The organism is Staphylococcus caeli (assembly GCF_051413795.1).
Taxonomy (GTDB): Bacteria; Bacillota; Bacilli; order Staphylococcales; family Staphylococcaceae; genus Staphylococcus; species Staphylococcus caeli_A.
This window is the reverse complement of record NZ_JBOIRQ010000006.1, coordinates 57,672-112,792: the sequence shown is the minus strand read 5'-3', so window position 1 is coordinate 112,792 and position 55,121 is coordinate 57,672. Positions and strand designations below refer to the sequence as shown.

63 protein-coding genes and 1 riboswitch (1 of these 64 only partly in view) are annotated in these 55,121 nt (G+C 34.2%); of the genes, 44 read left to right on the top strand and 19 right to left on the bottom strand.

What is annotated here, in order from left to right; translation table 11 throughout:
* Window positions 1-434: 434 nt before the first annotated feature.
* Entirely contained in the window at window positions 435-860 is a 426-nt protein-coding gene (locus ACSULM_RS05190; protein ID WP_069996171.1) for an organic hydroperoxide resistance protein, read from the bottom strand.
* Between the two features lie 177 nt (window positions 861-1,037).
* Between ACSULM_RS05190 and aroD the strand changes: the two genes are divergently transcribed.
* Window positions 1,038-1,757, top strand: coding sequence for a type I 3-dehydroquinate dehydratase (gene aroD / locus ACSULM_RS05185; protein ID WP_436861087.1), 720 nt, complete (start codon window positions 1,038-1,040; stop codon window positions 1,755-1,757).
* 67 nt (window positions 1,758-1,824) lie between these two features.
* Window positions 1,825-2,364: a nitroreductase family protein gene (locus ACSULM_RS05180; protein ID WP_436861085.1), complete on the top strand. Its 540-nt coding sequence runs from the start codon at window positions 1,825-1,827 to the stop codon at window positions 2,362-2,364.
* Between the two features lie 133 nt (window positions 2,365-2,497).
* On the opposite strand, the gene ACSULM_RS05175 is transcribed toward ACSULM_RS05180, so the two are convergent.
* Window positions 2,498-2,818, bottom strand: coding sequence for a thioredoxin family protein (locus ACSULM_RS05175; RefSeq protein ID WP_436861083.1), 321 nt, complete (start codon window positions 2,816-2,818; stop codon window positions 2,498-2,500).
* Between the two features lie 143 nt (window positions 2,819-2,961).
* Here ACSULM_RS05175 and ACSULM_RS05170 point away from each other — a divergent pair, with 143 nt between their 5' ends.
* From ACSULM_RS05170 to ACSULM_RS05140, 7 genes are all read left to right on the top strand, one after another.
* Window positions 2,962-3,318 carry an arsenate reductase family protein gene (locus ACSULM_RS05170; protein ID WP_436861080.1) on the top strand — a complete coding sequence of 119 codons (357 nt, stop codon included), beginning with the start codon at window positions 2,962-2,964 and terminating at the stop codon, window positions 3,316-3,318.
* Window positions 3,319-3,492: 174 nt separating this feature from the next.
* Window positions 3,493-3,873 (top strand): glycine cleavage system protein GcvH, encoded by a 381-nt coding sequence (gcvH, locus tag ACSULM_RS05165; protein ID WP_069996176.1) that lies wholly within the window; start codon window positions 3,493-3,495, stop codon window positions 3,871-3,873.
* A gap of 256 nt (window positions 3,874-4,129) precedes the next feature.
* A complete protein-coding gene (locus ACSULM_RS05160; RefSeq protein WP_436855187.1) occupies window positions 4,130-4,522 on the top strand; it encodes a toprim domain-containing protein in 393 nt (130 codons plus the stop codon).
* Window positions 4,519-4,818, top strand: a complete 300-nt coding sequence (locus ACSULM_RS05155) for a thioredoxin family protein (protein WP_436861078.1) — start codon at window positions 4,519-4,521, stop codon at window positions 4,816-4,818. Before ACSULM_RS05160 ends, ACSULM_RS05155 begins: the two co-directional genes overlap by 4 nt.
* A gap of 54 nt (window positions 4,819-4,872) precedes the next feature.
* A riboswitch (SAM riboswitch) is annotated at window positions 4,873-4,980 on the top strand.
* Between the two features lie 89 nt (window positions 4,981-5,069).
* Entirely contained in the window at window positions 5,070-6,095 is a 1,026-nt protein-coding gene (locus ACSULM_RS05150; protein ID WP_436861077.1) for a methionine ABC transporter ATP-binding protein, read from the top strand.
* Window positions 6,088-6,783, top strand: a complete 696-nt coding sequence (locus ACSULM_RS05145; protein ID WP_436855190.1) for a methionine ABC transporter permease — start codon at window positions 6,088-6,090, stop codon at window positions 6,781-6,783. Before ACSULM_RS05150 ends, ACSULM_RS05145 begins: the two co-directional genes overlap by 8 nt.
* Window positions 6,784-6,803: 20 nt before the next feature.
* Window positions 6,804-7,619, top strand: a complete 816-nt coding sequence (locus tag ACSULM_RS05140; RefSeq protein ID WP_069996181.1) for a MetQ/NlpA family ABC transporter substrate-binding protein — start codon at window positions 6,804-6,806, stop codon at window positions 7,617-7,619.
* A gap of 75 nt (window positions 7,620-7,694) precedes the next feature.
* On the opposite strand, the gene ACSULM_RS05135 is transcribed toward ACSULM_RS05140, so the two are convergent.
* Window positions 7,695-8,405 carry an aspartate/glutamate racemase family protein gene (locus tag ACSULM_RS05135; RefSeq protein WP_436861075.1) on the bottom strand — a complete coding sequence of 237 codons (711 nt, stop codon included), beginning with the start codon at window positions 8,403-8,405 and terminating at the stop codon, window positions 7,695-7,697.
* Window positions 8,406-8,538: 133 nt separating this feature from the next.
* Here ACSULM_RS05135 and ACSULM_RS05130 point away from each other — a divergent pair, with 133 nt between their 5' ends.
* Together ACSULM_RS05130 and ACSULM_RS05125 are read left to right on the top strand one after the other, a co-directional pair.
* Window positions 8,539-8,664, top strand: a complete 126-nt coding sequence (locus ACSULM_RS05130) for a hypothetical protein (RefSeq protein WP_436861074.1) — start codon at window positions 8,539-8,541, stop codon at window positions 8,662-8,664.
* Between the two features lie 64 nt (window positions 8,665-8,728).
* Complete coding sequence (locus tag ACSULM_RS05125) at window positions 8,729-9,268, top strand: histidine phosphatase family protein (protein ID WP_436861073.1); 540 nt, start codon at window positions 8,729-8,731, stop codon at window positions 9,266-9,268.
* Between the two features lie 76 nt (window positions 9,269-9,344).
* Here ACSULM_RS05125 and ACSULM_RS05120 read toward each other — a convergent pair whose 3' ends face one another.
* A complete protein-coding gene (locus tag ACSULM_RS05120) occupies window positions 9,345-9,467 on the bottom strand; it encodes a hypothetical protein (RefSeq protein WP_436861071.1) in 123 nt (40 codons plus the stop codon).
* Window positions 9,468-9,804: 337 nt separating this feature from the next.
* Between ACSULM_RS05120 and ACSULM_RS05115 the strand changes: the two genes are divergently transcribed.
* Together ACSULM_RS05115 and ACSULM_RS05110 are read left to right on the top strand one after the other, a co-directional pair.
* Entirely contained in the window at window positions 9,805-10,212 is a 408-nt protein-coding gene (locus ACSULM_RS05115; protein ID WP_436861069.1) for a YjdF family protein, read from the top strand.
* Between the two features lie 175 nt (window positions 10,213-10,387).
* Window positions 10,388-11,620 carry a Fic family protein gene (locus ACSULM_RS05110; protein WP_436861067.1) on the top strand — a complete coding sequence of 411 codons (1,233 nt, stop codon included), beginning with the start codon at window positions 10,388-10,390 and terminating at the stop codon, window positions 11,618-11,620.
* A 451-nt stretch (window positions 11,621-12,071) separates the two neighbouring features.
* Here the strand turns inward: ACSULM_RS05110 and ACSULM_RS05105 are convergent, their stop codons facing one another.
* On the bottom strand, window positions 12,072-13,100 hold the full coding sequence (locus ACSULM_RS05105; protein WP_436861066.1) for a hemolysin family protein: 1,029 nt from the start codon (window positions 13,098-13,100) through the stop codon (window positions 12,072-12,074).
* 139 nt (window positions 13,101-13,239) lie between these two features.
* Complete coding sequence (locus ACSULM_RS05100; protein WP_436861065.1) at window positions 13,240-14,097, bottom strand: DUF368 domain-containing protein; 858 nt, start codon at window positions 14,095-14,097, stop codon at window positions 13,240-13,242.
* Window positions 14,098-14,524: 427 nt separating this feature from the next.
* On the opposite strand from ACSULM_RS05100, the gene sufC reads away from it, so the two are divergent.
* The 5 genes from sufC (at window position 14,525) to sufB (ending at window position 20,125) form a co-directional block, all read left to right on the top strand.
* Window positions 14,525-15,286, top strand: a complete 762-nt coding sequence (gene sufC / locus ACSULM_RS05095; RefSeq protein ID WP_436855239.1) for a Fe-S cluster assembly ATPase SufC — start codon at window positions 14,525-14,527, stop codon at window positions 15,284-15,286.
* 101 nt (window positions 15,287-15,387) lie between these two features.
* The gene (gene sufD, locus ACSULM_RS05090) at window positions 15,388-16,695 is read left to right on the top strand and encodes a Fe-S cluster assembly protein SufD (RefSeq protein ID WP_436861064.1); all 1,308 of its coding nucleotides are present in this window, start codon (window positions 15,388-15,390) and stop codon (window positions 16,693-16,695) included.
* Window positions 16,696-16,855: 160 nt separating this feature from the next.
* Window positions 16,856-18,103 carry a cysteine desulfurase gene (locus ACSULM_RS05085; RefSeq protein ID WP_436861063.1) on the top strand — a complete coding sequence of 416 codons (1,248 nt, stop codon included), beginning with the start codon at window positions 16,856-16,858 and terminating at the stop codon, window positions 18,101-18,103.
* A complete protein-coding gene (gene sufU / locus ACSULM_RS05080) occupies window positions 18,093-18,542 on the top strand; it encodes a Fe-S cluster assembly sulfur transfer protein SufU (RefSeq protein WP_436855242.1) in 450 nt (149 codons plus the stop codon). The genes ACSULM_RS05085 and sufU overlap by 11 nt, the downstream gene beginning before the upstream one ends.
* Before the next feature lie 185 nt (window positions 18,543-18,727).
* The gene (sufB, locus tag ACSULM_RS05075) at window positions 18,728-20,125 is read left to right on the top strand and encodes a Fe-S cluster assembly protein SufB (RefSeq protein WP_069996211.1); all 1,398 of its coding nucleotides are present in this window, start codon (window positions 18,728-18,730) and stop codon (window positions 20,123-20,125) included.
* Between the two features lie 115 nt (window positions 20,126-20,240).
* Here the strand turns inward: sufB and ACSULM_RS05070 are convergent, their stop codons facing one another.
* Window positions 20,241-20,528 (bottom strand): zinc ribbon domain-containing protein, encoded by a 288-nt coding sequence (locus ACSULM_RS05070; RefSeq protein ID WP_436855243.1) that lies wholly within the window; start codon window positions 20,526-20,528, stop codon window positions 20,241-20,243.
* A 254-nt stretch (window positions 20,529-20,782) separates the two neighbouring features.
* Here ACSULM_RS05070 and ACSULM_RS05065 point away from each other — a divergent pair, with 254 nt between their 5' ends.
* From ACSULM_RS05065 to ACSULM_RS05035, 7 genes are all read left to right on the top strand, one after another.
* Window positions 20,783-21,808, top strand: coding sequence for a hemolysin family protein (locus ACSULM_RS05065; protein ID WP_436861062.1), 1,026 nt, complete (start codon window positions 20,783-20,785; stop codon window positions 21,806-21,808).
* Between the two features lie 39 nt (window positions 21,809-21,847).
* Window positions 21,848-22,915 (top strand): NAD(P)H-dependent flavin oxidoreductase, encoded by a 1,068-nt coding sequence (locus tag ACSULM_RS05060; protein ID WP_436861061.1) that lies wholly within the window; start codon window positions 21,848-21,850, stop codon window positions 22,913-22,915.
* 189 nt (window positions 22,916-23,104) lie between these two features.
* A complete protein-coding gene (locus ACSULM_RS05055) occupies window positions 23,105-23,953 on the top strand; it encodes a DUF72 domain-containing protein (RefSeq protein WP_436861060.1) in 849 nt (282 codons plus the stop codon).
* A gap of 11 nt (window positions 23,954-23,964) precedes the next feature.
* Window positions 23,965-24,789: a sulfite exporter TauE/SafE family protein gene (locus tag ACSULM_RS05050; RefSeq protein WP_436861058.1), complete on the top strand. Its 825-nt coding sequence runs from the start codon at window positions 23,965-23,967 to the stop codon at window positions 24,787-24,789.
* 22 nt (window positions 24,790-24,811) lie between these two features.
* Window positions 24,812-26,131 (top strand): bifunctional metallophosphatase/5'-nucleotidase, encoded by a 1,320-nt coding sequence (locus ACSULM_RS05045; RefSeq protein ID WP_436861056.1) that lies wholly within the window; start codon window positions 24,812-24,814, stop codon window positions 26,129-26,131.
* 81 nt (window positions 26,132-26,212) lie between these two features.
* Window positions 26,213-27,154, top strand: a complete 942-nt coding sequence (gene lipA, locus ACSULM_RS05040) for a lipoyl synthase (RefSeq protein WP_436855249.1) — start codon at window positions 26,213-26,215, stop codon at window positions 27,152-27,154.
* A gap of 197 nt (window positions 27,155-27,351) precedes the next feature.
* Window positions 27,352-27,744 carry a YutD family protein gene (locus tag ACSULM_RS05035; RefSeq protein WP_436861054.1) on the top strand — a complete coding sequence of 131 codons (393 nt, stop codon included), beginning with the start codon at window positions 27,352-27,354 and terminating at the stop codon, window positions 27,742-27,744.
* A 149-nt stretch (window positions 27,745-27,893) separates the two neighbouring features.
* Here ACSULM_RS05035 and ACSULM_RS05030 read toward each other — a convergent pair whose 3' ends face one another.
* Window positions 27,894-28,160 (bottom strand): DUF3055 domain-containing protein, encoded by a 267-nt coding sequence (locus tag ACSULM_RS05030; protein WP_436861052.1) that lies wholly within the window; start codon window positions 28,158-28,160, stop codon window positions 27,894-27,896.
* A gap of 149 nt (window positions 28,161-28,309) precedes the next feature.
* Between ACSULM_RS05030 and ACSULM_RS05025 the strand changes: the two genes are divergently transcribed.
* The 8 genes from ACSULM_RS05025 to dltD all read left to right on the top strand — a co-directional run bounded on the left by ACSULM_RS05025 (window position 28,310) and on the right by dltD (window position 35,137).
* The gene (locus ACSULM_RS05025) at window positions 28,310-28,741 is read left to right on the top strand and encodes a DUF86 domain-containing protein (RefSeq protein WP_436861050.1); all 432 of its coding nucleotides are present in this window, start codon (window positions 28,310-28,312) and stop codon (window positions 28,739-28,741) included.
* 6 nt (window positions 28,742-28,747) lie between these two features.
* Window positions 28,748-29,527, top strand: a complete 780-nt coding sequence (locus ACSULM_RS05020) for a TIGR01457 family HAD-type hydrolase (protein ID WP_436861048.1) — start codon at window positions 28,748-28,750, stop codon at window positions 29,525-29,527.
* Window positions 29,528-29,537: 10 nt separating this feature from the next.
* Window positions 29,538-30,503 carry a 2-hydroxyacid dehydrogenase gene (locus ACSULM_RS05015; protein WP_436861045.1) on the top strand — a complete coding sequence of 322 codons (966 nt, stop codon included), beginning with the start codon at window positions 29,538-29,540 and terminating at the stop codon, window positions 30,501-30,503.
* A 398-nt stretch (window positions 30,504-30,901) separates the two neighbouring features.
* Window positions 30,902-31,048 carry a teichoic acid D-Ala incorporation-associated protein DltX gene (locus ACSULM_RS05010; protein ID WP_436855255.1) on the top strand — a complete coding sequence of 49 codons (147 nt, stop codon included), beginning with the start codon at window positions 30,902-30,904 and terminating at the stop codon, window positions 31,046-31,048.
* Between the two features lie 14 nt (window positions 31,049-31,062).
* Entirely contained in the window at window positions 31,063-32,526 is a 1,464-nt protein-coding gene (gene dltA / locus ACSULM_RS05005) for a D-alanine--poly(phosphoribitol) ligase subunit DltA (protein WP_436861044.1), read from the top strand.
* Window positions 32,523-33,737, top strand: coding sequence for a D-alanyl-lipoteichoic acid biosynthesis protein DltB (gene dltB / locus ACSULM_RS05000; protein WP_436861042.1), 1,215 nt, complete (start codon window positions 32,523-32,525; stop codon window positions 33,735-33,737). Before dltA ends, dltB begins: the two co-directional genes overlap by 4 nt.
* Window positions 33,738-33,755: 18 nt before the next feature.
* Complete coding sequence (gene dltC, locus ACSULM_RS04995; protein ID WP_436855258.1) at window positions 33,756-33,992, top strand: D-alanine--poly(phosphoribitol) ligase subunit 2; 237 nt, start codon at window positions 33,756-33,758, stop codon at window positions 33,990-33,992.
* Window positions 33,989-35,137 (top strand): D-alanyl-lipoteichoic acid biosynthesis protein DltD, encoded by a 1,149-nt coding sequence (gene dltD, locus ACSULM_RS04990; protein ID WP_436861039.1) that lies wholly within the window; start codon window positions 33,989-33,991, stop codon window positions 35,135-35,137. Before dltC ends, dltD begins: the two co-directional genes overlap by 4 nt.
* Before the next feature lie 92 nt (window positions 35,138-35,229).
* On the opposite strand, the gene ACSULM_RS04985 is transcribed toward dltD, so the two are convergent.
* On the bottom strand, window positions 35,230-35,472 hold the full coding sequence (locus ACSULM_RS04985) for a NifU family protein (protein WP_002483816.1): 243 nt from the start codon (window positions 35,470-35,472) through the stop codon (window positions 35,230-35,232).
* A gap of 108 nt (window positions 35,473-35,580) precedes the next feature.
* Here ACSULM_RS04985 and ACSULM_RS04980 point away from each other — a divergent pair, with 108 nt between their 5' ends.
* Window positions 35,581-35,892, top strand: coding sequence for a YuzD family protein (locus ACSULM_RS04980; protein ID WP_436855261.1), 312 nt, complete (start codon window positions 35,581-35,583; stop codon window positions 35,890-35,892).
* Window positions 35,893-35,977: 85 nt separating this feature from the next.
* Here ACSULM_RS04980 and ACSULM_RS04975 read toward each other — a convergent pair whose 3' ends face one another.
* Window positions 35,978-37,042: an NAD(P)/FAD-dependent oxidoreductase gene (locus ACSULM_RS04975; RefSeq protein WP_436861037.1), complete on the bottom strand. Its 1,065-nt coding sequence runs from the start codon at window positions 37,040-37,042 to the stop codon at window positions 35,978-35,980.
* A gap of 430 nt (window positions 37,043-37,472) precedes the next feature.
* Between ACSULM_RS04975 and ACSULM_RS04970 the strand changes: the two genes are divergently transcribed.
* From ACSULM_RS04970 to ACSULM_RS04945, 6 genes are all read left to right on the top strand, one after another.
* Window positions 37,473-37,709 carry a YuzB family protein gene (locus ACSULM_RS04970; protein WP_069994968.1) on the top strand — a complete coding sequence of 79 codons (237 nt, stop codon included), beginning with the start codon at window positions 37,473-37,475 and terminating at the stop codon, window positions 37,707-37,709.
* A 12-nt stretch (window positions 37,710-37,721) separates the two neighbouring features.
* Entirely contained in the window at window positions 37,722-38,081 is a 360-nt protein-coding gene (locus ACSULM_RS04965) for a HesB/IscA family protein (protein WP_436855263.1), read from the top strand.
* Between the two features lie 237 nt (window positions 38,082-38,318).
* Window positions 38,319-39,527 carry an NAD(P)/FAD-dependent oxidoreductase gene (locus ACSULM_RS04960; RefSeq protein WP_436861035.1) on the top strand — a complete coding sequence of 403 codons (1,209 nt, stop codon included), beginning with the start codon at window positions 38,319-38,321 and terminating at the stop codon, window positions 39,525-39,527.
* Window positions 39,528-39,707: 180 nt separating this feature from the next.
* Window positions 39,708-41,189: a M17 family metallopeptidase gene (locus tag ACSULM_RS04955; RefSeq protein WP_436861093.1), complete on the top strand. Its 1,482-nt coding sequence runs from the start codon at window positions 39,708-39,710 to the stop codon at window positions 41,187-41,189.
* A 391-nt stretch (window positions 41,190-41,580) separates the two neighbouring features.
* Entirely contained in the window at window positions 41,581-42,897 is a 1,317-nt protein-coding gene (locus ACSULM_RS04950; RefSeq protein WP_436861034.1) for a Na+/H+ antiporter family protein, read from the top strand.
* A gap of 33 nt (window positions 42,898-42,930) precedes the next feature.
* Window positions 42,931-43,308: a PaaI family thioesterase gene (locus ACSULM_RS04945; RefSeq protein ID WP_436861032.1), complete on the top strand. Its 378-nt coding sequence runs from the start codon at window positions 42,931-42,933 to the stop codon at window positions 43,306-43,308.
* 79 nt (window positions 43,309-43,387) lie between these two features.
* On the opposite strand, the gene ACSULM_RS04940 is transcribed toward ACSULM_RS04945, so the two are convergent.
* From ACSULM_RS04940 to kapB, 9 genes are all read right to left on the bottom strand, one after another.
* Window positions 43,388-44,542: an NAD(P)-binding domain-containing protein gene (locus ACSULM_RS04940; protein WP_436861030.1), complete on the bottom strand. Its 1,155-nt coding sequence runs from the start codon at window positions 44,540-44,542 to the stop codon at window positions 43,388-43,390.
* A gap of 209 nt (window positions 44,543-44,751) precedes the next feature.
* On the bottom strand, window positions 44,752-45,108 hold the full coding sequence (locus tag ACSULM_RS04935; protein ID WP_436861029.1) for a Na+/H+ antiporter subunit G1: 357 nt from the start codon (window positions 45,106-45,108) through the stop codon (window positions 44,752-44,754).
* Window positions 45,086-45,379, bottom strand: a complete 294-nt coding sequence (locus tag ACSULM_RS04930; protein WP_436855269.1) for a Na(+)/H(+) antiporter subunit F1 — start codon at window positions 45,377-45,379, stop codon at window positions 45,086-45,088. The genes ACSULM_RS04935 and ACSULM_RS04930 overlap by 23 nt, the downstream gene beginning before the upstream one ends.
* Window positions 45,379-45,858 (bottom strand): Na+/H+ antiporter Mnh1 subunit E, encoded by a 480-nt coding sequence (mnhE1, locus tag ACSULM_RS04925; protein WP_436855270.1) that lies wholly within the window; start codon window positions 45,856-45,858, stop codon window positions 45,379-45,381. Before mnhE1 ends, ACSULM_RS04930 begins: the two co-directional genes overlap by 1 nt.
* 1 nt (window position 45,859) lies before the next feature.
* The gene (gene mnhD1 / locus ACSULM_RS04920) at window positions 45,860-47,356 is read right to left on the bottom strand and encodes a Na+/H+ antiporter Mnh1 subunit D (RefSeq protein WP_436861027.1); all 1,497 of its coding nucleotides are present in this window, start codon (window positions 47,354-47,356) and stop codon (window positions 45,860-45,862) included.
* Window positions 47,343-47,690, bottom strand: a complete 348-nt coding sequence (mnhC1, locus tag ACSULM_RS04915; RefSeq protein ID WP_436861026.1) for a Na+/H+ antiporter Mnh1 subunit C — start codon at window positions 47,688-47,690, stop codon at window positions 47,343-47,345. The genes mnhD1 and mnhC1 overlap by 14 nt, the downstream gene beginning before the upstream one ends.
* Complete coding sequence (locus ACSULM_RS04910) at window positions 47,690-48,118, bottom strand: Na(+)/H(+) antiporter subunit B (RefSeq protein ID WP_436861025.1); 429 nt, start codon at window positions 48,116-48,118, stop codon at window positions 47,690-47,692. The genes mnhC1 and ACSULM_RS04910 overlap by 1 nt, the downstream gene beginning before the upstream one ends.
* Window positions 48,099-50,516, bottom strand: a complete 2,418-nt coding sequence (locus ACSULM_RS04905; protein ID WP_436861023.1) for a Na+/H+ antiporter subunit A — start codon at window positions 50,514-50,516, stop codon at window positions 48,099-48,101. The genes ACSULM_RS04910 and ACSULM_RS04905 overlap by 20 nt, the downstream gene beginning before the upstream one ends.
* Window positions 50,517-50,644: 128 nt before the next feature.
* Window positions 50,645-51,025: a sporulation phosphorelay system protein KapB gene (gene kapB, locus ACSULM_RS04900; RefSeq protein WP_436861091.1), complete on the bottom strand. Its 381-nt coding sequence runs from the start codon at window positions 51,023-51,025 to the stop codon at window positions 50,645-50,647.
* 67 nt (window positions 51,026-51,092) lie between these two features.
* Between kapB and ACSULM_RS04895 the strand changes: the two genes are divergently transcribed.
* The 4 genes from ACSULM_RS04895 to ACSULM_RS04880 form a co-directional block, all read left to right on the top strand.
* A complete protein-coding gene (locus ACSULM_RS04895) occupies window positions 51,093-51,686 on the top strand; it encodes a peptidylprolyl isomerase (protein ID WP_436861021.1) in 594 nt (197 codons plus the stop codon).
* A 365-nt stretch (window positions 51,687-52,051) separates the two neighbouring features.
* Window positions 52,052-52,432, top strand: a complete 381-nt coding sequence (ygs, locus tag ACSULM_RS04890; RefSeq protein ID WP_017722342.1) for a S1 domain-containing post-transcriptional regulator Ygs — start codon at window positions 52,052-52,054, stop codon at window positions 52,430-52,432.
* Between the two features lie 224 nt (window positions 52,433-52,656).
* Window positions 52,657-53,790 carry an NADH-dependent flavin oxidoreductase gene (locus ACSULM_RS04885; RefSeq protein ID WP_436861019.1) on the top strand — a complete coding sequence of 378 codons (1,134 nt, stop codon included), beginning with the start codon at window positions 52,657-52,659 and terminating at the stop codon, window positions 53,788-53,790.
* Between the two features lie 371 nt (window positions 53,791-54,161).
* On the top strand, window positions 54,162-55,121 hold the 5' portion of the coding sequence (locus tag ACSULM_RS04880) for an ornithine--oxo-acid transaminase (protein WP_436861017.1). It continues 231 nt past the right edge of the window; 960 of the gene's 1,191 nt are visible here — the first part of the coding sequence; the start codon lies at window positions 54,162-54,164; its stop codon lies beyond the right edge, outside the window.

Here is a 55,121-nt window from a genome sequence, read left to right as displayed (position 1 = left end):
GTTATTAACATCTTACAATAGAGTGCCGTTTATGGGCATTTTTTTTATGAAATTTTAAGAGTGTTGCACTTAATATTACAATCCGTCTTATAAAAAAACTGTTTTTTATTCATTTTAAAATTGAGCTTAATTTGTTTGTTAAGTAACGTAAACAAATATGATAATCATGGTATAATATAGTGAGTTATATAATTTAAGATGGAGGCATAAATTGTGGGAGCTTTAATAACGATTGTAGTTTCACTCATCGTGCTTATCCTGATTTCTTTTTCAATATTAATTGTTTACTTTTTGAATCATTGTAAAGATGAAGAAAACAGTTAAATTTCACACAAAAATAAGACTTCAAGATCAGGCAACTAGGATTAAAATTAAAAAAAGACAAAACAAACCCCCAAATCCATCTAAGGATTTGGGGGCTTAAACATTTATGATTAGTCTACAACAGATACATTTAAATCAACATCTATATTACCGCGCGTTGCTTTGGAATATGGACAAAATTCATGTGCATCTTGTAAATATTTTTCAGCATCTGCTTGAGATAAGACGTTTTTGACTTTTGCATCAATTGAAACACTTAATTTAGGACTTTCAGCATCTGGGTCGTCTTCAAGGCGTACAGTTAAAGTTACTTCAGGTTCTGCACCTCTAACTTTATTTTGTTTTAGGATTAAATCGAATGCGCCATTAAAACATGAAGCATAACCTGCTGCAAATAATTGCTCAGGGTTTGTACCTTTTTCAGCATCTGCTTGAGCTGGTGGTACTACTGCTACATCAATTGCTTTATCATCTGTTTGAACGTGACCATTACGTCCACCTGTATTTGTCGCTTTCGTTTCATAATTTACTGCCATTATATGACCTCCTTAAAAACTTCATACTATATGGATACCCGAGAATTAAATTTTAAATCATGATATGTATTTAAAAATATTGATACTACGATAACTTACTTTCTGAATGCATTGTATTGAAACACGATTATGTTATACAATTAGCGCAATATCATAATAATAGAAGGGGACGATGGCATGTCTAATGTTAATATTGCTGTTACTATTGCACCTGAAAGTGAATTATCTCAATCAACGATGACTGCGTTAGTTCAATACCAAGATGCCATAGATATCATAGAACTGAGAATTGATCAATGGGACAAATGCGACGTGTCACATGTTGCTAAAGTAATTAAAAATATACACAAATTAAATTTAAATAAACGAATACTTGTTACTTACCGTACACATGAGCAAGGGGGAGAAGGACGATTCGATGAAAAGGCATATCTCCATGTTTTGACAGAAATTGCTAAACTTGAGGGGATAGATATGTTGGATATCGAATTTGAACCAACACGTTCAACAGATACAATTCAAACACTTATTGATGTTGCACAAGCGCATCATGTACAAGTTGTGCTATCACATCATAATTTTAAAGAAACACCGAAATTAGAAACATTAAAGCACCTTTATTATAAAATGCAGCAGCTAGCGCCAGATTATTTAAAAGTTGCAGTTATGCCTCATGATAAGCAAGATGTATTAAATTTACTGCATGCGATGTCTGATGCTGCTGATGAAGTACCACAGCAAGTTGTAGGTATTGCAATGTCTAAAATCGGACTGGTTTCCAGAACTGCACAAGGTTTATTTGGTGGGTCAATCACGTATGGTTGTTTAGATGAACCTAAAGCTCCGGGGCAAATTCATATTGCAGAATTAAAAAAGCAACTAGAATTGTACGCCTAATTTGAAAATACATTACGCCTGACTTATAATTGAAAATAGTTATCAATAAAGAAAGGGCGATATTATTATGGAACTACAAGAAGCTATCGCTAACCGTAGAAGTGTAAAAAAATTCAAAAGAGATATGCATATAGATGATGACGCTTTATATCAAGCGATTAAACAAGCTGCGGATGCGCCCAATCATGGTATGAGAGAGCCTTGGAGAGTGGTTCATATTGCTAAGGATAGATTAGGAGAGATGAGTAAGCAATTATCTGAAATTGCCTTTCATAATCTACCGAAAAAACAAGAAAGTCATTATGAAGCCGTGACGAATCTTGGAGGCATGCTCGCATTAATTGTGAAAGAAGATCCAAGACAAAAAGAAAATTTAGAAAACCATATGGCTTTTGGTGCTTACGCACAAAATCTAATGCTGCTCTTACATGAAGCTGGGATTGGAACATGTTGGAAATCGCCGGCGTATATCTTTATGCCTGAGATACGCGACATGTTTGGTGTCAAAGATAATGAAAAGTTAGTAGGGTTCTTGTATCTGACTGATTTGGAAGATAAAGTATTGCACAGACCACGTCACGTTGATCAAATCATTGAAACATTTTAACATTGTGTGATGAGCCTTTAACTAAATTTAGAAAATCGAGATAGAACGCATTACAATATGTAATTAAAAATAAGAAACCGCACTGAGCAACGATAGCTTAGCGCGGTTTTTGTGTTACTAATTAAAAGTTATGTTATTTAAATGTTTCAGCTAAAAATGACTCAACTTGTTCAGGTGATTTTGCATTTGCTGAGTGTAAGTGTGCTAATTTTTCACCATTTTTGAATACAAGTAAACTTGGAATACCCATAACATCGTTGTCTGCTACTACGTCTTCAAGTTCATCACGATTTACTGTGAACCATTCATAGTCGTTATATTTTTCTTGGATAGGGTCAATCCAAATATCCATTGCTTTACAATCTGGACACCAACCTGCTTCGAATTTAACGATAACTGGGTTGTCACTTTGTACTGTTTCTTTAAAAGCTTCATTTGTATTAATTGGTTTCATTAAAAATTCTCCTTTGTATCAATATTAGTAAATCCATTATAACGGACAATCATTAGTTAATAAAAAAATTAGCTTATTAATTAGAGCGTTTTGGTGCCAAATTTGATATATTAGTGTTAACTAGTCAGAGGAGGTACAGCATAATGATCAAATTTTACCAATATCCTAATTGTACTACTTGTAAAAAAGCAGCTAAATTTTTACAAGAACATGGTGTGAGCTTTGAGCCTATCGATATTGTTCAACATACACCTACAAAAAATGAATTTAAAGAAATTCTAGAAATGACAGATATTGATATCAACAAACTTTTCAATACACATGGGGCAAAGTATCGTGAGCTAGGTCTTAAAGACAAATTAGGCACGATGTCAAATGATGAAAAGTTAGATTTACTTTCAGAAAATGGCATGTTAGTTAAGCGTCCGTTAGCGATTTCAGGTGAAAAGGTAACGGTTGGATTTAAAGAAGATCAGTATAAAGAAACATGGTTAGCGTAAAATAGATTGCGATTCAATCATATGTAAAATGTACATAATAAAAGTTTTGGTGTGAAAACGCTTCACCAATTTTAACGAAACATTTATAATGAATTAAAGATGCCAATAAATAGTTGATTGTATAGTATTCGTGTGGCATCATTAATATGTAAAATCATTTAGGAGGGGATTCTCGTGGCAGTACCGAGTGAATTAAAATATTCTAAAGAACATGAATGGGTAAAAGTTGAAGGCAACACAGTAACAATTGGTATTACTGAATATGCGCAAGGCGAATTAGGTGATATCGTATTTGTTGAATTACCAGAAGTTGATGATGAAATCAATGAAGGCGACACATTTGGTAGCGTTGAATCTGTAAAAACAGTTTCAGAACTTTATGCGCCAGTTTCAGGTAAAGTTGTAGAAGCTAACGAAGAATTAGAAGATAGCCCAGAATTCGTAAATGAATCACCTTACGAAAAAGCTTGGATGGTAAAAGTAGAACTAAGCGATGAAAGCCAATTAGATGAATTATTATCTGCAGAGCAATACTCTGAAATGATTGGTGAATAAGAAGATATTTAACTCCATGATATAACTATCTTGGAGTTTTTCTTTTATCCATTTTTATATCCCTAATGTTTATAAAATGTAAAAAATATGTAAAGTGCAATGGTGCCAATTATTGAACTATAGACGTCTATAGATGACAAAAAATAGAAACAATAATAAGATAAAATGAGAAGTCTGTAAATCATGTTTATGACCGCTAAGTATTGTGAAGAATGAAGTAGTGTAATTTACTATCAACATTTAGAAGGTGGATGTCATGGCGATACTAAACCAAGTAATTATTGTCGAAGGAAAGTCGGACAAGAAGCGAGTAAAACAAGTGATTGATCAACCTATAGAAATTATTTGTACAAATGGAACTATGGGCGTCGATAAATTAGACGAAATGATAGAATCTCTTTACGATAAACAAGTTTATATACTTGTTGATTCTGATGATGAAGGTGAAAAAATCCGCAAATGGTTTAAACGATATTTAAGTGAAAGTAGACATATAAGAATTGATAAACAATATTGCGAAGTTGCGCGTTGTCCTAAGCCTTACTTATCTAGAGTATTGGAAAAACATGGGTTTAACGTAAAGGACGAAGAAAAAGTAGCTAAAGCAAGATTAGATTATATCGCTGAAAGGGTAAGTTTATTAACATGAATGTAACAAGTGAACAACGTGTGGACATCAATGAATATATACACGAAGATAAATACCTTATATTTGGGTACACACCGATGTGTGGTACATGTAAGGTCTCTGAACGGATGTTGGATATTGCTAACGAGATTCTGAAATTATCAATCACAAAGATTGATTTGAATTTTCATCCAGATTTTAGTCAACAACATGAAATACAATCCGTGCCAGTATTGATGGTCATGTCCAAAGGTGAAGAACAAAAAAGAATCTATGCATTTCAGTCCGTACCTTATTTGTTAGAAAATTTAAAATAATCATTGACGAAACATTAGTGCAATGGTAGGATTAAAAATAATTAAATAACGAAACTCTTATCACGAGAGGTGGAGGGATGTGCCCTTTGAAGCCCGGCAACCGTCTGTAACAGAAATGGTGCCAATTCACATAAAGTTTATAAAAACTTTAGAAGATGAGAGAAGCGCAATTTGCTTTCTCTATTCTTCGAACATAGGGAAGGCATTTTTTTATTTAATTGAAAAGCAATGCAATACAAGGAGGCAACAGGATGATTGAGTTAAATCAAGTAGTCAAAAAGTACAACACGAAAAAACAAGACGTACTGGCTGTAGATCATGTTGATTTAAACATTCAATCAGGCTCAATTTTTGGTGTGATTGGTTTTTCAGGTGCGGGGAAAAGTACGTTAATTAGACTTTTAAATAACCTTGAACAACCAACTTCAGGAGACGTCATTATTGATGGAGATACAATTGGTAAATTGTCCAAAAGTGACTTAAGAAAAAAACGTCAAAAAGTGAGTATGATTTTTCAACATTTTAATCTATTATGGTCGCGTACTGTATTAAATAATATTACTTTTCCATTAGAGATTGCTGGTGTTTCGAGAAAAGAAGCCAAGCAACGTGCGATAGAATTAGTGGAATTGGTTGGACTAAAAGGGAGAGAGCACGCGTATCCTTCTGAACTGTCAGGTGGTCAAAAACAACGTGTCGGTATTGCGAGAGCACTCGCCAATGAACCTTCAGTACTCTTGTGTGATGAAGCCACAAGTGCATTAGACCCACAAACGACAGATGAAATTCTAGAATTATTATTGAAAATTAAAGATGAACGCAATTTAACGATTGTGATTATTACACATGAAATGCATGTCATTCGACGTATATGTGATGAGGTTGCAGTGATGGAAAATGGCCGTGTGATTGAACAAGGACAGGTATCTCAAGTGTTTGAAAATCCACAACATGCTGTAACGAAACGCTTTGTCAAAGATGACTTGAACGATGATTTTGATGAGTCAATTAGTGATTTAGTCACATTGAATGAAAATGATTACGTCGTGAGATTGAATTTCACAGGCAATAATGCCACGGAACCTTTAGTGTCATACATAACGAAGACGCATAACATTGATGTGAACATCCTAGAAGCGAATATTAAACATACAAAAGATGGTTCGCTTGGATTCCTAGTGATTCAACTTTCCGATATAAATTCAGAAAAATTCGACAAATTCAAGCAAGATTTAGAAGCGCAACATGTAACAGTGGAGGTGTTGAGACATGGGTAATTCATTGAGTGATATCCTCCGTGAAATGTTTACGATGCCAAATGTAAGTTGGGACGAAGTTTGGCTAGCAACATATGAAACGATTTACATGACATTGATTTCAACAATATTCGCCTTTATTTTAGGGTTAATCTTAGGTGTGCTACTCTTTTTATCAGCTAAAAGTAAATCACCGGTTGCAAGAGTATTCTACAGTATCGTGTCATTTATTGTGAATCTGTTCAGAGCTATACCATTTATTATATTAATCTTGTTATTAATACCATTTACAAGTTTAGTATTAGGCACAATCAGTGGACCAACAGGTGCGCTACCAGCCTTAATTATTAGTGCAGCGCCATTCTATGCCAGATTAGTAGAAATTGCATTTAAAGAAATTGATAAAGGTGTAATTGAAGCGGCTTGGTCAATGGGTGCGAACACATGGACTGTCGTGCGTAAGGTACTGTTACCAGAAGCAATGCCTGCTTTAATTTCAGGTATTACAGTGACTGCTATTGCATTAGTCGGTTCAACAGCTGTTGCCGGTGTTATCGGTGCAGGTGGACTTGGTAATTTAGCATATCTGACAGGTTTCACACGAAATCAGAATGACGTTATTTTTGTATCAACCATTTTAATCTTAGTAATTGTGTTCATTGTTCAATTTATTGGAGATTGGGCTACAAATAAAATTGATAAAAGATAAACTTTTAGGGGGATTTTTATATGAAAAAACTTGTGAGTTTAGTATCAGTCATCGTTCTAGCGCTAGTATTAGCGGCTTGTGGTAACGGCGGTGGCGGAAAAGATAAGACGATTACAGTAGGTGCATCACCAGCGCCTCACGCAGAAATTCTTGAAAAAGCAAAACCATTATTGAAAGATAAAGGTTATGACTTAAAAATTAAAACAATTAACGACTATACAACACCAAACAAATTGTTAGATAAAGGTGAAGTAGATGCTAACTTCTTCCAACATACACCTTATTTAAATACTGAGAAGAAAGACAAAGGCTACAAGATTGAATCTGCAGGTAACGTTCACTTAGAACCAATGGCTGTTTATTCTAAGAAATATAAGAGCCTTAAAGACTTACCAAAAGGCGCTACAGTTTACGTTTCAAATAACCCAGCTGAAGAAGGACGTTTCTTAAAATTCTTCCAAGACGCTGGCCTCATTAAAATTAAAAAAGGCGTGAAAATTGAAGACGCTAAATTTGACGACATCGTTGAAAATAAAAAAGACATCAAATTCAATAACAAACAATCTGCAGAATACTTACCAAAAATTTACCAAAATGAAGATGCAGATGCAGTAATCATCAACTCTAACTTTGCAATCGATCAAAAATTAAGCCCAAAAGATGATTCAATCGTTTTAGAAAAAGCGAAAGACAATCCTTACGCAAACTTAATTGCTGTGAAAGATGGCCACAAAGACGACAAGAAAATCAAAGCATTGATGGAAGTCTTACAATCTAAAGATATTAAAGATTACATCAACAAACAGTATGATGGTGCGGTCGTACCAGCAAAATAATAGTAAATAAATGAAGTAACCCTCTAGCCATTATGGCTAGAGGGTTGTTTTTGCTTTAAATATTCAATTTGAATCTTATTTTAATGCGTTGTCTAATGCGTAATCGGCTAATGTTTGAGTAGTATCTACTAACGGTAGGTCAGTTGTAGTTTCGTCGATAATGATAGGCAATTCTGTGCATCCTAAAATAACACTGTCTATATTCTCGGTTTCTTGATATTTTTTAATGAGTGTTTTGAAAAATTGTGTTGATTCATTTGTAACATTATCTTTAATAAGTTCATCGCTAATGATGTTGTTTATAAGCTCTATTTCATTCGTATCAGGCTTAATTAAAGTGATTGGATCATTTTCAAAAAATGGTTCAAAGGTATTACTAATCATCGTTTCTTTTGTACCTAATAATAATGGTTTTTTATAATTTTTCTTGATGATTGCTTGTTTTGCAGATTCTACTATATGAAGCCATTCAACGTTAATTTCTTCATTAATGTCATTGTAGAATTTGTGTGGGGTATTAGAAGGACAAATAATAAGTTCTGCGCCAGCATTTTCCAATTGCGTAATCGTTTCTTTTAGCAGCGCTTTCCAAGTTAATCCCATATCATCTTTACCTTTAGCAGCACTATATTGAGCATAATTGATACTATGTAAAGTGATATTTGGATGTCCGTTTATTTTAGAATTTTGAAAAGCGGATTTTACGAGTTTACGATAAGTCAAACTTGCACCTGGAGCAGTAATAGCTAAAATACCTATATGTTTTAATTGATCGATCTTCCTCACCTCATATAATTAGTATGGTTACATATTACCATTGTTGTAAGTGGAGTGACAATTTTAGGTGTTGCTAATTAAACTATGTGGCATGATTATATATTTAAAAACATGGTATTTATATAGTAAAGGAGAATGCGATATGGATATTATTGGGAAAATTATAAGTTTTGTAATGAGCACAATTTCTAACTTTACAGGTAGTGGTTCAATGATAGAACATATTAAAAATGCATTTAATGAAAATTTTAAGAAGAATAATAAATAATTTGGCCTTTTGTAAAAAGACAATATTTAACTTTGAATAAAATATAAAAATGGTGTGAATAAATATGAGAATATATTTTGTAAGACATTCAACTAGAGATGTGAATATAAAAGATGATTATAATGCACCACTAACAGAAGATGGACAATTGAAAGCGGAAAAGTTAGTAAAGGTATTTGAAAACAAGAAAATCCATAATATTTATGTAAGTCCCTATAAAAGAGCAATTGACACTATTAAACCTGTTGCAAATAGCCTTAATATTGAATATAAAATAGAATTGGATCTTTTTGAAAGAAAAATTGGAGAATGGGTTGAGGACTTTGAAAAATTTTGTTTTCTCCAGTGGTTGAATTTTGATTACAAATTAGAAAATGGTGAATCATTAAATGAAGTGCTTATTAGAATGCTAAAAGTATTTAATAAAATCAAAGATGAAAATTGTAAGGATATTATTATTTGTGGACACGGTACATCTTTATCAATACTTTTTTATAAACTTACTTTTTCAAACTTTACGTACAATGATTTTAAAAGCTTAACCATGCCCGATGTGCTTGTGTATGATGTGGATGCCAAATCACTTGAGAAATATTTTAAATAGATAAGTAGTGGAGTTAATACAGGAAATATATAGTTAATAATCAACATTCTTTTGTACTTTTTGAAAACGCTAAATCTTAAATCCATTTATACAAATATTTAGCTAATAGTTTCGTTTCAAATTGATTTTGTCCCAATTCGGTAGCAAGTTCTGATATTGATTGATATAAAAGTCTAATGTCATCTTTATCTTCTAACATACTTTTGCTCCTTTACGTAAAAGTTTAGTGAATATGTTAACGTACCATATTGAAGTGTTCATTATGAAATAATGTATAACAAATTTAAATGTGGCAAGGAAGTGGCAATATGGATTTCAATTTTACGTATGTAATTTTGTATAGGTGTAGCATATTTTGAATGGTTATACTCGTAGTTAAAATTTCTGTATTTATTAATAAAGTGAAATAAGTTATATTATAAATGGAAATGTAAAAACACAATTGGGTTGGTAGTCCCAATGCAAGCAAATTATTTGTCAGTAACCTTCCTCCTCAGGTCGTCCATCATTTCTGATTAATAAAGAGGAGGGGTAGCATGCAGCTATCTATTTTTCATGATGGTCAGTTTTTTATTGGCATTGTCGAGTTTAAAGTCGGAAATAAATCCAAGTTTGTGAAATACACATTTGGAACGGAACCAGATGATGGTGTAGTTTGGTTGTTTATAGAAAATGATTTGTTGGAGCTAATTACTAACACTAAGACAAGTGTTAGAACCAAACATCAAAAGAGAAAGATAAATCCTAAAAGACTACAACGACAAGTTGCAAAAGAACAAAAAGTACCAAAAGATTTAACAAAAGCACAAGAAGCATTGAAGAAAGAACAGGCACTGAAAAAGAAGCAGAGTAAACAAAAAAGTAAGTTGCAAAAAGAAGTCTTTAATGAACGTAAAAGAAGGATCAAGCGACAAAAAGCCAAGGCAAAACATAAAGGGCATTAAATTGTTTCTAAAGTATAGTTTACTAATATCACGTAGAATACCCTATATCACTTCGATATGGGGTTATTTTTTTATAGTAACGTATTCATTAAAATACGCTTTTATTATCAATAGAAGTCATTATATAATAAGTTAAACATCATATTTCAATATATAATCAATAAGGGTGGTATTTATGGACTATAAATCACTAAAAACGCTATTTCATATGCATGGTATAACAAGGATGGAAGCAGAATATGAACAGCGGAAGCGGAGTCATGGCGCTTTTTTTACGGACATTGTAATCCATCCTATTCAAGGTGAAGTTCAACAACGAGAAGCACGTTATCCATTATTTTTCCTAATTACGAAAGAATTAGTAATCAAACTTGAACGGGTTTTGAAAAATAGTGCGAAGATACAGCGGCAATCCTTGAGTCAACCAGAAATTGCCAATGATGCTTATATCAAATATCTCTTAATTAATGAATTACAGAGTACAAATGAAGCAGAAAATATAAAAAGTACAAAAAATGAAATTGCAGCAGCATTAAATAATACGAAAAATACAAATAAACGATTTGATGGTCTTGTAAACTTGTATCTAATGTTAAAAAATAAAGAAATTGAGATAAATACAATTGGAGACATTCGCCGAATTTTCGATACATTGGTTTCAAATGAAGTGGAATTACAGAATTTGCCTGATGGTGATATGTTCAGAAATAAGGCAATCGGTATTTATGATCAATCAAAAGCAAAGTGGATTCATAGAAATGAATTTAATGAACGAGAAATAATTGAATATTTGACTTTATTATTAGCGTTTATAAAACATGATCCAGCCCCAGAATTATACAAAATGATGGCAAGTCATTTTATATTTGAGTATATTCATCCATTTTACGATGGTAATGGAAGAGTAGGGCGATTTATACTTGCTAAATTATTAAATAATGAACTTGACTCATACACGGCGTTGACATTTTCCTATATTGTAAATCAAAAAAAGTATAAATATTACAAGGCTTTCGAAAATGCCTCCAATGCCTATAATAAAGGGGAACTAACACATTTTATTGAAGCAATGCTAGATATAGTTCTAGAAGGTCAAGAGAGTGTTGTCACAGCATTAGAAAAAAATATAGAAATGATAACAAGACTTAGACAAGCATTAGAATTATATGATTTTAATAAGTATGAATACAACGTATTATTTGTCCTATTACAGGATAAAGTGTTTGGCAGCAGTTATTCACGCATAACGTTGAAAGAGCTTAAAAATGTTGTTGGATTTTCAAGAAATAAAATAAATGAAGTGGTGGCATCACATCGAGACAAATTGATAAAGTTGAATAGTAATCCAGTGGTTTATGAAATCAAAAATGAATATATCGATGTATTACTGTCTCAAGAACTGAGTTAAAGCCATAATATGACTCGCATTTTCTATCAATCAATCTGATAAAAATTACATTTGCTTGAGAATTATAAAGTGTGGGTATATTATCAAAGAGGATTTTAATTAATATATTATATTGAATTGGTGATGCTTGCATTGAATCATAGTCAAGTTTAAGCAAACAGACTGAGTCATATACATATCATTAATTATTATTATCGTGGGAGAACTTACGTTAATATTAGGTTTTTGTGTGATGCATCACCAAATGCCTGATATCCTTATAGGCATTGTTTGTGTTGCTTTTCGCTAATGTAACGCATGCAATGGCGGGCTTGGCTATGTGATGAATAGATATGTTTTGAGTAAATTGAAGTATATTTAATCATGACAAAGCCGAGTTTTTACATATTAAAAAGCGCAAGTACAAAATGTCTGTTAGAGACACAACGTGCTTGCGCTTGTTTTTTTAATTTTAGTGTTGATCGTGTTCGTCTTTGATATCGCCGACAATATTTTCTAAGATATTTTCCATAGTAATGATGCCGATAGGTGTATGTTCTGTGTCTTCTACGAGTGCAATATGAATATGTTGTTGCTTCATTTGCTCTAAGACTTGGTGGTATTTTGTATTTAGACTTACTTTAAGAATATCGTGTGTTATGGCATCTATTGCATCAATATCATCATTTAATAAATCTTTCGCGTGCACATAACCAATCACGTGTGTCGAATCTTTACTGATGACTGGGTATCTTGTGAAATGTGATTGATTCACAAATGCTTTTGTTTCTGCAACGCTACTATTGATGTCGACGACTGAAACTTTATTTAATGGCAAATAACCGTCTTTGACTCTCATCTCATCAAAAGCGAATGCACGATTGATATGTGTTAATTCATTTTCTGAGATTTCTCCGCCTTCATGACTTTCTTTAATCAGCATCTTCAATTCTTCTTCAGAATGATAAAGTTCGCTTTCTTTTGCTGGTTGCATACCAAATAATTTTAAGATAATTCTTGCTGAACCGTTAAGAATATATATAAATGGATAAAATAATTTGTAAAACATGATAATAGGTTTAGCAATCATCAGTGTTATTTGTTCTGCTTTTTGAATTGCAATCGTTTTAGGTGCCATTTCACCAATAACAACGTGTAGATAGGTTGCAATGACGAATGCACTAATCAAAGTAAAGACGTGTATCATTGTTTCCGATAAACCGAAACTACTGAATAACGGATGTAATAAGAATTCAAACGTTGATTCACCAACCATACCAATACCTAGTGCCGTAATGGTAATACCCAATTGACATGCTGCTAAGTATTCATCTAGATGTGAGACAACTTTTTTAGCGGCAATGGCTTGTTTATTAGAGCCAGTTGCGAGTGAATTGATTCGTGATGTTCGTACTTTAACGATAGCGAATTCTGTTGCTACGAAGAATGCGGTTAAAGCGAGTAAAAAGATAAATGTAATTAAGCTAATAAAGGTTCCCAAATATTAATTAATTCCTCCGATATGTTTTTTCAATCAATACTGATTGATATACTATTATATAAAAAATAAAATATGATCGCTAGTGTAACGAATTACAATTTTAAGTTTTTAAATAAATGATTTAGTTTTACGTCTTAAATTAATCTGCTGTTTCATCGGAAGTAATGTGGCCCAACTTATAACTAATTATGAAACCTATTACAAGTGTAATTATTGAAATAATCCAAATTCCCCATGAACTTGGCAAGCCAGGGAAGACTGCATACAGTGAACCGACGACGAATCCAATAATTACTGCGTACATAAGGTAAGTGTAATGTGTTAATAAGTATTGAATGAGTTTGCTTGAGAATAAGAATCCGCAAACTACACCTAAACCGACTGTGATTAACACAGGTATTGCAACGAAATTGAATGAAATGAATTCAGAAATAGCATACATAACTGTGCCATAAACACCAAATACGAGTAACATAAACGAACCAGAAATACCTGGTAAGAGCATAGCGCTAGAAGCACAAACGCCAGCAATAAAGTATTTGATAATATGACCGGTTGAGAGTGAAAGTGACTCACCAGCATGTTTATCGCCACTATTCAATAATGTAATAACTACTATAATAACAATGCCTAAAATAACTAAACCATAATGTGCTACGCCAAATGTTGTACGATAACGCGATGTTTTTAATAAATAGGGGATGATACCACCAATTAACCCTACAAAAAAGAACATGGTTGGCACAGTGTGCGCACTGAGCAAGTAGTTAATGACTTTACTTAATAAGCCGATTGCGATGACCATACCCAATCCAATCGGTATTAAAAATTTTAAACTTTCCCAAAAACGTTTTGAAAAAAGGCCACTTACAGAACGAATGAAATCATCATATATACCTAAGAGTAGGGCGATTGTTCCGCCGCTGACACCAGGTACTAAATCTGTAGTACCCATTGCAAATCCTTTCCATAGATTTGACCATCTAATGTTTGACATATCAGTTTCCTTTCTTTAATGAAATGTATTAACGATATTAGCATAGATTTGCCTTTTACAATAATAAAAATAAATATATCAATCCTAAGTCTGAGTCGTGTAACAGTAAAGACAGAATTCAACGAAACGACACTGCAAACAAATACAAATTCAAATATAGAATTCTGCACTAATATTTCATGCTTTAAAAGCTAAAGAGTATTGAGAACAACTGGGATATTTTTATCAGTTATAGAAATCTTACTATTATTATCGAAAATCATTGTGATATGATAACGATTTTAATTTAGCACTAGAAAAGGTTTATATTCATATATAACTACGTTATAATTAGATGATGTAACAAGGGCTCAGTCTTTTGACTGTAGATTAAAATTATTATAAACTAGATAGGAAAAACATATCATATAATACGGAGGGAATATGTATGCCATCAACATTAGAAATTAAAGACCTACATGTGTCTATAGAAGATAAAGAGATTCTAAAAGGTGTTAACTTAACAATTAATACTGGTGAAATACACGCAATCATGGGACCAAATGGTACTGGTAAATCAACATTATCATCAGCAATTATGGGTCATCCTAGCTATGAAGTGACAAAGGGAGAAGTGTTATTAGACGGCGTTAACATTCTTGAATTAGAAGTTGATGAACGTGCGAAAGCAGGTCTATTCTTAGCGATGCAATATCCATCAGAAATCACTGGTGTAACAAATGCAGATTTCATGCGTTCAGCTATCAATGCGAAACGTGAAGAAGGCGAAGAAATTAATTTAATGCAGTTTATCAAAAAACTTGATAAAGAAATGGATTATTTAGATATAGATCAAGATATGGCACAACGTTACTTAAACGAAGGTTTCTCCGGCGGTGAGAAAAAACGTAATGAAATTCTTCAATTAATGATGTTAGAACCAAAATTTGCCATCCTAGATGAAATTGACTCTGGTCTTGATATCGATGCCTTAAAAGTAGTTTCTAAAGGTATTAACCAAATGCGTGGCGAAGAATTTGGTTCATTAATCATTACGCACTATCAACGTTTATTAAACTACATCACACCAGATCACGTACACGTAATGTTCGGTGGTAAAGTAGTTACTTCAGGTGGTCCAGAATTAGCTAAACGCCTTGAAGAAGAAGGTTACGAATGGGTTAAAGAAGAGTTCGGTGCTGCAGAATAAGTCTCAACTCATATTAAACAAATGAATTTAGATGAAGATTTAAGGTCTTGATTTATACCGATGAATTAAATCATACAATCATCAAATGGGAGGAAAAAAGTATGACGACTGAAACTTTGAACATTTCTGAAGCGCAACTTGTTGAATATTCACAAGCCCATAATGAACCGACTTGGCTAACAGAATTACGTAAAGAAGCGTTAAAATTAACTGAAACTTTAGAAATGCCAAAACCAGACAAAACAAAAATTAACAGATGGGATTTCGACTCATTTAAACAACATGAAACGACAGGTAACGTATATAGTTCACTAGAAGAACTACCAGAAGCGGTTAAAGAAATTATCGATGTAGATAACTCTGAGAACTTAGTCATCCAACATAATAATACACTTGCATTCACTAAAGTATCTGATTCAGCAATCAATGATGGTGTTATCGTAGAAGGCTTAGCAGAAGCATTGGTAAACCATCCAGATTTAGTACAACAATATTTCATGAATGAAGCTGTAGCAGTTGACGAACATAGATTAACAGCATTACACACAGCATTATTAAATGGTGGTATGTTCGTATACGTTCCTAAAAATGTAGTCGTAGAACATCCAATTCAATATGTTGTCTTACATGATGACGATCAAGCAAGCTTTTACAATCATGTAATTATCGCGACTGAAGAAAGCGCCGAAGTAACATATGTAGAGAACTATTTATCAAATGCTGACGGCGAAGGTAATCAATTGAATATCATCTCAGAAGTAATTGCGGGTGCTAATTCAAAAATCACTTACGGTTCAGTAGACTATTTAAATAAAGGATTTACTGGTCATATTATCCGTCGTGGTACGGCTGCTACAGATGCAACAATCAATTGGGCATTAGGCCTTATGAACGAAGGTAGTCAAATCATTGATAACACGACAAATCTTATTGGTGATCGTTCAGAAAGTGAATTGAAATCTGTAGTTGTAGGTACAGGTGATCAAAAAATCAACTTAACATCTAAAATTGTGCAATATGGTAAAGAAACAATGGGTTATATCTTAAAACACGGTGTAATGTTAGAAAATGCATCGTCTGTATTTAATGGTATCGGCTATATCAAACATGGCGGTACGAAATCAAATGCGAACCAAGAGTCACGTGTCCTAATGTTATCTGAAAATGCACGTGGAGATGCTAACCCAATTCTGTTAATCGATGAAGATGATGTTGAAGCAGGACATGCGGCATCAGTTGGTCGTGTAGATCCTGAACAACTTTACTACCTTATGAGTCGTGGTATTTCACGTCAAGAAGCAGAACGTCTAGTTATTCATGGTTTCTTAGACCCTGTTGTACGTGAATTACCAATCGAAGATGTGAAACGTCAATTACGTGAAGTCATCGAGCATAAAGTAAATAAATAAAGATTAAGTCAAGGACAATAGTAAATGAAAGGTGCATCTTCGACTATGACGTACCTAGCGTATGGGATTAGGATTGAAGCGTAACTTAACCGCATGAATCTTAAGTGTTGATGGCGCCTTTACTAAGGTCTGATTATTGATTTTTAATTAAGAAAGGCCTGTGAATAATTTGACTAATACATTTAATGTTACTGAAATTATAAAAGATTTTCCGATTCTTGATCAGCAAGTGAATGGTAAACGATTAGCGTATTTAGACTCTACCGCGACGAGTCAAACACCGGTTCAAGTGATTGACGTAATGGCAGATTACTATAAACGCTACAATTCAAATGTGCATCGTGGTGTGCATACACTTGGCTCTCTGGCGACAGATGGTTATGAAAATGCACGTGAAACGGTTAGACGTTTCATTAATGCGAAATACTTTGAAGAAGTGATTTTTACGAGAGGTACAACTGCTTCTATCAATATTGTTGCGCATAGTTATGGTGATGCGAATGTTTCTGAAGGTGATGAAATTGTCGTAACTGAAATGGAACACCATGCGAATATCGTGCCATGGCAACAATTAGCTAAGCGTAAAAATGCGTCGTTGAAATTCATACCGATGACAGATGACGGAGAATTAGCAATTGAAGATATCAAAGCAACGATTAATGATAAGACAAAAATCGTTGCGATCGCACATGTATCTAATGTCTTAGGTACAATTAATGACGTGAAAGCAATTGCCGAAATTGCACACGAATATGGCGCGATAATCAGTGTTGATGGCGCACAAGCAGCGCCACATATGGCATTAGATATGCAAGATTTAGATGTTGATTTCTATAGTTTTAGTGGTCATAAAATGTTAGGACCAACTGGTATCGGTGTGTTATTTGGTAAGCGCGCATTACTCAATAAAATGGAGCCAACTGAATTTGGTGGCGATATGATTGATTTTGTAAGCAAATATGATGCGTCTTGGGCAGATTTACCAACTAAATTTGAAGCAGGTACGCCATTGATTGCGCAAGCGATTGGTTTGGCAGAAGCAATCAGATATCTGCAAAACATTGGTTTCGAAGCAATTCACCAACATGAAACAGCATTGACGCAATACGCCTATGACAAAATGTCAGAAATAGAAGGTATTGAAATCTATGGCCCAGCCAAAGATAAACGTGCCGGCGTCATCACATTTAATATGGTTGATGTACATGCACATGATGTAGCAACGGCTGTCGATACTGAAGGTGTTGCAGTCAGAGCAGGGCACCATTGTGCGCAACCACTCATGAAATGGTTGAACCAATCTTCTACAGCGCGTGCAAGTTTTTACATTTACAATACGCAAGAAGATATTGACCAATTCATTGAGGCACTGAAACAAACGAAGGAGTTTTTCTCATATGAATTTTAATAACTTAAATCAGTTGTATCGTTCAGTGATCATGGATCATTATAAAAGTCCTCGTAATAAAGGAACTTTAGACAATGGTTCTATGACTGTTGACATGAACAATCCAACGTGTGGGGATCGTATTCACTTAACGTTTGATATAGAAGATGGTTTTATCAAAGATGCTAAATTTGATGGAGAAGGTTGCTCCATTTCTATGTCTAGTGCTTCTATGATGACAGAGGCGGTCAAAGGCCACTCATTAGCAGAAGCAATGAAAATGAGCCAAGAATTTTCAAAAATGATGCTCGGTGAAGATTATGAAATCACTGAAGACATGGGCGATATTGAAGCGTTACAAGGTGTTGCACAATTCCCTGCAAGAATTAAATGTGCGACACTCGCGTGGAAAGCCTTGGAAAAGGGTACAGTTGAAAAGGAAGGTAATGACGAAGACTAAGATTTAATTGAAGTCGATGCCATTGACAATGTGTAAATTTCCATTCAAACTAGTAGGCACATCAAGATATATAACGTTGTAAATATTTCATAGCGTTAAGTCTTTAAAAGTAACGTTTAAAAGCAAATCGCATATAAATGATAGCGCACGTAAGTCGTTTTTAATATATAAAAGGAGTGATTGAAATGGCTAAAAAAGCACCTGATGTTGGGAATTATCAATATGGTTTCCACGATGAAGATGTTTCCATTTTTAGATCAGAACGTGGTTTGACGGAAAATATCGTCCGTGAAATTTCAAATATGAAAGAAGAACCAGAATGGATGCTTAACTATAGATTGAAGTCATTAAAACAATTCTATAAAATGCCTATGCCGCAATGGGGTGGCGATTTATCAGAATTAAATTTTGATGATATTACGTACTATGTTAAACCATCAGAAAATACAGAACGCTCATGGGATGAAGTACCTGAAGAGATCAAACGTACATTTGATAAATTAGGTATTCCAGAAGCTGAGCAGAAATATCTTGCTGGTGTATCAGCACAATATGAATCAGAAGTTGTTTACCATAATATGGAAAAAGAACTTGAAGAAAAAGGTATCATCTTTAAAGATACGGATAGTGCATTAAGAGAAAATGAAGAACTATTCAAGCAGTATTTCTCAACAGTTGTACCAGCTGCAGATAACAAATTCTCAGCATTAAACTCAGCTGTATGGTCAGGTGGATCATTCATCTATGTGCCTAAGAACATTAAATTAGACACGCCATTACAAGCTTATTTCCGTATCAACTCAGAAAACATGGGACAATTTGAACGTACATTAATCATTGCAGATGAAGGTGCTTCAGTAAACTATGTTGAAGGTTGTACTGCACCAGTTTACACAACAAGCTCGCTACATTCAGCTGTTGTTGAAATCATTGTGCACAAAGATGCGCATGTGCGTTACACAACAATTCAAAACTGGGCAAACAATGTTTATAACTTAGTAACGAAACGTACTCTAGTTTATGAAAATGGTAATATGGAATGGGTCGATGGTAACCTTGGCTCTAAATTGACGATGAAATATCCTAACTGTGTGCTTATGGGTGAAGGTGCTAAAGGTAGCACACTTTCTATTGCATTTGCAGGTAAAGGACAAGTACAAGATGCCGGCGCTAAAATGATTCACAAGGCACCTAACACATCATCAACAATTGTTTCTAAATCTATCTCAAAAGATGGCGGTAAAGTAATTTATCGTGGTATCGTACACTTTGGCCGTAAAGCGAAAGGTGCACGTTCAAACATCGAATGTGATACGTTAATATTAGATAACGAATCAACTTCAGATACAATTCCTTATAACGAAGTATTCAATGATAATATTTCTTTAGAACATGAAGCGAAAGTTTCGAAAGTATCTGAAGAACAATTATTCTACTTGATGAGTCGTGGTATTTCAGAAGAAGAAGCGACAGAAATGATCGTAATGGGCTTCATTGAGCCATTCACGAAAGAATTACCAATGGAATATGCAGTTGAGATGAACCGTCTAATCAAATTCGAAATGGAAGGTAGTATTGGTTAAGGTAAATAACTGATAGCTCGCCATTTATAAAATATAAAATGCACGATTGATACCACTTTGATACCAAGTAACTTGGCAATCAAATAACGTATCAATCGTGCTTTTTTGTTTGAGTTTATTTATGTGCATTAGGATCGTCTTTCCAACGATCAAGTTTAGCCATGAATTTTTTAGTATACATTTTGTTTAAAAAGAATTTTTGGATTTTATTCATATCAGATTCTTGGAATTTCTTCAAATTATATTCGTACATGTCATCAAAATTTAAATGCATTGTGAATTCGCCGTTTTGATAGCAATGGTGACAATATTTTTGTGATAACGTACCATCACTTTCTGTACCTGCTGGTGTTTTCTTATCAAGTGGTATGCCACAGCTTTGACACTGAGTTACTTTAGCCATTCATTTATTCCCCCATATTTTATAAAAAAGTAATTATTGTCAGGATGATGTTCAAGTTGATAAGATAGTTTACCATGTGTTTTTAGAAAAGGAAAGTAATATTGAGTTGACTGCTCATACAAAATGATAATTATGGGTGATTCTTTTATGTGCATTGGTGTGAAACATACCCAGGGTTTATAAAATTGCAATTTTGGGAATAAAATAACAAATCTATAGTGGAAAATACATATTTTAAAAGGAGTCATGCACGCATGATTATCGCAATTATCATATTACTGTTTGCTTCATTTTTCTTTTCAGGAAGTGAAACAGCTTTAACGGCAGCAAACAGGATGAAAATACAGACGGATGCACAAGAAGGAAATAAAAAAGCGGGTAAACTCGCCAAGTTATTAAATAAACCGAGTGAATTTATCACAACTATTCTTATTGGTAACAATATTGCTAATATTATCTTACCGACTTTAGTTACGATATTAGCTGTTGACTTAGGGGTGAATGTTGGTATTGCTACTGCAGTTACTACGGTAGCTATCATTATTATCTCGGAAGTTATACCTAAATCAATTGCAGCAACATATCCGGATAGAATGTCTCGACTTGTTTATACGCCAATTACGTTTTTTGTGATTTTATTCAAACCTATCACAAAGATATTAAATGCTTTAACTGATTTAATTAATAAAGCTATTTCAAATAATACGGAAGAATCTAAACGATTTTCTAAGGAAGAAATTAGACAAATGGTTAACATCGCAGGGAGTGAGGGTGCCTTTAATGAAATGGAACGTAATCGTATTCAAGGCGTTATGGACTTTGAACGCCTGAAGATTACAGATATTGACACTACTCCACGCATTAACGTGACGGCTTTTCCTTCAGATATTTCCTATGAAGAGGCTTATGAGACGGTCGTGTCTAATCCATATACAAGGTATCCGGTTTATGGTGAAGATATTGATGACATCATTGGTGTCTTTCATTCTAAATATTTGCTTGCATGGAGCCGTGAACCAAACAATGATATTTTAAAATATACTTCGGAGCCGTTATTTGTCAATGAGCATAACCGTGCTGAATGGGTGCTCAGAAAAATGACAGTATCACGCAAGCATTTGGCTATTGTCTTAGACGAATTTGGTGGTACTGACGCGATTGTATCGCACGAGGATTTAATTGAAGAAATGCTAGGCATGGAAATTGAGGATGAGATGGATGAAGAAGAAAATGAAAAGCTAGCAACGCATCCAAAAGGAAATCGTAACAGTTCGCGCTAATATAATATGAAACACACTTATTTGAAAGGGGATAACGATATGAAATTAACATCTAACTTAACCAAAATGATGCATGTACAATATCCTATTATCCAAGCCGGAATGGCAGGATCAACAACACCAGAACTTGTTGCGGCTGTTAGTAATGCAGGTGGATTAGGTTCTATAGGTGCAGGTTATTTTAGTGCTGATAAGTTAAAACAAGAAATTGAAGCAGTTGAAGCATTAACGGATTTACCGTATGTAGTCAATCTCTTTGTGCCGAGCGAAAAAACATATATTCCTGAAAAGGTAGAACATATGAATGCTTGGTTAAAACCTTATCGTCGTGCATTTCATTTAGAGGAACCTGTGGTCAATCTAAGTGAACAACAGCAATTTGATGAAGCAATTCGTATAATAATTGACCAAGAAGTACCTATCGCGTCATTTACATTTGGTATTCCAGATGCTGCTACGATTGAAAAGTTAAAAGCCCATCAAATTAAGTTGATTGGTACAGCGACGAGTGTAGAAGAAGCTATTGCAAACGAACAAGCGGGTATGGACGTTGTAATTGCACAAGGTAGTGAAGCCGGTGGTCATCGAGGTGCTTTTATCGAAACATCACAGTCATATACGCCACTCATTGGGACGATGTCTTTAGTGCCACAAATTGTAGATGCTGTAAATATTCCTGTAGTGGCAGCTGGAGGAATTATGGATAGTCGAGGACTTGTTGCAAGCATCGCGCTAGGTGCAGAAGGAATTCAGATGGGTACAGCCTTTTTAACAACTGAAGAAAGTGGTGCAAGTCAGCTATATAAAGATGCTATAAGTCAAAGTAAGGAAACAGATAGCTTAGTGACACATGTCTTTACTGGTAAGCCAGCGAGAGGTATTAATAATGATTTCATTCGTAAAATGAATGAATTTGATGGAGATATTCCAGATTATCCAATACAGAATCAATTGACGACAACATTACGTAAGGCATCAGCACAAGCTGGAGACCCACAATGGACGCATCTATGGAGTGGACAAAGTCCGAGACTAGCACAACATGTTACTGCGCAAAAACTAATGGAAGATATCATTCAAGAAGCACAGACATTAATACAAACATAACAAATTAAATCATGATTTAATGAAGTAAGGTCACAGTGAGATGTATAGTATATCTCCTTGTCACCTTGCTTTTTTATTTTCATCGCGAAATAAAGCATGAAAATATAATAATAATTTCGGTTATCAAATAGTAAATTTAATCAAGTGAATCTCACAATTCATCTGTGGTATGATGAATTTGGTGATACTATGATTAACATTGGACTAACAGGTTGGGGAGATCACGAGAGGTTATACCAAGACTTACAACGAAAGACAGATAAACTTGTCACTTATGCAAGTCACTTTCCAATCGTTGAGCTTGACGCATCTTATTACGCGATTCAGCCTGAAAGAAATATAAATAAATGGATAAAAGAAACACCAGAACGATTTCAATTTATCGTCAAAATACATCAAGCACTCACACTACACGCAGATTATAAAGATTATACCGATACAAGGCAGGCATTATTTGAACAATTTAAAGCAATGATACAACCATTAAAGGCAGAAGGTAAACTCGCGATGGTCTTAGTGCAATTTCCACCGTGGTTTGATTGTAATACGAAAAATGTTAGCTATATTCTCTATGTACGTGAACAATTGAAAGATTATCCAGTATGTATTGAATTTAGAAATCAGTCATGGTTTAATGCTGAACGCAAAGAAGATACGTTAGCCTTTTTAACGCATCAACAACTTATTCATGCAGTGTGTGATGAGCCACAAGCTGGGCAAGGATCGATACCACTGATTAATCGCATCACTCATGAAACAGCATTTGTACGTTACCATGGCAGGAATGTGCATGGATGGACTAAAAAAGACCTGACGGATGAAGCCTGGCGAGATGTCAGATATTTATATGACTATAGTGAACACGAATTAAAAGATTTATCTAATAAAGTAAAGTTGTTAGAACAAAAAGCTAAAAATATATATGTTGTCTTTAACAACAATTCTGGTGGTCATGCCGCGGAAAATGCTAAGACATATCAGCGATTGTTGGATATTGAATACGAAGGTCTAGCGCCACAGCAATTGAAATTATTTTAGGAGCGATAAATATGTTAACAATTATATTACTGGTTTTAATTGGTGGCCTATCGGCGATTATAGGCTCATTAGTTGGTATTGGTGGCGGCATTATTATCGTTCCAACGTTAGTATTTCTTGGAGTTGACAATGACTTACTCCATGGCATTACGCCACAAATTGCAATTGGTACGTCTTCAGTTATATTAATTGTAACTGGTTTATCATCAACCATGGGCTATTTAAAAACCAAGCAAGTTGATGTCAAAAACGGTTCAATCTTTTTATTTGGATTGTTGCCCGGTTCATTAATAGGTTCTATATTAAGTCGTTATTTAACGTTAGAATCTTTTAATTTATACTTTGGTATTTTTTTGATTGTTGTTGCGATTATACTCATGGTTCGCAATAAGATTAAACCGTTGAAAATATTCGAAAAGCCTAAATATGAAAGAACCTATGTAGACGGACATGGTAAAACGCATCACTATCATGTGCCACCAGTCGTTGCATTCATTGCAACATTGTTTATTGGCGTTTTAACCGGCTTATTTGGTATTGGTGGTGGTGCCTTGATGACACCATTAATGCTGATTGTATTTAGATTTCCACCGCATGTTGCAGTTGGAACAAGTATGATGATGATTTTCTTTTCAAGTTTAATGAGTTCAGCTGGACATATTGTGCAAGGACATGTTGCTTGGTTATACGCCATCGTATTAATTATCGCAAGTTATATTGGCGCGAAAATAGGCGTTAAAGTCAATCAATCCGTTAAATCAGATACTGTTGTAACGCTACTTAGAACAGTCATGTTAGCTATGGGTGTATATTTAATTATTAAATCATTTTTATAACATAAAGGGTGGGGAAGTATAAATGAAATTAACAATCTATCATACAAATGATATACACAGTCATCTCCATGAATATGCACGTATCACAAAATATCTTGCACAAGAGAGACCGAAGTTACAACATCCCTCACTCTATTTGGATATCGGCGATCATGTAGACTTATCCGCACCAGTGACAGAAGCGACGATGGGTTTGAAGAATGTGACGTTACTTAATGAAAGCGACTGTGACATAGCGACAATCGGTAATAATGAAGGTATGACAATTTCTCACGATGCATTAAATACATTGTATGACCATGCAACATTTGATGTTACTTGTGCTAATGTATTTGATGAACAAGGACAATTACCGAGAAATATTGTGCCATCTATCATTAAAGTCATTGAAGATACACGCATATTGTTTGTAGCAGCAACAGCACCATTTACTCCTTTTTATAGAGCTTTGGATTGGGTTGTGACAGATCCGCTTGAGGCGATTAAAGATGAAATCAGTGCGCATGCAGGTGAATTTGATGTTTTGATTGTGATGAGTCATGTAGGTGTTTTTTTTGATGAAAAGTTGTGTCAAGAAATCCCAGAGATTGATTTAATACTTGGTAGTCATACACACCATTATTTTGAAAATGGAGTAATGCAAAATGGCGTATTGATGGCAGCAGCTGGCAAATATGGCAATTTTCTAGGTGAAGTGACACTAGATATTGAAAATCATACAGTTGTAGGTAAATCGGCAACAATATATCCAGTTGACACATTGCCAGAAGTCGAGACCCACTATGAAGCGGAAGGCAAGACATTGTTAAGCGATGCAGTTATTGATCATCCTATTCGTCTACCGAGAAGGACAAATATGATTTCGGAAACAGCGTATATGTTGGCGGAAAGCGTCTTTGAATTTACGAACGCAGATTGTTCGATTATTAATGCAGGATTAATTGTGAAAGGCATCGACGCAGACTGTGTAACGGAATATGATATTCACCAAATGCTACCACATCCGATTAATATGGTCCGTATACGACTATGTGGGCAAGCATTAAAACAAGTTATTATCAAAAGTCAAAAGCAAGAATATATTGATGAACATGCACAGGGGTTAGGTTTTAGAGGTGACATTTTCGGAGGTTATATTCTCTATAACCTTGGTTTCATTGAATCAGAATCACGCTATTTTATTAATGGCGAAGAGATTGAAGATGATCAAACGTATATATTGGGGACGGTTGATATGTATACGTTCGGCAGATATTTCCCGACGTTAAAAGAGCATGCTATCGACTATCTTATGCCCGAATTTTTAAGAGATATTTTTAAGGAAAAACTACTAGAATATTAAAATATAGTATTAATACGTTTAAATTTAGGTAAAATTTCGTTATAATAGATAGAGATTTCAAATCAGGAGGATTGTGCGGTTATGGCTACTAAAAATGAAGAAATTTTACGTAAACCAGATTGGTTGAAAATAAAGCTGAACACTAACGAAAACTACACTGGTCTTAAGAAAATGATGCGCGAAAAGAACTTACACACAGTTTGCGAAGAAGCAAAGTGTCCAAATATACATGAATGTTGGGGAGAGCGTCGTACAGCGACGTTTATGATTCTAGGCGCGGTTTGTACGCGTGCTTGTAGATTCTGTGCTGTTAAAACAGGCTTACCTAACGAATTAGATTTAGATGAACCAGAACGCGTGGCGGAATCTGTAGAATTAATGAACCTTAAACACGTTGTTATTACAGCGGTTGCTCGTGATGATTTAAGAGATGCGGGATCAAATGTTTACGCTGAAACAGTGCGTAAAGTACGTGAGCGTAATCCATTCACTTCTATCGAAATTTTACCTTCCGATATGGGTGGAGATTACGATGCATTAGAAACATTAATGGCTTCTAAACCAGACATTTTAAACCATAACATCGAAACAGTCCGCCGTTTGACACCGAGAGTTCGTGCTAGAGCAACTTATGATCGTACGTTAGAGTTCTTAAGACGTTCTAAAGAATTACAACCAGACATTCCTACAAAATCAAGTTTAATGGTTGGTTTAGGTGAAACACATGAAGAGATTTATGAAACAATGGATGATCTTCGTGCCAACGATGTTGACATATTAACAATTGGTCAATATTTACAACCATCACGTAAACACTTGAAAGTTGAGAAATACTATACACCATTAGAATTTGGTAAATTAAGAAAAGTAGCAATGGACAAAGGATTCAAGCATTGCCAAGCTGGTCCACTTGTAAGAAGTTCTTACCATGCAGACGAGCAAGTAAATGAGGCAGCTAAAGAAAGACACCGTATTGGTGAAGAAAAACTGGGAACTGAAATTGGTGCCGATTTAAATAAATAAAGTAAGTGTAGAAGACTTAGTTCAGTTATAACGATTGCGAAGCAACGTAGCGTATGACTTATGGACTAAGTCTTTATTACAATTAGTAGAAATAAGATATGAAAGTTATTGGAGTGGACATTTCATGAATAAGTACTATTAACAATGGTCAAATCATGAATCAGCAAGTGCAATAACAAATTAGATTAGGTGAAAAGATGATAAAAGTTAACGAACATTATTTTGAAATAATAGAAGAACATAGAGCATGTTTTGATGAAGAAACATTTGCAAATCGATATTCAGACATCTTAGATAAATACGATTTTATCGTCGGAGACTTTGGATACGATCAGTTGAGATTAAAAGGCTTTTACAAAGATAGCAATAAGAAGGCGGAATTAAGCAAACGATTTTCAACGATTCAAGACTATTTATTAGAATACTGTAATTTTGGTTGTCCATATTTTATTCTAAGACGATTAAGTGACGATGAAATTAAGTCACAGGTGGATACACACGATGATGAAGATAACGACGTTGACTTCGAAGAGAACAAATTACAAGATGTCAAAATTCAACCTAGTATTCAACAATCTGAAAAACAATGATTAACCTAGAGCATGCTTAGTGTGTCTAGTCGAAGGTAGACAAAAATATGAGCATAATAGATTTTAAACAAAATAAACCAAAAGCAAAGTAGGATATAAACAATGAGTTTTATATCGAACTTGCTTTTGGTTTGTTTTTTATATGCTTATTATTGAATGACTTCATTAAGATATTCCCATATTTCGTTGCCTTCTTCTTCGTTAACACCAAGAATATGTGCAACATAACCATCTTCTTCCAAATCGTCAGTACCAATAATGCCAAATTTGTTGGTTTGCATATTTAGGACAATGGTTTTGCCAAAATGACGGTCTGTTTGAAAAAGCATTAAATCATAACGGCTATGTTCACCTACAAAACCCACAAATTGTACTTGGGCAGATTCATCATCGTCATATAGATACATATCTATCATATTTAAAACACTCCTGACTTGTGAAATCGTATGAAACATATTAAATCAGGCTATATATTAGAAGCCTAAAAAGTCTTAATTTATAGTATAACCATAAATGAATTTGACTGCAAAGGTATGGTATGATGAAAACGATAGGAGTGACGCAAATGTATTTTGTTAATAAAACACAGTTGAATACAAAATTAAATTATTTACAACAATTAATCCATGATTATCCTCAAGCAAAAAATAATCATTATGCATTCGAGCGTGTTGCACACATGCTGATAGAATCTTCAGTAGATATTGGCAACATGATTATTGATGCATTTATCTTGAGAGATCCAGGCAACTACAAAGATGTTATTGATATCATGGCTTTAGAAAAAGTAATCTCCAAAGAAACGCAAGACCACATTAATCAAACGGTTGATGTAAGAAAGCAATTTGTACATTATTATGATGAATTAGATACACAAGCATTGCTGCCTTTGTTTGATGAGGCATTGCCTTATTATCAAACATATATTGAAGAAGTGATACAATTTTTGGAAAATGAAAATGTTCCAATTACAGCTTTTGGTAAAAAAGGAGAATAAGTCATTATGAAAAATTATAAAGCTTATCTGATTGATTTAGATGGCACAATGTATAAAGGTACCAAAGAGATTGATGGTGCTGCACAGTTTATCGAATATTTAAACCAACATCAAATCCCTCATTTATATGTAACGAATAATTCCACAAAAGAACCCGAAGAAGTTGTGTTGAAATTAAAGGAAATGGGTATTTCTGCACAACCTAATGAAGTGGTGACATCAGCAATGGCAACGGCTGAATTTATTTCACAAGCATCACCGGGTGCAAGTGTATTTATGCTTGGTGGTAGTGGTTTAAAAAATGCACTAACTTCGCATGGTTTAGAACTAAAAAATGATGAGTTCGTTGATTATGTTGTTATTGGATTGGATGAAGCGGTTACTTATGAAAAATTAGCTATCGCAACGTTAGGCGTGCGACAAGGTGCTAAATTTATCTCAACGAATCAAGATGTATCGATACTTAAAGAACGTGGCTTTTTACCAGGGAATGGGGCTATTACGAGCGTAGTTTCTGTATCTACAGGCGTACAACCTGTGTTTATTGGGAAGCCTGAGCCTATCATCATGAATAAAGCGTTAGATATTCTAGGATTAGAGCGATCAGAGGTAGCAATGGTCGGCGATTTATACGATACTGATATTATGTCAGGAATCAATGTGGATATTGACACAATCCATGTTCAAACGGGTGTGACGACGAAAGAAGAAATAGAACAGAAGTCAGTCCCACCTACACATACATTTAAAGATTTAAACGAAGTAATCAAAGAACTTGAACAATAGGAGTGATTGGATGGAAAAGGTTGTCATTACTAGAAAAATTCCACAACAATTTGTAGCACAGTTAGAATCAGTAGCACAAGTTGAAATGTGGGATGAATCACTTGAGCCTATGCCTAGGGAGCAATTTTTAGAGGCAATCCAAGATGCAACTGCTTGTTTTATAACTTTAAGTGAAACAATAGATGATGAAGTCATCGCAAAGGCGCCAAATCTTAAGATCATCGCAAATATGGCAGTAGGGTATGACAATATAGACGTTAACTTAATGAAACGCCATGGCATTATTGCTACAAATACACCAGGTGTCTTAACAGAAACTACAGCCGAACTTGGGTTTACACTCATGTTGACGGTCGCACGCCGTATTGTAGAAGCAGAAAAATATGTGCAAAATGGTGAATGGCAAAGTTGGGGTCCGTATTTATTTGCCGGTAAAGACTTGAACAATGCCAATGTTGGTATTTATGGTATGGGTGAAATAGGCAAGGCATTTGCGCGACGTCTAAAGGGCTTTAACACAAATATTATGTATCACAATCGTACGCGACATAAAGACGCCGAAGAAGCACTGGGTGCGCTTTATGTTCCGTTTGATACATTGTTAAAACAAAGTGATTTTGTCATTTGTACAGCGCCGCTTACTGATGATACAAAGGATAAGTTTAATGCACAAGCATTTGAAAAAATGAAAAATGATGCTATCTTCATTAATATCGGTCGAGGTGCAGTTGTCGATGAACAAGCACTTGTGCAAGCATTGCAAGATGGACAGATTGCTGCATGTGGGTTAGATGTCTTACGTGAAGAACCGGTTGATATGTCACATCCATTGTTGTCGTTACCAAATGTAGTCATTGTTCCTCATATAGGAAGTGCTTCGGTGACGACAAGAAATCGTATGATTCAACTTTGTGTGGATAATATTTTACGAGTATTCAAGGATGAACAACCGAAAACACCAATTATGTCCAATTAGTGAAATAAAGCTATTTATTTTTACAAAAACTTTACAAACGCATATGATAAATTTCTAATTAAAACAGAAAAGCAACAGTTGAAAGTTTTATTTCACTGTTGTTTTTTATGTTGCTATAGTGTGTTGTTTAAAACTAAATAACGATATAACACTGGTAAATAGTAAAACAGTGGATAATTGCATATTGCCAAAAATTGTGTTTTGAAAACTTTATTTTTTAAAACGAACTAACATTTTTGTTATATATAAAATACTTTATTCGATTGTCACACCAACCTAAAAAATGTATAATAAGTTGGTAAATTGTTAAATTAGTGTAAATCTCACTACAACCAAAAATATAATTATGCAATAACAACATAATAGTATAATAAATAAATTAAATGAAGAGGTGGAAGATGCGTAAAGAAATGGAGCAAAAAACAACTTACCAAAAAATCAAACCATGGTTATTAACTTTATTGTATCTTGCTATTTTTATAGCACTGTATTTAATATACGGCTCTGGAGACACGCATAATAACTTTATTTATAATGAATTTTGATTGAGGAGAAAATTATGACAGATATTTTATATTCATTAAATGAAAATGAACGCAATTGTCCTGAACAAATTGCTATTAAACATAATGAAGACACCATCACATATCGACAATTAAATCAATATGCAAACACACTTGCAGAGGTAATTAAAGATGCACAAAGTCCGCTTATAGTATATGGTCATATGTCACCATTTATGATAGTAGGGATGATTGCAAGTATTAAAGCTGGTTGTGGTTATGTTCCCATAGATACTTCTATTCCTGAAGAGCGCATCCACTCTATTATAGGTAAAATAGAACCAAGTTTTATATTGAATACAACTGAAACACAAATGGAATTTAATGATTGTGAAGTACTAGATACATCAGTATTTAATCGAGACACGCTAATAACTGAATTCGATGCACAAATGAAGGCTGACGATATTGCATATACGATTTTCACTTCTGGTTCAACAGGAGAACCTAAAGGTGTACAAATTCGTTATGAAAGCTTGAATGAATTTACAGAGTGGATGGTGTCATTGAATCAACTTGGAGACCATCAACAGTGGCTAAACCAAGCACCATTCTCATTTGATTTATCTGTAATGTCTATATATCCATGTTTAGCAACAGCGGGTACATTGCATTTAGTAGATAAGACAATGATTAATAAACCTAAACTATTAAATCAAATGTTAGAAGAAGCAAAAATTAATGTCTGGGTATCGACACCTTCATTTATGGAAATGTGCCTCATGTTACCTAACTTAGCAGAAGCAAGCTATAGTAATTTGAAAGAATTTTTCTTCTGTGGTGAAATATTAGCACATAGAACAGCAAAAATGTTACTACAACGCTTTCCATCGGCTTATATCTATAATACGTATGGCCCAACTGAAGCAACAGTTGCAGTGACGAGCATCCAAATAACAGAAGATGTACTTGCACGCTTTAATCCTTTACCTATTGGCGTGCCGAGACCAGGTACGACACTGTCGTTAGCTGATAATGACGAGTTAGTTATTGCTGGGAAATGTGTCAGCGAAGGTTACGTTAAAGACGAAGTTAGATCTGAAGCTGTGTTTAAAACAGTAAATCAGCAAAAACATTATTACACTGGTGATAAAGCTGTGTATGAAGATGGACAATGGTTTATTACTGGTAGAATTGACTTCCAAGTCAAACTGAACGGTTATCGTATGGAGTTAGAAGAAATTGAATTTCAAATGCGCCAAGTTGATATCATTAAAGAAGCAATTGTAGTACCAGTATATAAGGACAATAAAGTAACACAATTACAAGGTGTCGTTGTATTAAATGAACCACTAGATATGGATGAAGAACAGTCAGTAATCCATGATATTAAACAAGCATTGAAACAAACGATGCCTGAATACATGATACCAAGAAAGATAATTTTTAGAGCACAATTTCCTTTAACAGCTAATGGTAAATTGGATCGCAAACAGATTGCAGAGGATGTATTAGCATGATTCCATATGGCACATTTACGTTTTTCCTCATTGCATTCATCGTCTTAATACCAGTTATTATATTAGGATTAGCTGGTAAGCGCAGTCGTATTTATAATGGTATCAGTACAGCAATTATGATTGTGCTTATATTTTCTTCAGATAAACACAATTTATTTGGACAACCTTATTTAAGTGTTCAATTTATAAATTTTGTACTTTATCTGTTATGGCAAGTTGCCATTATTATGTTTTATTGGAAGTCACGTGCTAAAAACAATTCATTTAGTAAATTTGCAACCGTGATTGTCTTATCAATCTTGCCATTGGTTGTAGTTAAAGTGATGCAAAGTTCATGGTTTGGCACAGCGCAATTAAAGCTTCATGAAAATAAAGTGATTGAATTCATCGGATTTTTAGGTATTTCATATGTTACGTTCAAGAGTGTACAGCTATTGATGGAAATCAGAGATGGCTCAATAAAAGAAGTTAAAGTAGGGAAAGTATTCCAGTTTATCTCTTTCTTTCCAACCATTTCATCTGGTCCAATCGATCGTTATAAACGCTTTGTTAAAGATGAAGGTAAAATACCGACGAGTGACAATTATCAAGCTTTATTACATAAAGCAATACATTATATTATGCTTGGTTTCTTATATAAGTATATTATTGCGTATTTGATTCAAGTCTATGCGATTAATCCTTTATTACTAGATTTTACTGGTTTTACAACTAAGTGGCTTTACATGTATGCATATAGTTTATATTTATTCTTTGACTTTGCAGGTTATTCTTTATTTGCAATGGCATTTAGTTATTTATATGGCATACAAACACCACAGAACTTTAAACAACCATTTAAAGCTAAAAATATTAAAGATTTCTGGAATAGATGGCATATGTCACTATCATTCTGGTTTAGAGACTGTATCTACATGAGATCATTATTCTTTATGTCGAAAAAACGTCTGTTAAAAAACCAATTTACAATGTCTAACATTGCCTTTTCATTAAACTTTTTAATTATGGGTATTTGGCATGGCATTGAAGTTTATTATATTTTGTATGGTTTATATCATGCAGTCTTATTTATTGGTTATGGCTACTATGAAAAATGGCGCAAGAGTCATCCACCGAAATGGTCTAATCAATTTACAACAGCATTAAGTATTATTGTTACATTCCATTTTGTGACGTTTGGTTTTCTTATATTCTCAGGAAAACTGTTTTAAAAATGAGGAGGAATTATTATGGAATTTAGAGATGAAGTATTAAATTTATTAGCTGAAGTTGCCGAAAATAATGTCGTAAAAGAGAACCCTGATGTAGAGCTTTTTGAAGAAGGTATCATTGATTCATTCCAAACAGTTGGCCTTTTACTAGAAATTCAAAATAAATTAGACATCGAAGTATCAATTATGGATTTTGACAGAGATGAATGGGCGACACCTAATAAGATTGTTGCGGTATTAGAAGAATTACGATGAAATTGAAACCGTTTATACCCATAATTGTAAGTCTGTTATTATTTGGTGTTTTTCTAGTAATGCCGGCAAGTTGGTTTTCTGGTCTAGTTAATTCTAAGACTGTAGCTACGCAACGCATTGCGTTGACCGACCAAGTACTTAAAGGTACTTTGATACAAGATAAAATGTATCAATCCAATGCTTATTATCCAATATATGGCTCTAGTGAACTTGAAAAAGATGACCCATTTAACCCAGCCTTATTATTAAATGGTCGTAAAGGAGTTAGTAAGCAACCATTTTTAATAGGTACGGGCGGTTCAACGGACTTAGTCAATGCCGTGGAACTTGGTTCGCAATATGGAAATTTAAAAGGCAAAAAGATGGCCTTTATTGTTTCACCACAGTGGTTTACAAAACATGGATTGACGCACGATAATTTTAAAGCACGAATTTCAAAGGCACAATTGAATCAACTTTTTAATCAAAAGCAGTTAAGTCCCGAGTTGAAACAACGTTATGCGAAACGGTTGTTACATTTCAAGGACGTTGAGAATAGACCATATTTAGAAAAGGTTGCAGCAGGACATATACAACAGGACCAACAATACCTTTCTAATTTCCAAGATAGTCAGTTGAAAAAAATTGAAGCGATGAAGTCAGTATATCCTTTAAGAACTTCACCTGTATCACACGTCGAGCCAATTATACGTAAAAATGATTCATGGCAAAGTATGATGACACAGGCTGAATCATATGGTGAAGCACATACAAAGACAAATCAATTTGGTATTAGAGATGATTATTGGGATTTAATCAAGCAGCATAAGCGTAAAATCAATCGAAACTATGAATTTAGACAAAATTCACCTGAATTTGATGATTTGAAATTACTTGTAGACACGTTACGTGAAGGTGGCGCAGATGTGGAATATATTATCTTACCTTCTAATGGAAAATGGTATGACCACATTGGCATTCACAAAGAAAGACGTCAAAAAATTTACAATAAAATTGATAAAACAATTGTCGATAATGGTGGTCACACATACAACATGACTGATAAAGATTATGAGCCATATGTTGTTAGTGATGCAGTGCATATTGGTTGGAAAGGCTGGGTGTATATCACTGAGCGTATCGACAAACATATGCACGAAAAATAATAAAAGCTCAAATAAAAAATTCCTTTCATTCAAAGCACATATTCTGTGCAGAGAAGAAAGGAATTTTTTAATTTATATATTTAATCGTTGGCTTAGAATACTTGTTCTACTTCGATAACACCAGGTACTTCTTCATGCAATGCACGTTCGATACCTGCTTTTAAAGTGATTGTAGAGCTTGGGCATGTACCACATGCGCCATGTAATTGTAATTTAACAATGCCATCTTCTACATCTACAAGCGAACAGTCACCACCGTCGCGTAATAAGAAAGGACGTAATTTTTCAATAACTTCCGCTACTTGATCAAACATTGTTACGTTTTCAGTTGGCATGGAAATGCCTCCTTTCAAGTAAATTATTTCATTTTCTACTTATTTTTTTATTATAATAGAAATGTAGCGAAAAATCTATAAATCAAGACAAAAGGGGACAAGATATATATGGAGAAAGTCAGTGTCGTTGTTTATGGGGCAGATATTGTTTGTGCAAGTTGTGTGAATGCACCGACATCACGTAATACGTATGATTGGTTACAGCCGTTATTAAAGAGAAAATATCCAGAAAAGCAATTTGAGTTCACATATATTGATATTGAAAAAGATGTAGAAAACTTATCAGATCATGACCAACAATATATTGAACGTATTCAAGAAGATGAATTATTTTATCCATTAATCACGATGAATGATGAATATGTTTCAGATGGATATATACAATTAAAAGATATTACGAAATTTATGGATGGCCATTAAAAAAACAGGAGATTGCTACCAACCAACATAGGTAGCAATCTCCTGTTATATTTATAATGATTACTTTAAATGTGCTTCAAGTAATTTATCCATTATGATATTTATACATCCAAAGTACACCTGATTTTAAAATCGAAGCTAAGCGACCAGTAACAGTGCGATCCATGATGTATGCGAAACCTTTTTTATCACCTAATGAACCAAGGAAACCTTGAATTTTAATTTCTGGCATTTTTTCAGGTAATGGTTTGTTCTGCCATTGTAATTTCATGACATCTGCAATTTGATCTCCTTGTGCTTCGGCTAATTGAGCACTTGGTGCATGTGGGAGCTCAGCACAGTCACCTACAACATAAACATTTTTATAGGTAGGTACTTGGTGATATTGGTTTAAAATCACACGTCCACCTTTGCTTATATCGATAGGTAGGTTTCTAACTAATTCGACAGGTTGAATACCAGCAGTCCATACAATTAAATCGAGTTCTTCAGGCACATCGTTATTATAAATGCAACCAGGTTCAACGCGATTAATATCGGAGTTAGGTACAACAGTCACGTCATGTTTTTTAAACCATTTTTCGATATATTGACTTAGCTTTTCAGGGAATCGACATAAAATTCTTTCCCCTCTATCATAAAGATAAATTTGCAAGTCGCTTCTACTTTCACGCAGTTCACTTGCCAATTCGATACCACTTAATCCAGCACCAACAATGCCAACTTTAGCACCATTTGGTAATTCGCTAATATGATGGAATGTCTCACGTGATTTGGAAAGTGTTTGAATACTATGCGTATATTCTTCTGCACCAGGTACGTTATGATATTTGTCCTCACAGCCAAGTCCGATGACGAGTTCATCATAATCCACTTTGCTATTTCCAACGGATATGATTTGATCATCTAAATTGATGTCTGTAATTTCTCCAAAGACATTATTGATTCTATCTGAATCAGGAAAGGCCATACGAACGTCTTTATCAGATTTTGTCCCCGCCGCCAATTCATAAAATTCAGGCTTTAATCCGTGATAAGGCATTCGATCAATTAATGTAATTGAATAATTGTCAGGTAATGCAGATGGTAAAATATGTGACATAATACGCATATTTCCATATCCGCCGCCTAATAATACTAAGTTTTTCATTATATAATACCCCTCTAGTAAAAATTGTGTGAAGCTTGTAAATTACAATGATGAAATCAAACGAATTGTAATTACGATAACCCCTGTCAATGTAAGATATCTCCTGTAAATGAGTGATTTTATCTTTTGTCCAACATCGATATGACAATTTTTTATAATCAGTTGCTTATATTTATTATATGCCTTTTTGTTTACTACTACAAATAAAGTTGACGCATTCTAATTTGAAAATACAAATACTTAATATAAGTAAATATTATTGTTAGGCATAAACTAATCGAAGGCACGATGTGGTACAACACATAACTTATTGTAATAGCAAAATAATTTTTAGAATATTAAAAAAGCCTATAAAATAAGCTAGTATGTAGATATCGGTATTGCATGTTTGTTATAATCATTAGACTAATAAATTTTGAGAGGGTGTAATATGAATCCAATAGTTGAGTTCTGCGTTTCGAATTTAGCGAGAGGTGGAGATTATGTCTATAATCAACTTGAAAATGACCCTGGTATAGATGTGCTAGAGTATGGTTGTTTACAAAATTGTGGCATATGTTCCAGCGGGTTGTATGCGTTGGTGAATGGTGATATCGTTGAAGGTGAATCGCCCGATGACTTACTACAAAAAATATACGCACATATAGAAGAAACATGGATTTTTTAGGAGGTAATGAGAATGGCAGTTATTGATATGACAGAGTCAGCAGCTTATGAAGTTAAAGATATGTTACAACAAAATGGAATGCCTGAAGGATATTTAAAAGTTAAAGTGAACGGTGGCGGTTGTACGGGTTTAACTTATGGGATGTCAGCTGAAGAAACACCTGGAGAAAATGATGAAGTCATTGAATTTTATGGTTTGAAAGTGTTAGTAGATAAATATGACAAACCTGTACTAAATGGTACAACGATTGATTTTAAACAATCATTAATGGGTGGCGGTTTCCAAATCGACAATCCAAATGCGATTGCATCATGTGGTTGTGGTAGTTCATTCAGAACTGCAAAAGAAGCGGGAACACCAGAAGACTGCTAATATAGATTAATTTATTTTAGAGACTATAATGTACACAAATATAAGTGTAAATTATAGTCTTTTTAAGGTTTATGTGAAATAATAAACAATATACTTGTTAGCGCTTGAAAAACAACAGTAAAAACTATAAAATTAGTACTGGATGAAAAATGTCTTTTTTGTGAATTACTAAAGCGCAAATTGGGTAAAGAAAAAGACTATCGCAACAAAAAAATTATGAAAGCTTAGGTGAATGAAATGGCTCAAGATCGTAAAAAAGTATTAGTTTTAGGCGCTGGTTACGCTGGATTACAAACTATTACAAAATTACAAAAGCAAATTTCAGCAGATGAAGCTGAGATTACATTAATTAATAAAAATGATTACCACTATGAAGCAACATGGTTACATGAAGCTTCAGCAGGTACGATTAGCTATGAAGATTTACTATATCCAGTAGAAAGTGTTGTAAACAAAGATAAAGTTAACTTTGTAAAAGCAGAAGTTACTAAAATCGACCGCAACGCCAAAAAAGTAGAAACAGATGCTGGTATTTTTGACTTTGATATCTTAGTTGTTGCATTAGGTTTTGAAAGTGAAACATTTGGTATTAAAGGTATGAAAGAACACGCTTTCCAAATTGAAAACGTATTAACTGCTCGTAGATTATCTCGTCACATCGAAGATAAATTTGCTAACTATGCATCATCTAAACAAAAAGATGACAAAGATTTAGCAATCATCGTTGGTGGTGCTGGATTTACTGGTGTTGAATTCTTAGGTGAATTAACAGATCGTATTCCAGAATTATGTAATAAATATGGTGTAGAACAAAGCAAAGTGAAAATCACTTGTGTAGAAGCAGCACCAAAAATGTTACCAATGTTCTCTGACGAATTAGTAAATCACGCTGTAAGCTACTTAGAAGATAAAGGTGTAGAATTTAAAATTGGTACACCAATCGTTGCAGCTAATGAAAAAGGTTTCGTAGTTAAAGTGAACGACCAAGAACAACAATTAGAAGCTAATACAGCTGTATGGGCTGCTGGTGTTCGCGGTAGTCAATTAATGGAAACATCATTTGAAGGCGTTAAACGTGGACGTATTGTTACTAAACAAGATTTAACTATTGAAGGTTATGACGATATCTTTGTAATTGGTGACTGCTCTGCATTTATCCCAGCTGGTGAAGAACGTCCATTACCAACAACTGCACAAATCGCTATGCAACAAGGTGAGCACACAGCTAAAAACATTAAACATGTTTTAGAAGGTCAACCAACAACTGAATTTGAATATGTTGATCGTGGTACTGTATGTTCATTAGGTGCGCATGATGGTGTTGGTGTCGTTTATGGTAAAGACATTCAAGGTAAAAAAGCTGCATTCATGAAAAAAGTTATCGATACACGTGCTGTATTCAAACTTGGCGGTATCGGCTTAGCATTTAAAAAAGGTAAATTCTAAAATAATATAAATTAACTATATTGAATTATTAATGAAGATATAGGAAATTAGAGAGAGGCTAGGACAATTTATTTGTCCTAGCCTTTCTATATATAAATCGGCCTATGTACTTCATTTTCAATGGTATAATTAAAGAAAGAGTGTAACAACTATAATTAGATTGAGGAAGTGGAGAAAATGATGAAAGCAAATATTAAACATACAAGTGAATTAGCGCATGATGTTGTAATCATTGGTGTGCCAGAACACTTAAATCAACTCGATGAAGTACTTATCGATAATGTTGCAGTTAATGAACAATTAAAAACGCTGAAACAACTTCAAATCATCAATAGTAATGTTGGTACGATTGCTACAACGATGTTAAATGTAGAGCAAAAATTATATAAATTAATTACAGTTGGTTTAGGTAATATAAAAACAACAACATATACTAATATGCTGAAAGTCTTTGGCCAACTTTTCCAATATTTAAAAAGTGAACGTGTGCGTCAAGCATCTATGCTTTTCGACACTTTTCAAACACCAGAGACTTCAAAGCATACAGTGGCTGAAATATTAGGACAACAAAGTGAGCAATCCGTTTATCAATTTGATAGTTATAAAACAGACAAGTCAGCACCTTATAAAATTAATCTAGATCTTCATATGATAGAATCAGAAGATATACTAACGCCAATAGAACAAGGTCAAGCAATTGGTAATGCTATCAATTTAGCTAGAGATTATAGCAATATGCCACCAAATATTTTAACACCACAATACTATGCAGAATTGATTCAAAGTCATTTCAAAGGAACACAAGTAGCAGTAGATATCAAAGACAGTGATAAACTTCAAGAAGAGGGGTTTGGTTTAATACATGCAGTAGGAAAAGGATCGGCAAATGGACCTAGAGTTATTACGCTAACTTATAATGGCGATGACACTGAAGCAGCACCAATTGCATTAGTAGGGAAAGGTATAACATACGATTCAGGCGGCTATTCAATCAAACCTAAAGTAGGTATGCAAACCATGAAATATGACATGTGTGGTTCTGCAAATGTCATTGCAATGATAGAAGCGGCGCACAGATTAGAACTTAAAATTAATATCGTAGGTGTGATTGCCGCAGCAGAAAATATGGTCAACGAAGCTGCAATGAAACCAGACGATGTCTATACAGCATTAAGCGGTGAATCTGTTGAAGTGTTAAATACAGATGCAGAAGGACGTTTAGTACTTGGAGATGCAGTATTTTATGCAAATCAATTTCAACCGAAAGTCATATTGGACTTTGCAACCTTAACAGGAGCAGCGGTCGCGGCATTAGGTGAAGACAAAGCAGCAGTATTTAATCATCAAGCACAACAATACTTAAGTGCTTTACTTAAAATAGCTAGTGCTAAAGATGAATTTGTATTTGAATTACCTATGACTTCTACAGAAAGATCACTCATTCGTAAGAGTGAAGTCGCAGATCTTGTCAATCACACTAACGGTCATGGTAAGGCACTATTTGCGGCAACATTTATTAACCATTTTGCAGGTGAAACACCGCATTTACACTTTGATATTGCTGGTCCGGCGACAACGAATAAATCGACATATAGAGGACCCAAAGGACCAACAGGTTATTTAATTCCAACTATTGTGCAATGGTTACGTAGCCAAAAATAGCAAAGTATTTTGACTATATGACCTTGAAAGACCCTGGGACATAAATAATAACCTAAGCTTTAGAATTGTATAGGCAGTAGCTGATGGAATTAAAAATGTAAAGTCTCACTGCTTAATTCATTAAGTTAGTGAGATTTATACATGAACTTCAGCTCAGGTAAACCTTTCAATTCTAGTCATCCTTGTCGGGGTGGGACAACGAAACTTTTTTAGAAAAGTAAGTTTCTGTCCCACTCCTTTTTTAGTTGGCATTTAAAACTATAATTGATAATAAATAATTTTTAGAAAAGGTCAAGTAATCCTAGAAATGCGATTGACAAGTACTGAGCTTATTGATATTATAAGGCTCAAGATGCTTTAGTTCGATAACGTGATAAAGGAGTTATGTTAAGTGATAAATGCAGTTGTAATAGCAGTCGTATTAATGATTATTCTATGTTTATGTAGATTAAACGTAGTCATTAGTTTATTTATTAGTGCGCTCGTAGGTGGATTGATTGCAGGTATGAGCGTATCTGAAATCGTATCCGTATTTGGAAAAAATATAGTAGATGGTGCAGAGGTTGCATTGAGTTATGCATTACTTGGAGGTTTTGCAGCGTTAATTTCATATAGTGGTATCACAGACTACTTAGTGAATAAAATTATTGATGGCATTCATGCTGAAAATAGTAAAATGTCACGTGTAAAAGTGAAAGTTATTGTTATCATTGCCTTACTTGCAATGAGTATCATGAGCCAAAATATAATCCCTGTACATATTGCATTTATACCAATTGTAATTCCGCCATTAATTAGTTTGTTTAATGAACTCAATATTGATAGAAGACAAATTGCAATTATCATTGGCTTTGGTTTATGTTGGCCATATGTTTTACTACCATTTGGATTTGGACAAATTTTTCATCAAATCATTCAAAATGGTTTTACGAAAGCGGATCATCCAATAGAAATGGGAATGATTTGGAAAGCGATGCTTATTCCATCATTAGGCTATATTGTTGGCCTTATTGCGGGTATCATTTATTACAGAAAACCTAGAAAATATTCACAACACGAAACAATTAAAGAAAATGAGCAAATTGCCATTAAACCGTATGTGTTAATCGTAACAATTGTTTCAATTATTGCTACTTTTATTGTGCAATTACTTACAGACTCTATGATTTTTGGTGCGTTAGCAGGGGTGTTAGTATTCTTCATTTCTCGTGCATATAAGTGGACTGAATTAGACAAACAGTTTGTTGATGGTATCAAAATCATGTCATTTATAGGTGTTGTAATTCTGTCTGCAAATGGATTTGCAGGTGTGATGAATGAAACGGGTGATATTAGCAAGTTAGTGAACAGTTTAAGTGATATTGTTGGTGACAATAAATTATTAAGTATTATTGTTATGTATATTATTGGTTTAATTGTCACTTTAGGTATAGGATCATCATTTGCAACGATTCCTATCATTGCAACACTGTTTGTGCCATTAGGCGAGTCGCTTGGATTAAGCACTATGGCATTGATTGCATTGATTGGTACGGCAAGTGCTTTAGGTGACTCTGGTTCACCAGCAAGTGATTCAACGCTTGGTCCAACTGCAGGTTTGGATATAGATGGACAACACGATCATATTAGAGACACATGTATACCTAACTTTGTTTTTTATAATATTCCATTGATTATCTTTGGTACAATTGCGGCAATGATACTATAATAGTAAAAAGAAGCAAATGAGGTGTTTTTGACCATGGGGAATATGCTAGATGCATTACAAATGAAAGTTGAAAAGCAAGAACACGGATTGATGATTATGTCTATGCCGGTTACAGATGATGTGAAACAACCTTTTGGTTATTTGCATGGTGGCGCGAGTTTAGCGCTTGGTGAGACAGCTTGTTCTATGGGAGCGGCTTATCTTATTGATACTGAAAAGTTTGTGCCACTAGGTTTAGAAATGAATGGAAATCATATTGGTTCAACGACACATGGTACAATTTACGCCACAGCAACAATTATCCATGAAGGAAACACAACACAAGTTTGGAATATTGATATTACAGATGATACGGATAGATTAATTTGTGTCATGCGTGGCACCGTTGCAATTAAACCACGTAAAAACTAAATATAATTTAAAAGGCGCTGATCGAATCAAATTTCGATGAGCGCCTTTTGTATTTGCATAATGAGTAAAGTGTTAACAGTTAAATTGCATACGATGACATGATTGCTTTACCTTTTAACGATTCGGTAATACGCAATGCTGCTTCTCGGCCACCCATAATATTGCGTGCAAAGGGACCTAATTCTAAATCGGCTAAGCCACCACTTACATATAAATTAGGTAACCATTCTAAAGATGGTGTAATTGATGGTAAACCACAGGAAGAAACAGGTGCTTGATATTGATGTACTAATTGTTCGATGAGCGGTTGCTGCATAATATTATCTTTAAAGCCTGTAGCGAGTAAGATATGGTCATAGGGCATGCAATATTGTTCGGTGATAAGGTGATGTTGTTTGATATCAACTAATGTATTGATGTGGTGTGTTAAACGACCTTGTTTGATATGTTTTTTAAGTCTTAATTCAAGTTCTTTTGGCATCGACCCTTTATGACGTTCTTTTTTCAATAAGGCATAACGATGTTCGTTTGAATGTAAATTTTTAAAATGATTCATATTTTTAGGACCTAACCATCCTGTATCTGCATCAAAATCATGGACTTCAAAAGGCTTGTTTGTCCATAGATGTATTTGTGCATGCGGTTGCTTATTGAGTGATTTCAAAGTTAAATGTGCTGCTGAGATACCACTACCCACAACATGAGAAGCATGTGTGTATTGAGGGTTATCAAAAATATGTGATACATCAGGTTGTTGATCAAACATTTCAGGAATGTAGGGTTGGTGATTACAACCGAATGCAACGATTACATGTGTAGATTGTACCCAATGGCGGTCATTATATTGAACATGCCATGTTGAATGTTCATGTTTAATTTGAGTGGCTTTACCTTGAATATGACTAGCATTTAAATCATACCGATGAATTAACTCATGTGTATGCTGCATAAACATATCACGATTGGGTCGTTTATATGGACCATAAGATGCATGCGTGAACTGTTGTTTTTTCGCAAATTGATTTAAATGAAAAGGGTTAGGATGCACATGATGCACGCATGGTGATCTTAAATAGGGCATCTCAATCCTTTCTGTATAATTATTAAACTGGTCACATAAACTCGGGTGTGGGTCTATAATTGTTAGTTGTGAGGTCTTTAAACCTAAAGATTTTAATTTAAGTGCAATGGTTACTGCTTGAATACCACCACCAATAATGGTCCATGAAGACATGTCAGTGTCACTCCTTTTAAAACGTAATAATTACGATTTAATATATCATGAAATCACACAACTGACAATTAACTTTAATAGAATTAAGCAAATCATTAATCACAAAATGTTTGTTTTAGGTAAGGAATATCATAATAAAGACAATAATTGCCTTTCATAAATAAAAAACGACTAAACCCATTATTTCAGGATTTAGTCGTTTTCATAATTTATAGTTTAGTGTCTTTCATATCTTGTTTGATTTCATCGTGCTTCGTTCTTTTTGAAGCAGATGTATTCAAATTATATGCAGATTTAATAATAAGATGACTGGCTAAAGGTCCTGTAATTAGAATGAATAATATTCCAATAATAAGCTGCATATTTACGTAACCTTCACGACCGATAAAATAAAGGAAGACGCCACTTATTAATAGCATAGAGCCTAAGGTAGCTGCTTTACCTGCGGCATGTGCACGTGCGTAAACATCATCTAAACGTAAGATACCAATTGCAGCGAGGGCACTAATTAATGAACCGAGTATCACTAAGATAAGTGCAATACTAATGACGATCATCGTTATCATGCTCAATCACCTTACCTTTATCCATATATTTTGCAAATACTGCGGTACCTAAGAATGCGAGTATTCCAATTAAGAGTATAGCTACCATCATATATTTTGTACCTAAGAATATACTAAATAAAGCGACAATAGCCATTAATTGTATCCCCATGGCATCGAGTGCAACTACCCTGTCGGCGAGAGAAGGGCCGATAATTACACGAACTAACATGCCTAGCATTGATAACGCAACGATGACTAATGCAATGATTAAAATAATATTATAGTTCATTAATGTTCTCCTACCTCTCTAACCACTTTTTCAAGGGAAGATTTGATACTCTCAACTTCTTCTTCTTTTGTACTAAAATCGATGCTATGAATATAAATCTTTGTACGATCATCACTCACGCCTAAAACAATGGTACCAGGTGTCAAAGTGATGAGGTTTGATAACAATGCAATCTGCCAATCTTTCTTTAAATCTGTGTGATACGTAAAGAAAGCTGGTTCATTATTCATAGTTGGTTTAATAACGATTCGAATGACATCGATATTGGCTTTAACTAATTCTATTAAAAAGACAAGGAATAGTTTGATAATTTTATATACTGTTATTACATAAAATCTTCCAGGCAATACGCCACGCATTACATAAACTAAAAGAAGGGCGAATAAATATCCTAGTATAAAGTTATTAAAGGTATAGCTACCTGTAACAAATAACCAGAATATAGCTAAACCTAGATTGACTAAAATTTGAACGGCCATATTATTTCCCTCCCAATACGCTGTCAGTATAGACACTTGGATTGTAGAATGTCTCGGCAGCATCTTTAATAATTGGTTGTAACCAATCAGCAGAAAGGCCAAAAGCAACAGAAAGGATAACCGCAATGATTGCGACAGTTAAGATGCCTTTATATTGTAATTTTGAATTGACTTGGTAACCTTCTGATTTTCCGAAAAATCCTTTTAAGAAGATGCGAATAACAGAATAAAGAACAACTAAACTAGATAGTAATATTACAATGCCACTTAAATAGAATCCTTTTTCAAACGTTGCTTGCACAATATAATACTTCCCATAGAATCCACTAAGTGGGGGAATACCAGCCAAACTAAGTGCTGCAATAAAGAATGTCCAGCCTAAGACAGGATAATCTTTAATCAAACCACCATATTGGCGTAAATCATGTGTTTTCGTAATTTTATACATGACACCAATAAGGAAAAATAATGCTGCCTTAATTAACATGTCATGAAGGGTATAATAAATTGCGCCCATCATACCTGATTGATTCATCATCGCAACGCCGACAAGTATGACACCAACGGCAATCATGATGTTATAGAGAATAATTTTTTTCGTATCGTAATAACTAACTGCACCCACACAACCGAATATGATTGTAAGTAGGGCTAAAAACAGTATCGTATAGAATGAAAAGTTAGATGTATCTCTAAAGAACAAGCTAGCAGTCCTAGCAATTGCGTAGACACCTACTTTTGTCAATAAAGCTCCGAAAAAGGCGATAATGGCAATTGGTGGTGCATAATACGCGCCAGGTAACCAGACATACATTGGGAAGGCGCCTGCTTTAGTAGCAAATACAAAAATAAACATTACGAAAATAATTGTAACGATACCACTATCTTGTGCAGGTAATTGACTTAGCTTTTCACTGATGTCGGCTAAATTCAAGGTACCTACAACGGAATAAAGCATTGCAACCGCAATTACAAAGAAAGCGGAAGATGTCACATTGACGAGTACATATTTAATCGTTTCACTTAATTGTACTTTGGTACCACCAATAACTAATAGAATATAAGAAGCCATTAAGAATACTTCAAAGAATACAAATAAGTTAAATATATCTCCAGTAATAAAAGACCCTATAACACCTGTAAGCATAAACATTACAGCGAAGTAATAATAATATGTCTCACGCTCTATGCCTACAGATTGATAAGAATATAAGATAATTAGCATTGTGACGATTAAACTTGTAATAATTAATAATGCACTAAATATATCTAGTACAAAAACAATGCTGTAAGGTGCTTGCCAAGAACCTAATTCTAACGTAATTGGACCATCTTTTAATACGTTATTTAAGTTTATAAATGCGAATACTAATGTAATCGCAGTACCTGCTAAACTCACATATCTTTTGATGATAGGGCGTTTACCGATGAAAATAAGTGCAATGATAGTTAACAAAGGTATAACGAGTAGCGATATGATAAGGTTACTCTCGATCATTTTCTAGCACTCCTCTCATACTTTCTACGTTGTCTGTACCTAATTCTTTATAGCTTCTGAAAGCAAGCACTAAGAAAAACGCTGTAACTGAGAATGAAATTACAATCGCAGTTAGAATTAATGCTTGTGGAATAGGGTCGACATAAGATGTAATCCCTTTTTCATAGATAGGGACATCACCTTTCTTTAAACCACCCATTGTGATTAAGAACAAATTAGCAGTATGTGTTTGTAATGTAGTACCAATAATGATGCGTATCAAACTCTTAGAAAGAATGAGATAGACGCTCATTGTTGTGAGGATACCACATACGAAAATCATTAAAATTTCCATTACTCATTCTCTCCAATCGATAAGATTATAGTCATTACAGTGCCTACAACTGCACACATAACGCCTAAGTCGAAGAAAGTAGCAGTATGCATTTCCATCGGCGGCAACACACCTAATGGAATTTCAAAAGGTGTATGTGTGAAGAAATTTTTATTGTAGAACCAACTTGCTAATGGTGTAAGCAAACAAAATAGTAAGCCGATACCAATTAATTTTTTAAAATCCCAAGGGAAAATCTTACGCATTGTTTTAATATCAAAAGCAACCGTAATGATGACTAGTGCGCTTGCAAGTAGTAAACCACCAACGAAGCCGCCACCTGGTGTATAATGCCCAGCTAAAAATAGCGATAGGCCAAACATGACTATGAGAAAGAAGATAACAACTGCTGAATATTGAAAGATAAGATTATTTTTCTGTCTGTTCAACGTTTTTACCTCCTTTATCATTTTTAGTCGTGTTAGTACGTAATTTAATCATCGTATACACACCAAGACCAGCGATACCAAGAACGGCTGACTCAAATAAAGTATCCGTACCACGGAAGTCTACGAGTATAACGTTTACCATATTCGTACCATGTGCAAGATCATAAACATGTTCTTTGTAGAATGCTGCAATGGAAGCGTAATGTCTATTACCATAGGCGATTAAACCTAATATAGTAACGATGATGCCTGTACTTACAGCGATGATTATATTAACAACCTTAAATTCTCGTGTCTCTTTATGTCTATTTAAATTAGGTAAATGATAGAAACATAACAAGAATAATGCGGTTGAAATGGATTCAACGACAAATTGTGTTAATGCTAGATCCGGTGCTCCGAAGAAGATGAAGAAAATTGCAACAGAGTATCCGACAGCACTAGCCATAATAATGCTGAATAGTCTTGATTTTGCAAAGATAATCATTGAAGCCGCTGTAATGATTAGGACAACAATAATTAACTCAAACGGACGAATTGCACTGACGTCTTTAAAATCAATACTAAATGGCGTGACTATGAGTGTCACTATTGAAATCACAACGAGTGATGCAAAAATAATGACTAAGTTATTTCGAGTGAAACCAGTCACATAAGCATCTGTGAACTTACCAGAATAGCTTGGTGTAACTGAACCGAATTTATCATACCAATAATTTATCGTCAGTGTTGTAGGGTGTTGCTGTAACAGTTTCACCCAATACGCAAACGTTACTATGAGTGCAATACCGACAATGTAAATACCAAGCGTTGATAAAAATGCTGGTGTAAAGCCATGGAACATATGGATTTCTGCAGTTGTGCCCGACGTGTGTCCGATTGCATTGACAGCAGGTTCAATAATAGAGCCTGTTAATATTGATGGGAAGAACCCGAAGACAATCACGAGAATGGCAAGAATTGCAGGTGACACAAGCATCAATAGTGACGCTTCATGGGCTTTTTTAGGTAAATGCTCTGCTTTATGACTACCTAAGAATATTTGACCGATAAATCTAACAGAATAAACAAATGTAAATATACTACCAACAATTGCAACAATCGGTATTAACAATCCGAGTGAATCTAAGCTGAAGATATTTGCTTGAGTAACATCAATCATGCTTTCTAAGAACTTCTCTTTAGATAAAAAGCCATTGAAAGGTGGTACGCCTGCCATACTTAACGATGTAATGATTGTTATAGTGAATGAAATAGGCATGATAGTTAATAAGCCACCTAATTTTTTCACGTCACGTGTACCGGTTGTATGATCAATTGCGCCGGTAATCATAAATAGTGCACCTTTGAATGTCGCATGATTAATCAAATGAAATACTGCAGCTGTAAAGGCCGCGATATAGATTTGACTTTCGGAACCTTCAAAGTGATAACTTACAGCGCCAATGCCTAGCATTGACATAATCATTCCTAACTGCGATACAGTTGAAAAGGCCAAGATACCTTTTAAATCTTGTTGTTTTGTCGCATTCAATGATGCCCAGAATAATGTGATTAAACCGACAGCTGTTACGGTCCATATCCATCCTTGTGATATGGCGTAAATCGGTGTCATTCGTGCTACTAAATATAGTCCAGCCTTTACCATTGTTGCTGAGTGTAGGTAGGCACTGACTGGTGTAGGTGCTTCCATAGCGTCCGGTAACCATACATAAAATGGGAACTGAGCTGATTTTGTCATAGCACCAATTAAGACAAATACCATGGATAAAATGAAAAATGGACTTGTCTGAATGTCTGACACATTTTGAATTAATGTTTGAATGCTCGTAGAACCACCAGCGATGGAGAGTAAGATGAGACCACCTAATAGTGATAAGCCTCCGAACACGGTAACAAGCATCGACTTTTGTGCGCCATAGATAGAAGCTTGTTTTGATCTCCAAAATGAAATGAGTAGGAAACTAGAAAAAGAAGTTAACTCCCAGAATAAGTATAAGATGATGATATTATCTGATAATACAACACCTAACATTGCGCCCATAAAGAGCAATAGATAAACATAGAAATTGCCTAATTGCTCTTGTCGACTTAAATAACTTATAGAATAAAGTACAACTAAACTCCCAATACCAGTTATGAGTAAACTGAATAGTAATCCTAAACCATCAGCATATAAATTAAAATTCATACCGAAGTGAGGCATCCAGTTTGCCTTTTGCATAACTGTATTCCCAGACATGGTTGTCGAAATATAAGATAAAAAGTATATAAATAAGACGACGGGGATAGGTAACACAAACCATCCTAAATGTATTCGCTTATAGAATCGATATACAAATGGAATAATGAGTGCAAATATTAACGGTAACAATACCGCTATATGTAACACGCTCATTATATTATCCTCCTTTAAAAATGTAGTATAAAATCATTATACATGAATTGAACTGTTCTGAAAAACGTCTTAAGCCCTTGAAGCACTTGCGATACATATGTTATTAAATATGAAGAAACACGGTATTTTTATTCAAAATTTTGTTTATATTGAATGCCGTAATCTTGTTTTAAGCGCTGCAAATTTTCCAGAGACATAGACGCATGAAACGTTTCTTGTGTTTTCAATTTTGCTTCTAAATTTGAAATAGCTTGCTGTAATGAATCACAATAAGACATCGGTTCAACATCGAATGGCTTCAACTGTGATCTTTTGGCGTATCTTTTTTCAAATTGACTGAGTGCTTTACGTTCATGGAAAAACACATTTTCTGTTTCTTTAGGGTTGTGCAAATCACCTTGTTTAGGGTGTTTAATCACTTGTTCCACTTGAACAAGTACTTGGTCACCATCTTCTTCTTTAATCGTGACACCGTAACTACCAGTTTTATGTGCAAAACGATATAACATCATTCATACATCCCTTCTTTTTATGTTAGAATACATATATCATATTAACATGAAATGGAGAATGAACATGACGAACTATCCTCAGTTAAATAAAGAAATTACTGGCAATGAAATTAAACTTGTAATGCATACAAACAAAGGTGATATGACTTTTAAACTTATGCCTGATATCGCACCGAAAACAGTTGAAAATTTTGTGACACATGCGAAAAATGGTTACTACAATGGTGTAACATTCCACCGTGTTATCAATGATTTTATGGTACAAGGTGGAGACCCAACGGCAACAGGTATGGGTGGCGAAAGTATCTATGGTGAGCCATTTGAAGATGAATTTTCAAGAGAAGCATTTAATATTTATGGTGCGTTATCAATGGCAAATTCTGGTCCACATACGAATGGATCACAATTCTTTATCGTGCAAATGAATGAAGTGCCAGAGTCAATGTTAAGTCAATTAGCAGATGGCGGATGGCCAGAACAGATTGTAGAAGCGTATGCTAATACTGGCGGTACACCTTGGTTAGATCAAAGACACACAGTATTTGGTCAATTAATCGAAGGAAAAGATACATTAGAAGATATTGCGAATACAAAAGTGGGTCCACAAGATAAACCATTACATGATGTGACAATCGATTCAATCGACATTGTTGAATAAAAATATTAGTAGTTTTATATTCATAAGCTGAATAGTTTCTGAATATGAACTTTAATTAAAAAAGTCTAACGGACGATTACTGTAAAGTAATAAATCTGTTAGACTTTTTTGTTTGCTATTGTATTTTATTATAATCTTAAATTGTTGATTTTTTAATTTAGTTTCTGCTAAATATTTGTATAGGTTTATTTTAGCAGTTGGATTGTCTGTTCCTTGAACATATAAGGAATTATTAATTAAATTAGCTTTCTATATCATATCAAAATGGATAAATTATTGAATTTTTCTACATATAATATTAGTGCCATTCTACAATGTATGCTATTATAATACTGTTAAGTAATACGAAATAAGGGGTTATCACGTTGAATAATCACTATAAGGTAGGTCAACATATCAAAGTTCGTGTGACTGGTATTCAACCGTATGGCGCTTTTGTAGAAACCCCAGACAATGCTGAAGGTTTGATTCATATTTCTGAAATTATGGATGATTACGTCCATAATTTGAAAAAGTTTTTATCAGAAGGGCAAATTGTAAGAGCGAAAGTGATTTCAATTGATGATGAAGGAAAGTTAAATCTTTCTTTAAAAGATAATGACTATTTTAAAAATTATGAACGTAAGAAAGAAAAACAATCAGTATTAGATGAAATTAAAGAAACCGAAAGATATGGGTTTCAGACAATTAAAGAACGCTTACCGGTTTGGATTAAACAGTCCAAAAACGCGATTAAAGATGAATAAAGCATCTTTAAAGTACTGACATTTCTACTTGAGATGTCAGTTTTTTTGTAATTAAAAGTATTTTGTGACAACTTTGTGATTATAAGTTTCAAATATGTATAGAGGGCTATAAAAAAATATATGCATGAGCATATTTATTTCAAAGTAAGTTCAACCTAGTTACAATGAATGAGTAATTTATATTAATCAAATTTTTAAGGTAAATTGTAGGAGGAAACATTATTATGGATAAAAAATTTCAACCACTTTTTGAAAAGGTTAAACTACCTAATAAAGTTGTCTTAGATAATCGTTTTGTATTGGCACCATTAACACATGTGTCATCTCATGATGATGGTTCAATTTCAAATGAGGAAGTTGTTTATATGGAACAACGCTCAAAAGATGTAGGCTTAGCACTTTCAGCTGCAAGTAATGTGACTGATTTAGGAAAAGCATTTCCAGGTCAACCATCTGTTGCACATGATTCTAATTTAGAAGGTTTGAAACGCTTAGCAAAAGCTATGAAGAAAAACGGTGCTAAAGCTGTTGTTCAAATTCATCATGGGGGCGTACAAGCATTACCGAATTTAACCCCAGATGGTGATGTAGCCGGGCCAAGTCCTATATCAATGAAAAGCTTTGGAGAACAAGAAGAACACCATGCACGTGAAATGACAGAAGCTGAAATTCAAGAAACAATCAAGGCTTTCGGTGAAGCAACACGAAGAGTAATCGAAGCTGGTTTTGATGGTGTGGAAATACATGGTGCAAATCATTATTTAATTCATCAATTTGTGTCACCGTATTATAACCGTCGTGAAGATGCATGGGGCAAAGATCGCTTGAAATTTGTATCTGAAGTTGTTGATGAAGTTACTGCAACAGTAAAAGAATATGGTAGTAAAGACTTTATTGTTGGTTATAGATTTTCACCAGAAGAAGCAGAATCACCAGGCATTAGTATGGAAATTACACAATCATTAGTTAAACATTTAATTGAAAAACCACTAGACTACCTACATGTATCTTTAATGGATATACACTCCAAAACGCGTGAAGGAAAATATAAAGGTCAAGAACGTGTGAAATTATTGTTAGAGTGGATTGAAGGACGTATGCCACTGATAGGTATTGGTTCAATATTCACAGCAGAACAAGCAATTGAAGCGGTAGAATCTACGCATGTTGATCTTATTGCTTTAGGTAGAGAAATATTATTAGATCATAATTTTATTAGTAAAATTAAAGACGGTAAAGAAGACGAAATAATTTCTAAATTTGATCCGGAAAGAAAAGACAGACATCACTTACCACCAAACTTATGGAAACAATTTAATGAAGGTTTCTATCCATTACCAAGAACTGACGGAAAATAAATAATTGAAACGCATAAATGCACATCATTTTAATCGTGTGTGTTTATGCGTTTTTTTAGTATTTTCACGTATGAATATACGGTTCTATGCAAAGATAATTAAAACTGATTTTAGTTTTGAACAGGTGGGAAAATATGCTTGTAATCAAGCCTCAGAATATGTCATTATATATGTAAGGGCTTACATAAAGATAGCCGTGATTAATAGTATTATTAAAGGTACTTACTTTATAGCAGTTTAAAGTCAATTTAAATTTCAATCGCATAGCTATATTAGTAAATAGTTTCAGTTCAACTACAAATACGTTATGCTATGGGTAAGTATTGCTTAAGAGTCATTTTGCTCTTAAATAATTACAAAGGGGAGATATCATGTCAAGATCAGAAGAAATCATTGAATTAACAAATCACTACGGAGCACAAAACTATGTACCACTTCCAATAGTTATTTCAGAAGCGGAAGGTGTTTGGGTTAAAGATCCAGAAGGAAACAAATACATGGATATGTTATCAGCATATTCTGCTGTAAACCAAGGGCATAGACATCCAAAAATAATTCAAGCTTTGAAAGATCAAGCTGACAAAGTGACATTAGTTTCTCGAGCTTTTCACAGTGACAACTTAGGTGAATGGTATGAAAAAATCTGTAAACTTTCTGGAAAATCAAAAGCATTACCAATGAACACTGGTGCAGAAGCAGTAGAAACTGCACTAAAAGCGGCGCGTCGTTGGGCTTATGATGTTAAAAATATAGCACCAGACCAAGCAGAAATTATTGCGTTCAACGGTAACTTCCACGGTCGTACAATGGCACCTGTATCGTTATCATCTGAACCAGAATATCAACGTGGTTATGGTCCATTATTAGATGGTTTCCGCAAAGTTGATTTTGGCAACATTGACGCTGTTAAAGAGGCGATTAATGAAAATACTGCTGCAATTTTAATCGAACCAATTCAAGGTGAAGCTGGTATTAATGTGCCGCCAGAAGGTTACTTAAAAGAAATCAGAGCACTTTGTGATGAGCATAATGTATTATTTATTGCTGATGAAATTCAAGCAGGATTAGGACGTTCAGGTAAGTTATTTGCAACGGATTGGGATGACGTTCAACCAGATGTATATATTTTAGGGAAAGCATTAGGCGGTGGTGTGCTACCAATATCTGTAGTACTTGCAGATGAAGAAGTTCTAGGCGTATTTACACCAGGTTCTCATGGTTCTACATTTGGTGGTAATCCATTAGCATGTGCTGTATCTAATGCGGCATTAGATGTTATTGTAGATGAAGATTTACCAGGTCGTTCATTAGAATTAGGGAATTATTTTAAA

Excerpts from the sequence above, each read along its gene's own strand:
- ACSULM_RS05190 (WP_069996171.1), bottom strand. The coding sequence starts at position 860 with ATGGCAGTAAATTATGAAACGAAAGCGACAAATACAGGTGGACGTAAT.
- aroD (WP_436861087.1), top strand. The coding sequence starts at position 1,038 with ATGTCTAATGTTAATATTGCTGTTACTATTGCACCTGAAAGTGAATTA.
- ACSULM_RS05180 (WP_436861085.1), top strand. The coding sequence starts at position 1,825 with ATGGAACTACAAGAAGCTATCGCTAACCGTAGAAGTGTAAAAAAATTC.
- ACSULM_RS05175 (WP_436861083.1), bottom strand. The coding sequence starts at position 2,818 with ATGAAACCAATTAATACAAATGAAGCTTTTAAAGAAACAGTACAAAGT.
- ACSULM_RS05170 (WP_436861080.1), top strand. The coding sequence starts at position 2,962 with ATGATCAAATTTTACCAATATCCTAATTGTACTACTTGTAAAAAAGCA.
- ACSULM_RS05160 (WP_436855187.1), top strand. The coding sequence starts at position 4,130 with ATGGCGATACTAAACCAAGTAATTATTGTCGAAGGAAAGTCGGACAAG.
- ACSULM_RS05155 (WP_436861078.1), top strand. The coding sequence starts at position 4,519 with ATGAATGTAACAAGTGAACAACGTGTGGACATCAATGAATATATACAC.
- ACSULM_RS05150 (WP_436861077.1), top strand. The coding sequence starts at position 5,070 with ATGATTGAGTTAAATCAAGTAGTCAAAAAGTACAACACGAAAAAACAA.
- ACSULM_RS05145 (WP_436855190.1), top strand. The coding sequence starts at position 6,088 with ATGGGTAATTCATTGAGTGATATCCTCCGTGAAATGTTTACGATGCCA.
- ACSULM_RS05140 (WP_069996181.1), top strand. The coding sequence starts at position 6,804 with ATGAAAAAACTTGTGAGTTTAGTATCAGTCATCGTTCTAGCGCTAGTA.
- ACSULM_RS05130 (WP_436861074.1), top strand. The coding sequence starts at position 8,539 with ATGGATATTATTGGGAAAATTATAAGTTTTGTAATGAGCACAATTTCT.
- ACSULM_RS05125 (WP_436861073.1), top strand. The coding sequence starts at position 8,729 with ATGAGAATATATTTTGTAAGACATTCAACTAGAGATGTGAATATAAAA.
- ACSULM_RS05120 (WP_436861071.1), bottom strand. The coding sequence starts at position 9,467 with ATGTTAGAAGATAAAGATGACATTAGACTTTTATATCAATCAATATCA.
- ACSULM_RS05115 (WP_436861069.1), top strand. The coding sequence starts at position 9,805 with ATGCAGCTATCTATTTTTCATGATGGTCAGTTTTTTATTGGCATTGTC.
- ACSULM_RS05110 (WP_436861067.1), top strand. The coding sequence starts at position 10,388 with ATGGACTATAAATCACTAAAAACGCTATTTCATATGCATGGTATAACA.
- ACSULM_RS05100 (WP_436861065.1), bottom strand. The coding sequence starts at position 14,097 with ATGTCAAACATTAGATGGTCAAATCTATGGAAAGGATTTGCAATGGGT.
- sufC (WP_436855239.1), top strand. The coding sequence starts at position 14,525 with ATGCCATCAACATTAGAAATTAAAGACCTACATGTGTCTATAGAAGAT.
- sufD (WP_436861064.1), top strand. The coding sequence starts at position 15,388 with ATGACGACTGAAACTTTGAACATTTCTGAAGCGCAACTTGTTGAATAT.
- sufU (WP_436855242.1), top strand. The coding sequence starts at position 18,093 with ATGAATTTTAATAACTTAAATCAGTTGTATCGTTCAGTGATCATGGAT.
- sufB (WP_069996211.1), top strand. The coding sequence starts at position 18,728 with ATGGCTAAAAAAGCACCTGATGTTGGGAATTATCAATATGGTTTCCAC.
- ACSULM_RS05070 (WP_436855243.1), bottom strand. The coding sequence starts at position 20,528 with ATGGCTAAAGTAACTCAGTGTCAAAGCTGTGGCATACCACTTGATAAG.
- ACSULM_RS05065 (WP_436861062.1), top strand. The coding sequence starts at position 20,783 with ATGATTATCGCAATTATCATATTACTGTTTGCTTCATTTTTCTTTTCA.
- ACSULM_RS05060 (WP_436861061.1), top strand. The coding sequence starts at position 21,848 with ATGAAATTAACATCTAACTTAACCAAAATGATGCATGTACAATATCCT.
- ACSULM_RS05055 (WP_436861060.1), top strand. The coding sequence starts at position 23,105 with ATGATTAACATTGGACTAACAGGTTGGGGAGATCACGAGAGGTTATAC.
- ACSULM_RS05050 (WP_436861058.1), top strand. The coding sequence starts at position 23,965 with ATGTTAACAATTATATTACTGGTTTTAATTGGTGGCCTATCGGCGATT.
- ACSULM_RS05045 (WP_436861056.1), top strand. The coding sequence starts at position 24,812 with ATGAAATTAACAATCTATCATACAAATGATATACACAGTCATCTCCAT.
- lipA (WP_436855249.1), top strand. The coding sequence starts at position 26,213 with ATGGCTACTAAAAATGAAGAAATTTTACGTAAACCAGATTGGTTGAAA.
- ACSULM_RS05035 (WP_436861054.1), top strand. The coding sequence starts at position 27,352 with ATGATAAAAGTTAACGAACATTATTTTGAAATAATAGAAGAACATAGA.
- ACSULM_RS05030 (WP_436861052.1), bottom strand. The coding sequence starts at position 28,160 with ATGATAGATATGTATCTATATGACGATGATGAATCTGCCCAAGTACAA.
- ACSULM_RS05025 (WP_436861050.1), top strand. The coding sequence starts at position 28,310 with ATGTATTTTGTTAATAAAACACAGTTGAATACAAAATTAAATTATTTA.
- ACSULM_RS05020 (WP_436861048.1), top strand. The coding sequence starts at position 28,748 with ATGAAAAATTATAAAGCTTATCTGATTGATTTAGATGGCACAATGTAT.
- ACSULM_RS05015 (WP_436861045.1), top strand. The coding sequence starts at position 29,538 with ATGGAAAAGGTTGTCATTACTAGAAAAATTCCACAACAATTTGTAGCA.
- ACSULM_RS05010 (WP_436855255.1), top strand. The coding sequence starts at position 30,902 with ATGCGTAAAGAAATGGAGCAAAAAACAACTTACCAAAAAATCAAACCA.
- dltA (WP_436861044.1), top strand. The coding sequence starts at position 31,063 with ATGACAGATATTTTATATTCATTAAATGAAAATGAACGCAATTGTCCT.
- dltB (WP_436861042.1), top strand. The coding sequence starts at position 32,523 with ATGATTCCATATGGCACATTTACGTTTTTCCTCATTGCATTCATCGTC.
- dltC (WP_436855258.1), top strand. The coding sequence starts at position 33,756 with ATGGAATTTAGAGATGAAGTATTAAATTTATTAGCTGAAGTTGCCGAA.
- dltD (WP_436861039.1), top strand. The coding sequence starts at position 33,989 with ATGAAATTGAAACCGTTTATACCCATAATTGTAAGTCTGTTATTATTT.
- ACSULM_RS04985 (WP_002483816.1), bottom strand. The coding sequence starts at position 35,472 with ATGCCAACTGAAAACGTAACAATGTTTGATCAAGTAGCGGAAGTTATT.
- ACSULM_RS04980 (WP_436855261.1), top strand. The coding sequence starts at position 35,581 with ATGGAGAAAGTCAGTGTCGTTGTTTATGGGGCAGATATTGTTTGTGCA.
- ACSULM_RS04975 (WP_436861037.1), bottom strand. The coding sequence starts at position 37,042 with ATGAAAAACTTAGTATTATTAGGCGGCGGATATGGAAATATGCGTATT.
- ACSULM_RS04970 (WP_069994968.1), top strand. The coding sequence starts at position 37,473 with ATGAATCCAATAGTTGAGTTCTGCGTTTCGAATTTAGCGAGAGGTGGA.
- ACSULM_RS04965 (WP_436855263.1), top strand. The coding sequence starts at position 37,722 with ATGGCAGTTATTGATATGACAGAGTCAGCAGCTTATGAAGTTAAAGAT.
- ACSULM_RS04960 (WP_436861035.1), top strand. The coding sequence starts at position 38,319 with ATGGCTCAAGATCGTAAAAAAGTATTAGTTTTAGGCGCTGGTTACGCT.
- ACSULM_RS04955 (WP_436861093.1), top strand. The coding sequence starts at position 39,708 with ATGAAAGCAAATATTAAACATACAAGTGAATTAGCGCATGATGTTGTA.
- ACSULM_RS04945 (WP_436861032.1), top strand. The coding sequence starts at position 42,931 with ATGGGGAATATGCTAGATGCATTACAAATGAAAGTTGAAAAGCAAGAA.
- ACSULM_RS04940 (WP_436861030.1), bottom strand. The coding sequence starts at position 44,542 with ATGTCTTCATGGACCATTATTGGTGGTGGTATTCAAGCAGTAACCATT.
- ACSULM_RS04935 (WP_436861029.1), bottom strand. The coding sequence starts at position 45,108 with ATGATAACGATGATCGTCATTAGTATTGCACTTATCTTAGTGATACTC.
- ACSULM_RS04930 (WP_436855269.1), bottom strand. The coding sequence starts at position 45,379 with ATGAACTATAATATTATTTTAATCATTGCATTAGTCATCGTTGCGTTA.
- mnhE1 (WP_436855270.1), bottom strand. The coding sequence starts at position 45,858 with ATGGCCGTTCAAATTTTAGTCAATCTAGGTTTAGCTATATTCTGGTTA.
- mnhD1 (WP_436861027.1), bottom strand. The coding sequence starts at position 47,356 with ATGATCGAGAGTAACCTTATCATATCGCTACTCGTTATACCTTTGTTA.
- mnhC1 (WP_436861026.1), bottom strand. The coding sequence starts at position 47,690 with ATGGAAATTTTAATGATTTTCGTATGTGGTATCCTCACAACAATGAGC.
- ACSULM_RS04905 (WP_436861023.1), bottom strand. The coding sequence starts at position 50,516 with ATGAGCGTGTTACATATAGCGGTATTGTTACCGTTAATATTTGCACTC.
- kapB (WP_436861091.1), bottom strand. The coding sequence starts at position 51,025 with ATGTTATATCGTTTTGCACATAAAACTGGTAGTTACGGTGTCACGATT.
- ACSULM_RS04895 (WP_436861021.1), top strand. The coding sequence starts at position 51,093 with ATGACGAACTATCCTCAGTTAAATAAAGAAATTACTGGCAATGAAATT.
- ACSULM_RS04885 (WP_436861019.1), top strand. The coding sequence starts at position 52,657 with ATGGATAAAAAATTTCAACCACTTTTTGAAAAGGTTAAACTACCTAAT.